The organism is Halomonas rhizosphaerae, from assembly GCF_030012485.1.
Lineage (GTDB): Bacteria > Pseudomonadota > Gammaproteobacteria > Pseudomonadales > Halomonadaceae > Halomonas > Halomonas rhizosphaerae.
Genome location: NZ_JASCQQ010000003.1, coordinates 1 through 57671 on the forward strand (window position 1 = coordinate 1; position 57671 = coordinate 57671).

General features: G+C 66.6%; 42 protein-coding genes and 1 tRNA gene (1 of these 43 running past the window's edge). 17 read left to right on the plus strand and 26 right to left on the minus strand.

All coding sequences use genetic code 11. The annotated features are described in order from the left end of the window. Positions 1-14 precede the first annotated feature (14 nt). Positions 15-437 carry a phasin family protein gene (locus QLQ86_RS00245; RefSeq protein WP_282734006.1) on the minus strand — a complete coding sequence of 141 codons (423 nt, stop codon included), beginning with the start codon at positions 435-437 and terminating at the stop codon, positions 15-17. Positions 438-909: 472 nt separating this feature from the next. Here QLQ86_RS00245 and QLQ86_RS00250 point away from each other — a divergent pair, with 472 nt between their 5' ends. Together QLQ86_RS00250 and QLQ86_RS00255 are read left to right on the plus strand one after the other, a co-directional pair. After that, positions 910-1131, plus strand: a complete 222-nt coding sequence (locus tag QLQ86_RS00250) for an amphi-Trp domain-containing protein (RefSeq protein WP_282734005.1) — start codon at positions 910-912, stop codon at positions 1129-1131. Positions 1132-1325: 194 nt separating this feature from the next. Further along, positions 1326-2618, plus strand: a complete 1293-nt coding sequence (locus tag QLQ86_RS00255) for a cation:proton antiporter (RefSeq protein ID WP_282815567.1) — start codon at positions 1326-1328, stop codon at positions 2616-2618. Between the two features lie 217 nt (positions 2619-2835). Here QLQ86_RS00255 and QLQ86_RS00260 read toward each other — a convergent pair whose 3' ends face one another. Together QLQ86_RS00260 and QLQ86_RS00265 are read right to left on the minus strand one after the other, a co-directional pair. Next, positions 2836-4005, minus strand: coding sequence for a cation diffusion facilitator family transporter (locus QLQ86_RS00260; protein ID WP_282815568.1), 1170 nt, complete (start codon positions 4003-4005; stop codon positions 2836-2838). A 479-nt stretch (positions 4006-4484) separates the two neighbouring features. Continuing rightward, positions 4485-6491, minus strand: coding sequence for a CocE/NonD family hydrolase (locus QLQ86_RS00265; RefSeq protein ID WP_282815569.1), 2007 nt, complete (start codon positions 6489-6491; stop codon positions 4485-4487). A 207-nt stretch (positions 6492-6698) separates the two neighbouring features. Between QLQ86_RS00265 and QLQ86_RS00270 the strand changes: the two genes are divergently transcribed. Further along, positions 6699-8732, plus strand: a complete 2034-nt coding sequence (locus tag QLQ86_RS00270; protein ID WP_282815570.1) for a CocE/NonD family hydrolase — start codon at positions 6699-6701, stop codon at positions 8730-8732. Positions 8733-8738: 6 nt separating this feature from the next. Here QLQ86_RS00270 and QLQ86_RS00275 read toward each other — a convergent pair whose 3' ends face one another. The 5 genes from QLQ86_RS00275 to speB form a co-directional block, all read right to left on the minus strand. Further along, complete coding sequence (locus tag QLQ86_RS00275) at positions 8739-9764, minus strand: D-alanine--D-alanine ligase family protein (protein ID WP_282734000.1); 1026 nt, start codon at positions 9762-9764, stop codon at positions 8739-8741. A gap of 396 nt (positions 9765-10160) precedes the next feature. Further along, on the minus strand, positions 10161-11621 hold the full coding sequence (locus QLQ86_RS00280; RefSeq protein WP_282815571.1) for an aldehyde dehydrogenase family protein: 1461 nt from the start codon (positions 11619-11621) through the stop codon (positions 10161-10163). Between the two features lie 40 nt (positions 11622-11661). Then, a complete protein-coding gene (locus QLQ86_RS00285; protein ID WP_282815572.1) occupies positions 11662-13281 on the minus strand; it encodes a 5-guanidino-2-oxopentanoate decarboxylase in 1620 nt (539 codons plus the stop codon). Between the two features lie 11 nt (positions 13282-13292). Beyond that, entirely contained in the window at positions 13293-14678 is a 1386-nt protein-coding gene (locus tag QLQ86_RS00290; protein WP_282815573.1) for a YjiH family protein, read from the minus strand. A gap of 65 nt (positions 14679-14743) precedes the next feature. Continuing rightward, positions 14744-15694, minus strand: a complete 951-nt coding sequence (speB, locus tag QLQ86_RS00295) for an agmatinase (RefSeq protein WP_282815574.1) — start codon at positions 15692-15694, stop codon at positions 14744-14746. Positions 15695-15881: 187 nt separating this feature from the next. Here speB and QLQ86_RS00300 point away from each other — a divergent pair, with 187 nt between their 5' ends. Continuing rightward, positions 15882-17309: a sigma-54 interaction domain-containing protein gene (locus tag QLQ86_RS00300; RefSeq protein ID WP_282815575.1), complete on the plus strand. Its 1428-nt coding sequence runs from the start codon at positions 15882-15884 to the stop codon at positions 17307-17309. Positions 17310-17848: 539 nt separating this feature from the next. Beyond that, entirely contained in the window at positions 17849-19735 is a 1887-nt protein-coding gene (locus QLQ86_RS00305) for a sensor domain-containing diguanylate cyclase (protein ID WP_282733994.1), read from the plus strand. Between the two features lie 20 nt (positions 19736-19755). Here QLQ86_RS00305 and cobA read toward each other — a convergent pair whose 3' ends face one another. Together cobA and QLQ86_RS00315 are read right to left on the minus strand one after the other, a co-directional pair. Next, on the minus strand, positions 19756-20700 hold the full coding sequence (gene cobA / locus QLQ86_RS00310; protein ID WP_282815576.1) for a uroporphyrinogen-III C-methyltransferase: 945 nt from the start codon (positions 20698-20700) through the stop codon (positions 19756-19758). Beyond that, positions 20657-23386 (minus strand): nitrate reductase, encoded by a 2730-nt coding sequence (locus tag QLQ86_RS00315; protein WP_282815577.1) that lies wholly within the window; start codon positions 23384-23386, stop codon positions 20657-20659. Before QLQ86_RS00315 ends, cobA begins: the two co-directional genes overlap by 44 nt. A 408-nt stretch (positions 23387-23794) precedes the next feature. Between QLQ86_RS00315 and QLQ86_RS00320 the strand changes: the two genes are divergently transcribed. From QLQ86_RS00320 to QLQ86_RS00345, 6 genes are all read left to right on the plus strand, one after another. Then, positions 23795-24394, plus strand: coding sequence for an ANTAR domain-containing response regulator (locus QLQ86_RS00320; protein WP_282733991.1), 600 nt, complete (start codon positions 23795-23797; stop codon positions 24392-24394). Positions 24395-24405: 11 nt separating this feature from the next. Beyond that, entirely contained in the window at positions 24406-25434 is a 1029-nt protein-coding gene (locus tag QLQ86_RS00325; RefSeq protein WP_282815578.1) for a CmpA/NrtA family ABC transporter substrate-binding protein, read from the plus strand. 236 nt (positions 25435-25670) lie between these two features. Next, positions 25671-27005 (plus strand): NAD(P)/FAD-dependent oxidoreductase, encoded by a 1335-nt coding sequence (locus tag QLQ86_RS00330; protein WP_282815579.1) that lies wholly within the window; start codon positions 25671-25673, stop codon positions 27003-27005. Continuing rightward, the gene (gene nirB, locus QLQ86_RS00335) at positions 27002-29512 is read left to right on the plus strand and encodes a nitrite reductase large subunit NirB (protein ID WP_282815580.1); all 2511 of its coding nucleotides are present in this window, start codon (positions 27002-27004) and stop codon (positions 29510-29512) included. The genes QLQ86_RS00330 and nirB overlap by 4 nt, the downstream gene beginning before the upstream one ends. A 45-nt stretch (positions 29513-29557) precedes the next feature. Then, complete coding sequence (gene nirD, locus QLQ86_RS00340) at positions 29558-29929, plus strand: nitrite reductase small subunit NirD (RefSeq protein WP_282733987.1); 372 nt, start codon at positions 29558-29560, stop codon at positions 29927-29929. 241 nt (positions 29930-30170) lie between these two features. Next, positions 30171-31520, plus strand: a complete 1350-nt coding sequence (locus tag QLQ86_RS00345; protein WP_282815581.1) for a NarK family nitrate/nitrite MFS transporter — start codon at positions 30171-30173, stop codon at positions 31518-31520. Between the two features lie 267 nt (positions 31521-31787). On the opposite strand, the gene QLQ86_RS00350 is transcribed toward QLQ86_RS00345, so the two are convergent. The 7 genes from QLQ86_RS00350 to kdgD form a co-directional block, all read right to left on the minus strand. Beyond that, positions 31788-33356, minus strand: coding sequence for an aldehyde dehydrogenase (NADP(+)) (locus QLQ86_RS00350; RefSeq protein ID WP_282815582.1), 1569 nt, complete (start codon positions 33354-33356; stop codon positions 31788-31790). Positions 33357-33379: 23 nt separating this feature from the next. Further along, entirely contained in the window at positions 33380-34117 is a 738-nt protein-coding gene (locus QLQ86_RS00355; RefSeq protein WP_282733984.1) for a FadR/GntR family transcriptional regulator, read from the minus strand. Positions 34118-34189: 72 nt separating this feature from the next. After that, positions 34190-35515 carry an enolase C-terminal domain-like protein gene (locus QLQ86_RS00360; protein WP_282815583.1) on the minus strand — a complete coding sequence of 442 codons (1326 nt, stop codon included), beginning with the start codon at positions 35513-35515 and terminating at the stop codon, positions 34190-34192. An 82-nt stretch (positions 35516-35597) separates the two neighbouring features. Next, positions 35598-37106 carry a tripartite tricarboxylate transporter permease gene (locus tag QLQ86_RS00365; protein WP_282815584.1) on the minus strand — a complete coding sequence of 503 codons (1509 nt, stop codon included), beginning with the start codon at positions 37104-37106 and terminating at the stop codon, positions 35598-35600. A gap of 17 nt (positions 37107-37123) precedes the next feature. Beyond that, positions 37124-37567: a tripartite tricarboxylate transporter gene (locus tag QLQ86_RS00370; RefSeq protein ID WP_282733981.1), complete on the minus strand. Its 444-nt coding sequence runs from the start codon at positions 37565-37567 to the stop codon at positions 37124-37126. A 107-nt stretch (positions 37568-37674) separates the two neighbouring features. Next, positions 37675-38730 (minus strand): ABC transporter substrate-binding protein, encoded by a 1056-nt coding sequence (locus QLQ86_RS00375; RefSeq protein ID WP_282733980.1) that lies wholly within the window; start codon positions 38728-38730, stop codon positions 37675-37677. A gap of 26 nt (positions 38731-38756) precedes the next feature. Then, positions 38757-39674 carry a 5-dehydro-4-deoxyglucarate dehydratase gene (gene kdgD / locus QLQ86_RS00380; RefSeq protein WP_282815585.1) on the minus strand — a complete coding sequence of 306 codons (918 nt, stop codon included), beginning with the start codon at positions 39672-39674 and terminating at the stop codon, positions 38757-38759. Positions 39675-40108: 434 nt separating this feature from the next. On the opposite strand from kdgD, the gene QLQ86_RS00385 reads away from it, so the two are divergent. Then, on the plus strand, positions 40109-41089 hold the full coding sequence (locus QLQ86_RS00385) for a 2-hydroxyacid dehydrogenase (protein ID WP_282815586.1): 981 nt from the start codon (positions 40109-40111) through the stop codon (positions 41087-41089). Positions 41090-41233: 144 nt separating this feature from the next. Here the strand turns inward: QLQ86_RS00385 and QLQ86_RS00390 are convergent, their stop codons facing one another. The 5 genes from QLQ86_RS00390 to QLQ86_RS00410 all read right to left on the minus strand — a co-directional run bounded on the left by QLQ86_RS00390 (position 41234) and on the right by QLQ86_RS00410 (position 47927). Further along, a complete protein-coding gene (locus tag QLQ86_RS00390; RefSeq protein ID WP_282815587.1) occupies positions 41234-42121 on the minus strand; it encodes a DUF7281 domain-containing protein in 888 nt (295 codons plus the stop codon). After that, positions 42118-43365 carry a hypothetical protein gene (locus QLQ86_RS00395; protein ID WP_282815588.1) on the minus strand — a complete coding sequence of 416 codons (1248 nt, stop codon included), beginning with the start codon at positions 43363-43365 and terminating at the stop codon, positions 42118-42120. The genes QLQ86_RS00390 and QLQ86_RS00395 overlap by 4 nt, the downstream gene beginning before the upstream one ends. Beyond that, a complete protein-coding gene (locus QLQ86_RS00400) occupies positions 43362-43988 on the minus strand; it encodes a condensin complex protein MksE (protein WP_326521260.1) in 627 nt (208 codons plus the stop codon). The genes QLQ86_RS00395 and QLQ86_RS00400 overlap by 4 nt, the downstream gene beginning before the upstream one ends. Positions 43989-43999: 11 nt before the next feature. Then, the gene (locus QLQ86_RS00405; protein ID WP_282815590.1) at positions 44000-47677 is read right to left on the minus strand and encodes an ATP-binding protein; all 3678 of its coding nucleotides are present in this window, start codon (positions 47675-47677) and stop codon (positions 44000-44002) included. A gap of 173 nt (positions 47678-47850) precedes the next feature. Further along, positions 47851-47927: transfer RNA gene (locus QLQ86_RS00410), tRNA-Arg, on the minus strand. A gap of 222 nt (positions 47928-48149) precedes the next feature. Here QLQ86_RS00410 and QLQ86_RS00415 point away from each other — a divergent pair. Continuing rightward, entirely contained in the window at positions 48150-49013 is an 864-nt protein-coding gene (locus QLQ86_RS00415) for a c-type cytochrome (protein ID WP_282733973.1), read from the plus strand. Between the two features lie 108 nt (positions 49014-49121). On the opposite strand, the gene rep is transcribed toward QLQ86_RS00415, so the two are convergent. From rep to pyrE, 3 genes are all read right to left on the minus strand, one after another. Continuing rightward, on the minus strand, positions 49122-51176 hold the full coding sequence (rep, locus tag QLQ86_RS00420; protein ID WP_282733972.1) for a DNA helicase Rep: 2055 nt from the start codon (positions 51174-51176) through the stop codon (positions 49122-49124). Then, the gene (gene trmL, locus QLQ86_RS00425) at positions 51176-51709 is read right to left on the minus strand and encodes a tRNA (uridine(34)/cytosine(34)/5-carboxymethylaminomethyluridine(34)-2'-O)-methyltransferase TrmL (protein ID WP_282733971.1); all 534 of its coding nucleotides are present in this window, start codon (positions 51707-51709) and stop codon (positions 51176-51178) included. The genes rep and trmL overlap by 1 nt, the downstream gene beginning before the upstream one ends. Before the next feature lie 94 nt (positions 51710-51803). Then, complete coding sequence (gene pyrE, locus QLQ86_RS00430; RefSeq protein WP_282734016.1) at positions 51804-52460, minus strand: orotate phosphoribosyltransferase; 657 nt, start codon at positions 52458-52460, stop codon at positions 51804-51806. Positions 52461-52599: 139 nt separating this feature from the next. Here pyrE and QLQ86_RS00435 point away from each other — a divergent pair, with 139 nt between their 5' ends. Next, a complete protein-coding gene (locus QLQ86_RS00435; RefSeq protein WP_282815591.1) occupies positions 52600-53367 on the plus strand; it encodes an exodeoxyribonuclease III in 768 nt (255 codons plus the stop codon). 117 nt (positions 53368-53484) lie between these two features. Here the strand turns inward: QLQ86_RS00435 and rph are convergent, their stop codons facing one another. After that, positions 53485-54222, minus strand: a complete 738-nt coding sequence (gene rph, locus QLQ86_RS00440; protein ID WP_282733969.1) for a ribonuclease PH — start codon at positions 54220-54222, stop codon at positions 53485-53487. 128 nt (positions 54223-54350) lie between these two features. Here rph and QLQ86_RS00445 point away from each other — a divergent pair, with 128 nt between their 5' ends. The 3 genes in view from QLQ86_RS00445 to QLQ86_RS00455 are tightly spaced (at most 8 nt apart) and all read left to right on the plus strand, a layout consistent with a single transcriptional unit that may run on beyond the window. Next, on the plus strand, positions 54351-55214 hold the full coding sequence (locus QLQ86_RS00445; RefSeq protein WP_282733968.1) for a YicC/YloC family endoribonuclease: 864 nt from the start codon (positions 54351-54353) through the stop codon (positions 55212-55214). Positions 55215-55222: 8 nt separating this feature from the next. After that, complete coding sequence (locus tag QLQ86_RS00450; protein ID WP_282815592.1) at positions 55223-56974, plus strand: transporter substrate-binding domain-containing protein; 1752 nt, start codon at positions 55223-55225, stop codon at positions 56972-56974. Then, a protein-coding gene (locus tag QLQ86_RS00455; RefSeq protein WP_282815593.1) for a sigma-54-dependent transcriptional regulator crosses the window boundary here: on the plus strand, positions 56971-57671 show its 5' portion. The gene runs 733 nt beyond the window's last position; 701 of the gene's 1434 nt are visible here — the first part of the coding sequence; its start codon is at positions 56971-56973; its stop codon lies off the right edge, out of view. The genes QLQ86_RS00450 and QLQ86_RS00455 overlap by 4 nt, the downstream gene beginning before the upstream one ends.

Here is a 57671-nt window from a genome sequence, read left to right on the forward strand (position 1 = left end):
CGGCGGGCCAGGAGTTACTTGGCCTTGGGAGTGGCTTCCTTGACGGCCTTGGTGGCGGTCTCGGTGGTCTCCTTGGCGCTTTCCTGGGCCTGCTTGACGCTGCCCTCGGTCAGCTTCTGGCTTTCCTGAACGAACTCCTGCTGCAGGGCCATCACCTTCTCGGCATCACCCTTCAGGCGCTCGGTCAGGTCCTGGACCACCTGCTGCTGGCCTTCCAGATAGCCCTTCAGGCCTTCGGCGTCCTTGACCTCGGTCAGGCTGCGCAGCTGCGCCAGGTTGATGTCGGCATAGACCTTGGTGGCCTCGAGCTGGGTATTGACCAGCTTCTCGGTGAAGTCGACGGAGAGGGCGGCGAAAGCCCGCGCCGGGGCGAAGAAAACGGACTCAAGCTGGGCGGTGTCAAATTGCTTGGCGTCGAATGCGAATGCGTTGGTCATGATGAGAACCTCCGGGTTCTGAATGCCATGGAACGGGAGATTCCCGCTCTGATGCACTGCACAATAGCAGGGATTTTTGTGCAGTGCAACATTAGGCGAGGACAGGACTGTCGACCAGGGCCTGCCAGGCTTCCCATGCTGGACCGACGCCCGAGGATGGCGCCCCACTGACGCCAGCGGCCGGCATCCCTGCCGGCGCCGGGCCCTCAGGCCAGGGAAAAGGGATGCTGTCCTTGATTACCGCCTCCTAATGCTGTCCATGCCGTAGCGCCATCCAGCGGATGCAATACCCTGGCCGAGCACATCGAACGCTTTCCACACCAACGACGAAGCGCCCATGAACGCCCCCCCTTACAGGCGATGCTGAGACCGCCTGGCGCCGTCCGGGGAAGGGAAGGGTTACCTGCTAGACTGGATCCGAGGCTGAGGATGGATCGGGGCTGTCGATAACAAGGTCATCGAGGAGAGAGAGATGGGTTCCAAGGCAGAGAGGGACGTGGAAAAGGGTTATCCGAAGGCCGACTTCGTGGCCAAGCTACGGCGCCTGGCAGATGCGATCGAGAAGGAGGAGCGTTTCGAGATACAGATCGCGGGCGAACGCATCTATGTGCCCCTCCGAGCCAAATTCACTATCGAACACGAACGCTCAGATGATGAGGAAGAAATCGAGTTCCAGCTCAAATGGAACCGCTGAAGACCTGGTGAATATCACCTACTAACATCCGCTCCACGGCCTTCCACGCCGATACCCCCAAGTGGAGGCGGGTCGTGTGCAGATGAGCCATCTTCGCCGCCATGGCAGAGGGGCTTGATCAGCAGAGGCGCACTGCTTGATCCCCTCAATCGGATTGCGCGGCCAGGCGAATGAATACACCTGCCGAGTCATCTATGACAACCGCCACCTGGTTTATCTTGATTGGATCACTGCTGCTGGTAGTGGGATTTACCTTCTCGTACATCAAAAGCGTGCCCGTCACCTCTGCCATTGTGTATCTGCTTATCGGGTGTATCGTCGGTCCCATGGGCTTTGAATTGTTTCATTTCAACCCACTGGAAGAGTCGGCTTTATTGGAGTTTCTCACCGAAATAGCCGTGCTTATTTCATTGTACTGCGCCGGCGTGAAAATGCCGGCGCCTGTTACCCTGAAACGATGGCAAAATCCCGTGCAACTGGCGGTGGTTTCGATGGCTCTTACTGTCGGACTAGTGACGCTCTTCGGCTACTACTGGCTTACATTACCTCTTGGTGCTGCCGTGTTGCTAGGTGCCGTGGTTGCACCGACTGACCCGGTATTGGCGACCGAAGTTCAGGTGCGTAACGCCGATGACCCTGACGAACTTCGTTTTTCATTGACCTGCGAGGCCGGAATGAACGATGGAAGTGCCTTCCCGTTCGTGATGCTCGGCCTGGGGTTGCTGGGTCTGCACGATCTCGGCGACGCCGGTTGGCGGTGGCTGGCAGTGGATGTGCTCTGGGCGAGTGGCGCAGGTATCGGAATCGGCATCCTGGCGGGTGTTAGTGTCGGTTGGATAGTAAGCAAGATACGCAAGAACTTTGTGGGCACTGCCTTTCTGGAAAGTTTTCTCGGCCTGGGGCTGATCGCGTTCGCCTATGGAATCAGCCTGTTAGTAGATGCCTGGGGCTTCTTGGCCGTTTTTAGTGCAGCCGTTGCTCTGCGCCATACCGAATTGAAGTTGGTCGGACTCAAACAAGGTTACTCGGCACCTGTCGAGACAAGCCTGGAAGGTGAGCCGCAATCCATAACGCATGTGCACGTAAGCGAAAGCTCGCTGGTATTCAACGAGCACCTCGAACGGCTGGCAGAGATCGTTCTAGTTTTACTGATCGGTGGCTCGCTCTTCTGGGATTCATGGAGTTGGAGAGCCGTAGGTTTCGCGGCGTTTCTATTTCTTGTCGCCCGCCCCATCAGTGTGCACCTTGGCATGCTAGGGAGCAGTTCGCCCATGCGTATGCGCCACCTCGCGGGCTGGTTTGGCGTTCGTGGTATTGGCTCCCTCTACTATCTGATGTACACCATACAGCATGGGCTGGAAGAGGAGGTCGCGCTGGAATTGATACACCTGACCCTGGTGGTGGTTGCCTTGTCGATTCTGGTTCACGGGGTTAGCGTAAAGCCCACAATCGCTCGTTATTGGCGCTCGCGAAAGCCTCGGGAATAGCTCCTGATAATGCATGTGCGTCGGGGCCAGTTACTCAATGACACGGGGGCCATCAGCTGTCGGCTCCCGGATAACCCATCCCCCGAGACTCCACAAATATCGGCTTCTGCGAGCTTTCCACCGCTTTCTGTTTCACTTCCCCCAGGCCTCGTCCGCTTCGCGTCAACCGTCCGGTTCCATTACTCGCATTGGCAGATAGGGGAAGAGAGCAGGGGCGTCAGCCGGTCGCCGGCACATAGGGGGCGCCCGCCAGGCGGCGCACTTCGACGTGGGACAGCCAGTCGATGTCCCGGGCACAGGCCTCGAGGCGGCGGATCACTGCGTCGCTGTCGAAGGACGACTGCTCGTCCAGGCAGATCACCACCGTGACGGCACCCTCCAGGTAGTGCAGCTCCATCTCGCGGATCTCCGGCCAGACGTCCAGTGCCGTCCAGCGCCGCGCCAGGGCGGCTTCCACCTCGGGGCGCAGCGGCAGTCCCGGGAAGCGGCTGGGGTCGCCTTCTCCGGCGTCGTCCTCGGGGTCGATGTGGAAGGTAAGGTCGGTGAGGGCGGGAAAGGCGTTGCGCAGGCGCCGGCTCACCTCATTGCCGATCTCATGCCCCTCGGAGACGCTGATCCTCGGCGACACCACCACGTGCAGGTCGAGCATGGTGTGCCCGGCCGACTGGCGGGTGCGCAGGTCGTGAATGCCCTCGACGCCGGACACGCTTTTCGCCACCTGGCGCATCGCCTCTTGGGTGGCCACGGGCAGGGCGGTGTCAACCAGCTCTCGGCCCGACTCCCACAGCAGGTCCCAGCCCACCTTGCCGACCATCAGGCCGACGATGACCGCCGCCACGGTATCGATCCAGGTGGCGCCGAACTGGCTCCCGACCAGGGCGACCATCACCACGCCGGTGGAGAGCACGTCACTGCGATGGTGCCAGGCGTTGGCCTCGAGCATCTTCGAGCCGATGCGTCGCGCCACCCGTAGTGTCAGGTGGAAGAGCCACTCCTTGGACATGAGCGCCAGGGCGGTCAACAGGATCGCCCAGGCACCGGGCGGCGGGATCACGGCGGCGGAGAACAGGCGCTGAAGGCTCGACCAGGCGATCCCGCCGGCCACGAAGATCAGTACGCTGCCCAGGAACAGGGTGGCCAGGGTTTCGATGCGGCCGTGTCCGTAGTGGTGGTCGTGGTCGGGCCCCTGATGGCCATAGTGGGACGCGGCGAGCACGAAGCCGTCGGTCACCAGGTCCGAGAAGGAGTGGATGCCGTCGGCGACCAGAGCGGCGGAGCCGACGATCCAGCCGACAAGTATCTTGGCCACGCCGAGCAGGATATTGACTGCCGCGGACAGGAAGGTGATGCGCCGGGTCGCCTGGTGCTTCTTGAGGTTGGGCTGCATGGTCGTTCCTTGCGACGCTCCTCCGTACAAGCCACCGATGAGGAGTCGACAAAATGGTACCGAAAAGGTCCAGATTGGCACAAGGCGTCGACTTGCCTCAGGTCTCCCCCCATATCCTGGTTCGTGGCATGTCTCCGGGGTAAGTCGCGCGAACCGTCAGACAAGAGCTCTCCATGTTGAGGTATCCATCAGCAATCCGCTTAATGACCTTGGTTCGGTAGTTCATGCCCTATGGCATGCTGACGTTCAGTGTCGGCGAGGCCGCCGCCCTGCCGCTGGCAAGCGCTATCCTTAGGTGCCCCAGATGCCTGCCCGGCTTCGCCCATAGTCAATCAGTAAAAGCGGATACGAAGCTAGCGGCTCTCAAAAGCGGCTCTCAGAAGCGGCTCCCAGAGTAGGCGCAGCGTGAGCACCATCTGGTCACACGCAGGAACAAAGGGGTTCCAGCGTCCGGTCGTGGACGCTTCACCTGGCGAAGCTCACAGATGGTCGCGGGGAATGACTTCGTTCCAGGTACGGGAGAAGACCCGCTCGTCGCCTTCGTAGGCATCCAGGGTGGCGTTGAGATGGAAATGGGTCGCCGTGCTGGTCATCACCGTGCGGGTGACGATATCCACCCGCCAGCCGCCACGCTCGAACATTCGTCGATTGATGACCTCGCCACTAACCGTGGCGTAGTCGTCGTTGGCCTGGGTGTAACGCTCGGTGACGTCATAGCCGAGCGTAAGGCCGAGGTCGTCGAGACGCCAGCTGCCATCGTTGTCGATGACCCCGAGCGTGGCCTCGTTGGTAGCCAGGTTGAAGAGCACCGTCCACTCCCGGTGAGCCGGCACCAACAGGGTGGTGGCCGGGCCCGGCGCCATGCGGGGTTCGCCAAGGTCAGCCAGTGTCTTATCCGCGGCGCGTAAGGGACGCTGAGGCAGGGTCAAGCTGCAGCCTCGAGGATGGAGCGTCAGCGTCGCCGGGCACGGCGACGGCCAGGCAAGCGGCCAGTATGAGGAGGAGATCGCCACCCGAATGCGGTTGCCCGCGGGGAAACACTGGGCGACGTGGTTGAGACGGACCGTGACCCGGCAAGTCTCGCCGGGCAGGAGCGGCTCGGGACAGTCGTGGCCATGGCGATGGCTGAGGTTGCACAGCCCGTAGGTCACCAGGGTGACGGTGCCGTCGGGGCCGATATCGGAGAGCCGAACGGCGACCATCGCCTGGGGCTGGTCCGCCGACAGCTCGAGTTCCACCACGGGCTCGCCGAGGATCTCGATATCCTGGGCGAGCGATGCCGTATCGAAGCACAGCGAGCCGCCATCCTCCAGGCGCTGATCGGTGGGCAGGTCGGTGCTCTCCGCGTAACTGCACCACTTGCCAGCGAACAACCCTACGCTCAGCGGGCTACGGATCGACAAGGGGTCTTCCCCGGCGGGAGCATCGGCAACCAGGCCTTCCCGTGACAGTGCATAGACCCGCGGCCGCAAACGTCGGCTGGGCCACTGCATTTCGGCAACCCAGCGCCCCGGACGGTCGTCGCTGATCGGCGAGACGCTGTCCTGCATCCAGGCCCTTAGCAGGGGCTCCCCATCCACGCCGTTATCGCAATCCTTCAGCCACCGATCCCACCAGCGCAGGCACTCGTCGAGGAAGTTGATGGAGGGACCGGGCCCACCCAGGTGGGGATACTTGTGGTTCCAGGGCCCGACCAGCCCCTTGCGTGGCACCTTCAGGTGGTGGATCAGCCGGAACACCGTGTTGCAGTAGCCATCGGCCCAGCCGCTGACGGCGAACACTGGACAGCGGATCGCCGCGAAGTCCTCGCAGACCGAAGCGTGGCGCCAGTAGGCATCCCGTCGCTGGTGGTCCAGCCAGGTCTTCAACCAGAGCCCGCTGTGCTCCAGCCGCCGCTGCCACAGCTCGCGCCAGCGCTCACCGACGATGATCGGGTCCGGGGGGCAGGCGTTGTAGGAGAGCATCACCGAGGCCCAGGAGAGGTTGTCGGTGAGCAGGCAGCCGCCCATGTAATGGACATCGTCGGTGTAGCGATCGTCCGAGGAGCAAACGGTGATCACGGCCTGCAGTTCGGGGGGTTGCAGGGCGGCGATCTGCAGGCCGTTGAAGCCGCCCCAGGAGATGCCGATCATCCCGACCCGGCCATTGCACCAGGGCTGGGCGGCGATCCAGCGGATCACCTCGACGCCATCCTCCAGCTCCTGGGACAGGTATTCGTCATGGAGCACGCCGTCCGAGTCGCCGCTGCCGCGCAGGTCCACCCGGAGCGCGGCATAGCCGTGCCGGGCGAAGTGGCCGTGGATCTGGCTGTCCCGGGTCGCCCGAAAGTCCCGCTTGCGGTAGGGAATGTACTCGAGGACCGCGGGCACGCCGACCGACTCGGCACCCGCCGGCAGCCAGAGCTTGGCCGCCAGCCGGGCGCCATCCGGCATGGGGATCCAGGCATTCTCGATGACCGTCACGTCGTCCTGCTGTGCATCCGCCATCCCCGCTTCTCCCCCAACATCCCGCATCGCGACCCCGACACCGGCCTGGCCCTCACCGACATGCTTCAGCATATACCCTCACCGCCATGAGGCGCGTCGCGCCCCCTGATCCGGTCGGCGGCGCAACACGACCGGACGCCGGGTTTGCCGTCGTCGTATATGCTTCAGCAAGCACCATCGCTGACGGTGCGCCCAGAGGGAAGCGCCATGAAGATCGTCGAGGATTTTCCCCGTGAGGTCCGCGTCATCGAGAATGTCTGGATCCCGATGGCTGACGGGACGCGACTGGCGGCCCGGATCTGGCGGCCCACCGACGCGGAATCCGAGCCGGTGCCGGCCATCCTGGAGTACATGCCCTACCGCAAGCGTGACTTCACCCGCCTGCGCGACGAGCCGTTGCACCGCTATTTCGCCGGGCATGGCTATGCCTGCGTGCGCCTGGACCTGCGCGGCAGCGGCGACTCGGACGGCCTGATGCTGGACGAGTACCTCCCGCAGGAACTCGACGACGCCGTGGAGGCCATCGACTGGTTGGCCGGCCAGCCCTGGTGCAACGGACGAGTCGGCATGATGGGCATCTCCTGGGGCGGCTTCAACGCGCTGCAGGTGGCGGCCCTGCGGCCGGCCCCGCTCAAGGCCATCATCACCATGTGTTCCACCGACGACCGCTACAGCGACGATGTCCACTACCAGGGCGGCTGTCTGCTCAACGAGAACCTCGGCTGGGGGTCCGTGCTGCTCTCGTGTGCCACGACCCCGCCGGATCCCGACATCGTCGGAGCACAATGGCGCACCCAGTGGAAACATCGCATCGAGCAGGTGCCCTTCTACCCCCTGGTGTGGATGCGCCATCCCCACCGGGACGCCTATTGGCGGCACGGCTCGGTCTGCGAGGACTTCGACGCGGTGACCTGCCCGGTGTACGCGGTGGGGGGCTGGGCCGATGGCTACGTCAACGCCATTCCCCGTCTGCTGGCCGGGCTGAAGGCGCCGTGCAAGGGACTGATCGGCCCCTGGTCACATGCCTTCCCCCACGCCGCCCTGCCCGGCCCGGCGATCGGCTTCTTCCAGGAGGCCCTGCGCTGGTGGGACCACTGGCTGAAGGGCCTTAACACCGGGATCATGGACGAGCCCCTGCTGCGAGTCTGGATGGAGGAATACGTCCCGCCCGCCCCGATGTATGCCGAGCGTCCGGGCCGCTGGGTGGCGGAGACGCATTGGCCCTCGCCGAGAATCCAGCCGAAAACGCTGCACCTGAACGTGCTGTCGCTGGGCGAGAAGGCCGATGGCGAGGACCGCATGCGCATCGCCTCGCCCCAGACCACCGGCCTGGGGGCCGGCGACTGGTACGGCTTCGGGTCTGAGGGCGAGGCGCCCATCGACCAGCGGGAAGACGACGGCAAGTCCCTGGTCTTCGACTCGGATCCCCTTGACCAGCGCCTCGAGATCCTCGGTGCCCCCTGCGTCTCGCTCAAGCTGTCGGTGGACCGGCCGGTGGCCTACGTCATCGTGCGCCTCAATGACGTCGCCCCGGACGGCGCCTCGGCGCGGGTGAGCTACGGCCTGCTCAACCTCACCCAACGCGACAGTTGCGAGGATCCCACCCCCCTGGAGCCGGGGCATTGCTATCGCGTGGAGGTGAAGCTCAACGACATCGCCTATGCCTTCGCGCCCGGCCACACCATCCGGCTGGCGATCTCGACCAGCTACTGGCCGGTGATCTGGCCGGCACCGGCACCGGTCAACCTGACGCTGCATACCGGGATCAGCCAGCTGACACTGCCGGAACGACCGCCCCGTCCCGAGGACACCGACCTGCGGCCCTTCGATCCCCCGGAACGCGGGCCCATGCCGGAGATGACCACCCTCAAGGTGGCCCCCTTCCAGCGCCGGGTGGAACGCGACCTGACCACCGGCATGTCGACCTACCGGATCGCCACCACCGGCGGCGACTTCGGCGATGCCGCGCTGGCGCGGATCGAAGACATCGACCTGACGGTCGGCTATACCCTCGCCAAGACCTACCGTATCCACGACTACGACCCTGAAACGGCCGAAGTGACGGTCGAGCAGACCACCACCCACCAGCGAGGCACCTGGTCCACCCGTCTGGAATGCCGCACCAGCCTGACCGCCACCTCACGGAGCTTCCGGATCCGCGGCGTGCTGAAGGCCTACGAGGGCGACGCGCTCTTCGCGCGCCGGGACTGGGACGAGGAGATCGTGCGCCGGTTGCTGTGACCTGACTCAGGCAGGACGGCGAAGGCCATGGCGGGTAATCGCCGCCTCGAGGATCAGCTGAAGCAGCTCATGGTAGGAATAGCCCGCCCACTTGGCCATCAGCGCCAGCTTTCCGTCCCAGTACCAGGTCGGGTTGGTGTTGACGTCCAGCAATCGCGGCTGGCCATCCTCGCCCTCGCGGAAGTCGATACGCGCATAGTCGCGCAGCCCCAAGCGGCGGAATAATTTGACCGAATGGTCCACAAGCTGGCTCCAGATGACGTCATCGATCTCGGCCCGGCGGAAACTGAGCTTCTCCCAGTACGGCGAGTCGGGATCGGCCTTGGAGCCGTAAGTCAGAATGGGTGGCAGACCGGGATCCAGCGCCGAGTAGTCGATCTCCAGCGGCGGCAGCACCGTGAAACCGCTCGCACTGTTGCCTACCAGCCCCACGGTATACTCCGGGCCGGTGAGGAAGTCCTGGATCAGCGCATCGACGACACCGGGCTGCTCCGCTAGCCAGCGCAGGTAGGCCTCTGCTTCCCTGACATCCCGCACCACGCAGTCTCGAGTGATGCCGAAGCTGCCACCGCTGCTGTTTGGCTTTATCAGGCAAGGGTAGATGGCCGGCAAGACCAGCGGGGCCGCGCTCAGGTCCACGTAGGTCTCGTTGGGGACGGGAATGCCCTGCCCCGCTGCCAGGGCTCGCACCAGGGCCTTGTCGGTGGTGAGACTGATGCCCATGGGGTCGGCGCCGGTATAGGGAATCCCCAGGATCTCCAGGAGCGCAGGTACGTCGCGCTCCAGCTCCCAGTCGTTGCGGAAGCCCGTATCGCAGAGGTTGAGTGCCAGGTCAGGGGAAACGGCCCGCAGATCGTCAATCCAGGTCTCGTGGTCGTCGAGGTAGGTGAAACGGTACCCCCGGAGTCGCGCGAGGGCATCGCGTAGATGCTCGACCGCGGCCAGTTCCTCCTCGCCGAAGCCGCCACCGACGGCATAGGCATAAGGAAGACGGGGATCGCCCAGCAGCACGGCCACCTGGATATCCGACATGTCACCTCCCGACGTCCCGGGTGATGCCTCCCGACAAGGCGCCCACCGCTTACCCGACTCTTGGGCGCAGGCCCCAGCACGCGGCGAACAGGAACAGTATAGTTCCGCGTCCATCGGATACCCCCGCCCTGGCCAAGTGAGTCGCCCCGGGTTGAGAAGGTGCATGATCCCGGAGGGTCGATTACCCCGGATCCGGCAGTTGCAGGATTAGGGTCAATCGATCCCCCGGTTACGAAGGGGCAGTCATTCTAGAGCGCTCTTCGTATTCGATCATGAGGCAAGCAGGGCTCCGGCCTCATACCCGCTGAGCCCTCTCGCTTCAGCAGTGCCTTAAGGTCGGACAGAGCAGCCATGGGCGCCGCTGCGCGACGCTCGGCGGCCCCCAGAGGAGCATGGTCAAGCGTGCGTGCCTCCCTCGGGCCCGATGAGGTGCTTCACCTGGAGGTACTCCGCCAGCCCCCAGGGCCCCAGCTCGCGGCCGATGCCGCTGATCCCGAAGCCGCCCCAACTGGCTTCCGGCATCACCAGCTGCTCGCTGTTGACCCATATGGTGCCCGCCCGCAGCCGCAGGCCAACCTGCCTGGCGCGCTCGACATCACCGGCGACCACCGTGGCCGCCAGGCCGAACGGGCTGGCGTTGGCGAGCTCGACGGCCTCTTCATCGCTGGCGACGCTTCGACCACAGAGTACCGGCCCGAAGATCTCCTCCTGCCACAGGCGGCTCTCGACCGGAACATCACGATAGAGCGTCGGCGCGACGAACTCGCCGCGCTCGGGCAGCTGGCGATGGCGACCATCACGCACGGCAACCAGCCCCTCCTCTCGGGCCATCGCCAGGTAGCACTCGACGGCTTCCCGCTGGCGAGCACTGCTCATCGGCCCCATGTCCGTGTCGTCGACCAGGGGGTCCCCCAGGCGAATGGCGTCGATGCGCTTACCCAGGGCCGCATAGAGCGACTCGGCGAGGGCGTCATGGACGATCAGGCGAGAGGTGGCGGAGCAGATCTGACCGGAGTTGAAGTAGATGCCCGCCATCACCCAGTCGGCAGCCTGCTCGACCTCGGCATCATCCAGCACCAGGATGGGGGACTTGCCGCCCAGCTCCAGGGAGACGTTACGGACGCCCTCGGCTGCCGCACGCATCACCATCTCTCCCACCGCATTGCTGCCAGTGAAGGAGAACTTGTCGACGCCGGGGTGGGTGGTCAAAGGCGCCCCGATGCCTTCGCCGTCGCCGTGCACCAGGTTGAGCACCCCGTCGGGCAAGCCAACGGCCTCGGCGATCTCGGCCAGCGCCTGCTCGGGCAGCGGTGTGACCTCGGAGGGCTTGAAGACGATCGTGCATCCCGCCGCCAGGGCCGGCGCAATCTTCCAGGCGCTGGTCACCAGCGGAAAATTCCAGGGGGTGATCAGGCCCACCACCCCGATGGGGTCTTCGTAGGTCTGGGCCCGGATGCCGTCAAGGCCATGTTCGACGATGCGCCCCTGCCGCAGCTCCAGTTCGGCAGCCTGTCCGGCATAGTAGCGGTAACAGGCGATGGCATCGTCCAGGTCGATGCCCGCCTCGGCCAGGGCCTTGCCATTGTTGCGGGCGGACAGCCGCATCAGCGCGTCCCGGCGCTCCACCAGGGCATCAGCGAAGGCCTGGAGAAAAGCGCCACGACGCCTCCCGTCCAGCGCCTGCCAGGCCGGCAGCGCGCCGCGGGCAGCGGCCACTGCGGCGTCCACGTCGGTGGGATCGCCGGCGGTGACCTCGGCGATTTTCTCCTGGCGGTAAGGGTCTGTGACGGGCAGACGGCGCTGGCCGGCACTCTCGACCCAGCGGTTGTCGATAAATTGTCGTGTCAGCTGTTGCACGGGTGACTCTCTCGCAGTGGGGTTCTTGGACGGTGGGACGCTATTCCTGCAGCGAGGCATTCCAGGCGTCCGCATCGATCTCGATCAGCAACGGCCCTTGCTGGGGTCGACCACGGATTGCCTCGGCCAGCGCCTCCGCATCACCAACGCGACGAGCGGCGCAACCGAATCCGGCGGCCAGCATCTGAAAGTCCGGCGACTGGATATCCACCCCCAACCGCGGGACATCCGCGCTATCCATGTAGCGGCGGATCTCTTCATAGCCCTGGTTGTGCCACAGCAGCACTACCACCGGCAGCCCCTCTTCCACCGCACAGGCCAGCTCGGTCAGCGTGAACATGATGCCGCCGTCACCGACCAGCGCTACGACCGGCAACTCGGGCTGCCCAAGACTCGCTCCCATGGCGGCAGGCAGGCCGTATCCGAGGGTGCCGTAGCCGGTCGAGGCGTTGAAGAAACGCCGTGGCGCCGGCTGTGCCACCAGGTGGTTGGCGGCGTAGGTGGTGGCACAGGAGTCACCGACCAGGATGGCCTCCGGCAGGGTGTCACGGAGGGTGTCGAACAGCGGCACATAGGGCGCGAAGGCCGGGTCCTGCGCCAGTCCCAGTGCCTCCCGAGCAGCCCGAGCCCTTTCCACGCCGTCTCGCTGGCGGGGAGTCTCGCAAAAACGCCTGGCCAGGGCCTTAAGGGTGGGTCCGGCATCCGCCACCATGGCCAGTTCAGCCGCCTGGTTTCTGGCCAGCTGCTCGGGGTCGATATCCACACGGATCAGCCGCCCGGAAAGGGAGAAGCCGCCGTCGAAGACAACATCGTAATCGGTCTCGCCCAGCTCCGTGCCGATGGCGAGCACCACGTCGGCCTCTCTTGCCAGTTCACGCACGGCTGGCAGGGAGGCATTGGCGCCCAGATCCAGTGGATGGTCGATGCCCAGCAGCCCCTTGGCATTGATCGTGGTGACCGTCGGGGCATCCAGGGCTTCTACCAGCGCCCTTGCCGCCTCCGGCTCCTTGACGCAGCCGCCACCCAGCAGCACCAGCGGGCGCCTCGCCGCTGCCAGCCAGTCACCGGCCCTCTCCAGGGCCTCGGGATCCGGGGAGGCACTGGCCAGTGACGGGTGCCGCCGACTTCCTGGCTCGTCAACCGTCGCATCGAAGAGGTCGATGGGGATCTCGATATGCACCGGCCCCGGCCGCCCCCCCTCAAACACCGCAAAGGCCCTGGCCAGTGCCTCGGGCAAGCCGTCGGGGTCGAGCAGGGTATGACTGAAGCGGGATAGGCCAGCCATCAGCTGCTGCTGACCGGGCAGTTCGTGCAGGCGTCCCTGACCGCGCCCCAGCGTATCGCGGCGGTTGACGCTGGAGATCACCAGCATCGGGACGGAGTCGGCCAACGCCTGGCCCATGGCCGTGGCGATGTTGGTCATGCCGGGGCCGGTGATGATGAAGCACACTCCCGGCCGGCCAGTGGCCCTGGCATAGCCATCGGCCATGAAGCCCGCGCCCTGTTCGTGGCGCGGGGTGACATGCCTGATGCCGTTGGCTGCTGCGCCCCCGTCAAGCCCGCGATAGAGTTCGACAGTGTGGACGCCGGGGATACCGAAGACGGTGTCCACGCCATAGGTGTCTCGCAGCAGTTGAATGAGCAGTTCTGCACAGGTCATTTGGAGGCCCCTCATCCCACCAGCCAGTGGGCCATGACGACGATGATCGGCAGGGTGATGGCGGTGCGGATCAGGAAGATCGCCAGTAGCTCCCAGAGCTTCAGCGGGATCTTGGACTTCAGCAGAAGCGCGCCGATCTCCGACATATAGACCAGCTGGGTCAGCGACAGGCAGGCGATCACGAAACGCGTCAGCTCGCTTTCGATGTTGCTGCCCAGCACCGCCGGCAGGAACATGTCGGCGAAGCCCACCAGGGTGGCAGGGGCCGCGGCCTCGGCCTCCGGCAGGCCCATCCACTCCAGTACTGGCACCATGGGCATCGACACCCAGGTGAACAGCGGCGTGAACTCGGCCAGGATCAGCGCCACGGTGCCGATGGCGATGACCAGCGGCAGCAGGCCAAAGAAGATATCGGCGACGTTGAACAGGGCGATGCGCACCAGTTGCCGAGGGCCGGGGGCCTTCTCCGCGCGGGCCACGGCCATGCCCAGGCTATAGCGCAACAGCCCCTGGTCGCCAGTGCGCTCCTCCTGCAGCTGACAGCCGACCGGCTCATAGTAGGTATTGGGCTTGCGCGACAGCGGCGGCAGGCGAGGCACGATCACGGCCGCCACCAGGCCGGCGACGACCACCGTCAGGTAAAAGGGGACAAAGAGGTGATTGATGCCGATGAAGCTGGTCACCAGAATCGCGAAGGCAATGGAGACGATGGAGAAGTTGGTGGCGATGGCCGCCGCCTCGCGACAGTTATAGAAGCCCTTCTCGTACTGCTGAGTGGTGATCAGCACCCCCACGGTCCCCGACCCCATCCAGGAGGCGGTGGCATCGATGGCACTGCGTCCCGGCAGCCCGAAGATCCACCGGAAGGGGGTGCGTAGCAGGCTGCCGATGAACTCCATGAACCCGAAGTCGACCAGGAATGGCAGCAGGATGGCGGCAAAGAAGAAGAAGGTCAGCAGTACCGGCGCCAGGTCGTTGAGCATCACGCCACCGGTGAAGGAGGCGGTAACGAACTCGGGGCCGGCCTGAAAGTAGGTCATCAAGGCGAAGAGCGCACCCAGCGCCCGCATCGCGACCCATAGCGGCGCCACGTCGAACAGTTCCCTGAGCATGCCCTCTCGCGCCCAGCCTGGCTGGGTGAACTTGACCACCAGCGTCAGTACCACGGACAGGCATAGAACCACCGTGGCAATGGCAGGCAGGGCGCCGCCCAGCAGGGCCTTGAGCCCATCGGCGGCGAACCCCATGCCGATGTTGATGGTATCGCCCACCGAGAAGGGCACCAGGAACAGCAGCACGCCGATCAGCGATGGCACCAGGAACTTGATCAGCCCGTGCCGGGACAGTGGGGCACCCTCGAGTGCAATGTTATCGGAGCTGTCGAGAGAGGATGACATGGAGTACCTCAGCTTAAGTTGTCATTGTCTGAATCTATAGTCGGCCTGACCCCAGGCCGGAGGCTTCAATCGCGGCGCTTGACGCCCGGCAGCACACAGAGCATCTCGTACAGGAGCGTGGCGCCCATCAGGGCGGTATTGCCGCTCGGGTCATAGGGCGGTGCCACCTCGACCAGGTCGCCACCCACCACGTTGAGCCCCGCCGCGCCGCGCACGATCTCCAGCCCCTGCTGAGCGGTCAGGCCGCCCATCTCGACGGTGCCGGTACCCGGCGCGACGGAGGGATCGAGGGCATCGATATCGAAGGAGATGTAGACCGGCCCATCGCCCATCTGCTCTCGCACCTCTGCCATCAGCGGCGCGAGCGACCTGTACCAGCACTCCTCGGCCTGCACGACCCGAAAGCCCTGCTCGCGGCACCAGTCGAAGTCTTCCGCGGCATAGCCGGTACCCCGCAGGCCGATCTGGATCACACGCTGGCTATCCAGCAGGCCCTCTTCCTGGGCGCGGCGGAACGGGCAGCCATGGGCCACCTCCTCGCCGAACATCTGGTCGTTGATGTCGGCATGGGCATCGACGTGGATCAGGCCGACCGGGCCGTGCTTCTTCGCGATGGCGCGCAGCACCGGCCAGGTCAGGGTGTGATCGCCACCCAGCGTCAGAGGGGCACAGCCGTGGGCCAGCACCCGGTCATAGAAGCCGGAGATGATGTCCAGGTTCTTGGGGAGGTTGAAGGTGTTGATCGGCACATCGCCGATATCCGCGACCTGGAGGCTATCGAAGGGTGCCGCCCGAGTCGCCATGTTGTAGGGACGCAGCATCCGCGACTCATCACGAATCTGGCGAGGGCCCAGGCGGGTACCCGGGCGGTTGGAGGTGCCGATGTCCATCGGAATACCGATGAAGGCGGCATCCAGGCCCTCGGCGCTCTGCTGGGTCGGCAGGCGCATCATGGTGGCAGGCCCGCCAAATCGCGGCATCTCGTTACCACCCAGGGGCTGATTGAACTCACTCATGCGGACGTCCTCTGGTTTCCTGGTCAGTGATGAAAGCGCCAAGCGCTCTGCATGCTGTTTTGCAGGAACCATGCCAAACCCGTTTTGGGGCCTATAGGGGGATCTTGATTCAAAAGTGGATCACTTCCGGCCCGACAATGATGCAATAATGAATCATTGATGCATTCATGAATCAAAGGCCGGGCATATGGGCACCATCGATACCCTCATCCTCAGAACCATCGTCGACACCGCACATGACCACTTCTTCGTGGTCGATGCCGACGGGAAGGTGCGCTATGTGAGCCCCAGTGCCGCCGCGGTCTACGGCATCTCCTGCGAAGAGCTCCGGGCCAGCACCGTGCAGCGGCTCGAAGCCGACGGGGTGTTGAACCCGTCGATCAGCATGGAAGTGATCCGCACTGGTCAACCGGCACAACTTGTTCAGCGTACCGGTACCGGACGCCGGGTGATTGCTCAGGCCCATCCGGTCTTCGAAGACGGGAAGCTGGTCGCCGTGGTCAGCCGCTCCATGGACCTCACCGACCTTCAGCTGCTGCAGCAGGAATACGCGCTGCTCCAAAAGCGCTTCAGCGACCACCTGAAGCGCAGCCAGGCACTGGAGGGTGATGAGACAGCGCTGGAGGAAGTGCTCGATGAACTGGAGGTGAAAAGCCCGCTGATGCGGGAGGTGGCACTGCTGCTACGCCGGGTGGCTCCCACGGACGCGACCGTGATGATGCTCGGTGAGTCCGGCGTCGGCAAGACGGCCTTTGCCCGCCAGCTGCACCGCTGGGGCTCGCGCTGCGATGGCCCCTTCGTCGACGTCAACTGCGCCGCCATACCCGAAAGCCTGTTCGAGGCGGAGATGTTCGGCTACCGTGCCGGGGCCTTCAGCGGGGCCGCTCCCGGCGGACGCATCGGGCTGATCGAGCAGGCCGCGGGCGGCACCCTCTTTCTCGACGAGATCGGCGAGCTCCCCCTGGGGGTGCAGACGAAGCTGTTGAAGGCCATCCAGGATGGGCGCATTTCTCGTCTGGGCGACAACCAGTCCCGCCGCGTCGACTTCCGCCTGGTGGTCGCCACCAACCAGGACCTCAGCCGACGGGTGGAAGAAGGGTCGTTTCGCCTGGACCTTTACTACCGGCTGAACGTTATTCCGGTCACCCTCCCGCCACTGCGTGAGCGCCGCGAGGATATTCCCGGTCTGGTAGAGCGCCAGCTGAAGCGGCTCAATCGCCGCTATGGCAAGGAGAAACTTCTCGCTCGCAGCAGCTGGCAGTCGTTGATGAGCCAGGACTGGCCTGGCAACGTGCGGGAGCTGGAGAACTGGCTGGAGCGGGCCTGGCTGTCCAGCGATGATGTCATCGATGCCAAGGGATCAGCCTCGCCCGGACTCCTTGCAGCAAGGCAACAGGAAGCCGCGCCCGTTGAAGACCGCGCGGAACCGGCTCGGCCATCCCCCTTGCGCGAGGAAGAGGGCCTGAAGGACGCCTTAAACCGCTTCGAGCACGGCATCCTGGCTGAGCTCTGCATGACGCTCTCCTCGACATATGCCATCGCCGAACGGCTAAGCATCAGCCAGCCCAGTGTCGTGAGGAAACTCAAGCAACACGGATTGAGCATCACACGATGATGAGGCGTTTGACACGCACCGCCCGGGATGAGCCGCCCGGCCTGCTGGCAAAGGCTACCTACCCTCGAGTGCCTGGAGGCGGAGGACTCCTGCCAGTGGCGGCGGCATCTGCACCACTTCGTCGTGACCCTGCTCGGGCAGACAGCGGGTGAACCGGGTGGCCACCGGCCTGCAGGTGGCCACCGGCCTGCAGGTGGCCAGCGAATGCGCCTCACGCAAACATCGCCCGTCCACTGACAAGCCCCGCCTGCCGTGCCTCTATTCCTGGGTCAGGGCGAGACGCTGCTGGATATCACCCGGCTCCTGGATGACCTGAAGCGTTGAGAGCCGGAAGGAACGACGGCGAAAGGCAACGGGTATTGGAGCCTGCCTCCTGGGCTGGCATCATGCTCGCTAATACAAACGTATGGCCTCGTCATTACAGAGATGGCGACAAAAACATTAGCGGTATAAGCCTGAAGATCGTCAAGCCTCTGACAGCCGCCCTGCGGCGACATCTCCTCTCTCTGCGCGGCCGCCTGCTGCTGGGCGTCGCGGTGGTGTGGTTCCTGCTGTCGCTGCTCCTGCTGAGCTTCGGCTGGCAGTCCGGCACCCTGCTGGTCGAGGAGACCAACCGGGTCCACCTGCGCTATGAGGCCGACCTCATCCGCAATGCCATTACCCACCAGGTCGACCAGCGCCTCGAGGCACTCGAACGCCTGGCCGGCACGCTGCCCGAGGCCTCACCAGGCACCCTGGCAACGGGACGCCATGAGGCCCTGCTCACCCTGTTCGATGGCCTGGTGGTCGTGGATGCCGAGAACGCGGTCGTCGATGACTGGCCCAGAGTGCCGGGCCGGGCCGGCAAGGACGTCAACGACCGGGCCTACGCACGTTTCATGCAAGCCGTGCAGCGCCCCCATGTCAGCGAGCCCTTCATCGGTGCGCTCTCCGGCCAGCCGATGGTCATGATGCTGGTGCCGCGTCGAGACGCGCAAGGACGCTACGCCGGCTTTCTGGGCGGGCTGGTGGAAGTCGACGGCAGCGAGTTGTTCGAGGGATTCGATCGGCTGCGACTCGGCGAGGCCGGCCATGTGGTGGTGGCCACGGCATCGGGCCGGCTGCTCTACCACCCCGAGCAACGCCATGACATGACGGACATCACCGAGGCGGAGGGCGATCCCCGCCTCGAGCATGCCCTGCTGGGCTGGGAGGGCGAGGCTCGCGGGGAGCTACGCCAGGGCGGCGAGGCTCTCAAGGCCTATCGGCAGATCTGGCCCGCCGACTGGGTGGTGGGTGTCTACCTGCCCCTCGACCAGGTGTATGCCCCGCTGACCAACGTGATGGAACGCATCACCCGCCAGGCCTGGTGGGCCCTGGGCCTGCTGCTGCCGATGATGGGCGCGCTGATCTGGCTGGCCCTGCGACCGCTGACGCGTCTGGCAAAGCAGATCAAGGAACTGAGCCTCGGGCGCAGACGCGTGCTGGAGATTCCCACCCGGATGACGGAGCTTCGCCGTGTCATCGATGTCTTCAACGAGGTGGAGCAGCAACGGCTGGAAACGCTGGAAGACCTGCAGCAGCGCCGGGCCCTCCTGAAGGGCATCCTCGCCGCCTCGCCCCAGGGCATGTTCGTCACCGACACCCTTGGCCAGCTGACCTTCGTCAACCAGGCGTTGAAGCGGTTGCTGGGCATCACACCGCCGATCCGACTTGCGACCTGGGCCCGGCACATTCACGAGGAGGACCGCGCCCCGGTGGTAGAGGCCTGGCAGGCCTGCCTCCACCACCATCAGGATTTCGATCGCCAATTCCGCTACTGCGGCGAGAACGAGGAGCCGATCTGGCTGGACGTGCACACCAACGCGATTAGCGTGGACGGCGAGTTCATCGGCCTGGTGGGGGCAGTGCGCGATATCACCCAGCGCCAGCACGAGGATGCCCTGCGCCGCTGGGAAGCGGAGCATGATCCGCTGACCGGGCTGCTCAACCGCCGCGGCTTCGAGCGCCGGCTGGAGGAGGCCTTCACCGAGTGGCAGAAGGTCGGTACCCCCTCGGCCGTGCTGCTGTTCGACCTGGACCATTTCAAGCGCATCAACGACGAGGGCGGTCACGCCCTGGGCGACGCGATGCTCCAGCAGGTAGCCGCCGCGATGGGCGCGGAGACCCGCAGCAGTGACCATGCCGCTCGCCAGGGCGGCGATGAGTTCGCCATGCTGCTGCCGGGCTGCGAGCTGACCCGGGCCATGCATATCGCCGAATCGCTGCGGGCGCGAATCATGGACCTTGGCCTGGAACAGCACGGCCGAACCTGGCGGGTGACGGTCAGCATCGGCGTCAGCGACTTCCAGCGGGCGGACCAGGCCATCGATGACGTGGTCAACCGCGCCGATGCGGCAAGCTATGAAGCCAAGGCGCGAGGCCGCAATGACGTACTCAGCGCATGATCCGCCCGGCCAGGCATGCATCAACTGCCTACTGTCTCGTGCCTTGACGACCTGTCACGCTGCCCTGAATGTCCTGCTGGTGTGGAGGCCACCATCCGCACCACGCTGCCCACCACGATCAGGCAGGGCGAGGGCAGCGGTTCGGCGGCAAGCCTGGCCGGCATGTCGGCGAGCTCACCGATCAGAAAGCGCTGGTCGGCCAGGCTGGCATTGGCCACCAGCATCACCGGCCAGTCGTCGGGAAGTCCCGCCCCACGCAGCCCCTCACAGATCGCCGACACCTTGCTAAGTCCCATATAGAACACCAGGGTCTCGTCCCGGCAGGCCAGCGAGGCCCAGTCGGGCTCGCCGTCTTCCCGGCAGTGCTGGGCCGTGACGAAACGCAACTGCTGGGCATGGGCGCGATCGGTGAGCGGGATGCCCATGGCGGCACAGGCCGCCGAGGCGGCGGTGATGCCGGGCACGATCTCGGCCGAGACGCCGGCCTCACCCAGGGCGGCGAGTTCCTCCCCCATGCGCCCGAACACGCCGGGGTCCCCGCCCTTGAGGCGCACCACCGACTTGCCCTGACGTGCCAGCCTGACCAATAGCTCGCCGATCTCGGCCTGGGGGACGCTATGGTGGCCGCGGGCCTTGCCCACGTCGTGGCGCTCCCGTCCGGCGGGAATCAGTGCCAGCACCTCATCCCCGACCAGGCGGTCGTAGACCACGGCATCGGCCTGGCCCAGCAGCCGGGCGGCGCGCAGCGTCAACAGGTCGGCCGCCCCGCTGCCGGCGCCCACCAGATAGACGGTTCCGCTAGGGCAATCGCCTTCCCGCGGCCCGTCCACGCGACGCGCAGCGCTGCCGAACCGCTCGGCGAGCCGGCGGCCAGTCCCCTGGGCGAGACGCGCCAGCGGCATGCACGCCCTGGTTGCCGGCTCAAGCGACATCGATGGCGTCGGGTTGCGGCTTGACGCGCGCATGGCTCCCCTCCTCTTCGGCACGTTCTTCGATCAGGGACTTGAGTTCGGGAATGCAGCTGCCGCACTGGGTGCCGCAGGCGAGACGGGCGCCCAGCGCCTCGACGCTGGTCTCCCCCTCGCGGATGGCGGCGACGATGGTCCCCTGCCCCACCTGATGACAGCTGCAGACCAATGGCCCGCTGTCGCCGGCCCCGTCATCGCAGCCGGCCAGCAGCCGACGCCTCTGCCCGGTGGACAGCGCCTCGCCGCTCGCCGCCTCGGTAAAGCGCGCATCGAGCCAGGCCAGGCCGGGCAGCTCGGCCGGCGGCCCCACCATCAGCCACCAGCGCAGACGCCCCGCCTGGAGGCCCGCCGCCCGCAGTCGGCCCTGGGCCGGGTCGTCACACCACAGCGACGCCGCCACCCCCAGCCGCCGGGCGGCCCAGGCCAGCCAGTCCCCCGCCTCGGCGCCGGCCAGCTGCCAGCGCTGCGCCCGGGCCAGGGGGATGCGCGCCCAGTAGTCGACCTCGCCGCACCAGGCCGGCTCGACGGCCAGGTCATCGGCGACCACCAGGGTCGCCTCCCACTCACAGGCCAGGGGGGCGAGGGCCACAGCGCCGTGCTTGGATTCCGGCTGGCCCGACAGCGGGTCGGCGTGTCCCTCGAGCAGGGCGCCCATGCGCGCCCGGCCGCTGAACTGGTCGGTCCAGTGGATGGGCACGAAGAGCTCGCCGCGGCGCTGGGCCCGGGAGAGGCGTACCCGGCCGAGATAGTCGCCGCCGGCGCCGACGAGCCGCGCCAGCTGCTGGTCCGCGATGCCATAGGAGGCGGCATCGTCCGGGTGCACCTCGATGAAGGGCTCGGCGCGGTGGTTCATCAGCCGCGGGGCCCGGCCGGTGCGCGTCATGGTGTGCCACTGGTCGCGCACCCGCCCGGTGTTGAGGCGCAGCGGTCGCGCCTCGCTGAGTGCCTGGGCGGGGCCGCGGGGCCGCACCGGCACCAGCCTGGCTCGCCCATCCGGGGTGGCGAAGCGACCCTCCTCGAACAGCCGGGCGGTGCCATGGGGGGCGTCGGCCGTCACCGGCCACTGGATGGGGGCCAGGGCGTCATAGGCGGCACGGTCGAGGCCGGCCAGGGTGGAGATATCGAACAGCCGGCTCCCATCGTTTTCAAAGCCCGAGAGCTGCGCGTGCTCGTCGAAGATCTCGGCGGGATGGGCGTAGGCAAAGGCCTCGCCGAACCCCAGCCGCCTGGCCACCTCGACCAGTATCCACCAGTCGTGGCGTGCCTCTCCCGGCGGCGGCAGGAGGCCGCGCTGGCGCGAGATGCAGCGTTCGGAGTTGGTCACGGTGCCATCCTTCTCGGACCAGCCGGAGGCCGGCAGCACGATATCGGCATAGGGCAGCAGGTCGGTGGCGGCCGCGCATTCGGAGACGATCACCAGCGGGCAGCGCTCGAGGGCGCGGCGCACGCGGTTGCTATCGGGCAGGCTCACCGCCGGGTTGGTGCCCATGATCCACACCGCCTGCACCTCGCCACGCTCGACCGCCTCGAAGAGCGCCAGCGCCTTGTGGCCGGGCTCCTCGGGCAGGCTCGGCACCAGTCCCGGCGTGGTCCAGAATCGCGTGACACGGTCGATGGCGCCGGGCGTGTCGTAGTCCATATGGGCGGCGAGCTGGTTGGCCAGCCCGCCCACCTCGCGCCCCCCCATGGCGTTGGGCTGGCCGGTGATCGAGAAGGGACCGGCGCCGGGCAGGCCGATCTTGCCGCCCGCCAGGTGGCAGTTGATGATGGCGTTGCCCTTGTCGGTGCCGCTGGAGGACTGGTTGATGCCCTGGGAGAAGAGCGTCACCACATGCAGCTGGGTGGTGAACCAGTAGTAGAAGGTCTCCAGCCGTTCCGGGTCGAGGTCACAGTCGGCGGCGATTCCCTCCACCGTGGTGTCCTCCTCACGCGCCGCGGCCAGCGCCTCCTCGAGGCCGGCGGCGTGGCGGTCGAGATAGACCCGGTCGAGCCTGCCGGTGTCGGCCATGCGGGCCAGCAGGCCAGTGAACAGCCGGCCGTCGCTGCCCGGCGCCAGGCCCAGGTAGAGGTCGGCGATCTCGCAGCTATCGGTGACGCGGGGGTCGATCACCACCACGCGCAGCAGCGGGTTGCGGGTCTTGGCGGCCTTGAGGCGCTGGTAGAGCACCGGGTGGTTCCAGGCCAGGTTGGACCCCACCAGCACCACCAGTTCGGCCTCTTCCAGGTCCTCGTAGCAGCACGGCACGGCGTCGGCGCCGAAGGCGCGCTTGTGGGCGGTCACCGCCGAGGCCATGCACAGCCGCGAGTTGGTGTCGAGATGCGGCGTGCCGACGAAGCCCTTGAACAGCTTGTTGGCGACGTAGTAGTCCTCGGTGAGCAGCTGTCCGGAGAGATAGGCACCGATCGCTTCCGCCCCCTGCGTCTCGCGGATGGCCGCCAGGCGAGTGGCCACGCTGTCCAGCGCGGTGTCCCAGTCGACCTCTGCGCCGTCGACCCGAGGCCGGGTCAGCCGGCCGTGATCTCCCAGCGTCTCGTGCAGTGCAGTGCCCTTGACGCACAGGCGCCCGTAGTTGGCCGGGTGCTGGGCATCGCCCTCCACGTGGATCATCTGCTCGTCGTCCACCTGGGCCAGAACGCCACAGCCGACGCCACAGTAGGGGCAGGTGGTTCGGGCCTGTTGCATGTCGACCTCCTCGAGGCTAGCCGGGAATGGGCGGCCAAACGAAGACGCCCACCGCGTCGTCCCGGAAGGGAAGGCGCAGGTGGGCGTCGTTGCCGTCTGCCGCGGGGATGACCACCTGGCCACCCCCGGTTGTTGCTTTTACCCCAAGCAAGCCATGTGCCAGGCCACGAAAACCCTCGTCATCTTGATCGGTTGCCCTGCCCGGCGGGACGCTCGCAGCGCGTCATTGGCGCCCCGCCTGCACCAGTCGCGACGCACCCGGGCAAGTGCCCGCACCACTGCAGTGCAGCATGAGACGCCCCGGGGTGTCGCCGCACCGCCAGGGCGGCTCCCCCGCCGGCAAAAGGCGAATCTGGAATGCATCTTGCTTGCAGGTGGGTCAGACGCCAAACGACGAGCGATGTCACCATGCCCCCACCCCTGAAGATCCTGCTGGTCGACGACGAACTCGTGCGCGCCGCCATGGTCGAGGAGGCCCTGGCCCAGGAAGGTCACGAAGTGGCCTGTCGGCTCCAAGGCCCGGCCAGCCTCAACGAGATGGTCGCCCGTCACCAACCCGACGTGGTGATCATCGATATGGAATCGCCCGACCGCGACACCCTCGACAGCATGGCGATACTCAACCGCGAGAACCCCCGTCCAGTGGTGTTCTTCGCCGACCAGCACGACCCCGAGACCATGCAGGCGGCGCTCGAGTCCGGGGTCAGCGCCTACGTGGTCGACGGCCTGGTCCCCGGCCGGGTCAAGGCGATCATCGAGGTCGCCATCGCCCGCTTCGACGCCTTTCAATCGATGCGCCAGGAGCTCGACAAGGTGCGCAACCAGCTCAGCGACCGCAAGCGCATCGAGCGCGCCAAGGGACTCTTGATGAAGCACCAGGACTGCGACGAGGAGCAGGCCTACCGTATGCTGCGCAAGATCGCCATGGACCGTGGCCAGCGCATCGCCAAGGTGGCCGACAGCGTCATCGATATCCTGGAGCACCTGGACAAGGGGTCATTGTCATGAGGGACACCACCATGTCGTCTGCCACGACACCGGAACTCGAGCATCTGACGCTCGGCTTCATCCCGCTGGTCGATGCGGTTCTGCTGATCGTGGCCCGGGAGCAGGGCTTCTTCACCGAGCAGGGCCTGGAGGTCACGCTGTCACGGGAGAACGCCTGGTCGACGCTGCGCGACAAGGTCGCGGCCGGCCTGCTCGACGGCGCTCACATGCTCGCGCCCCTGCCGCTCGCCATGAGCCTGGGCATGGAACGCGCCCCCTGCGACACCCTGGCACCCGCCACCCTCAGCCATAACGGCAACACCCTCGTGCTCTCCTCGCGGCTGTGTGAGCAGAGCGGTGCGGCACTGGGCGACGACCCGGCGGGCAGCGCCCGCGCCCTGGGCGAGTGGCTGGCCCGCCATCCCCACGTGGCGCGGCCCCGCCTGGCCATGGTCTACCCCTTCTCCTGCCAGCATTTCCTGCTGCGCGATTGGCTGGCCCTGGGCGGGCTCGCCGCCGATCGTGACGTCGACCTGATCGCCCTGCCACCGCCGCGCATGGTTGCCGCCCTGCGCGAGGGGCAGATCGACGGTTTCTGCGTCGGCGAACCCTGGGGCAGCCTCGCCGAGCACGAGGGGGTCGGCCGGCTGGTGGCCAGCGGCGCCCAGCTGTGGCCCGACCACCCCGAGAAGGTATTGGGCGTGACCCGCTCCTGGGCACGACGCTACCCGGCCACGCTCGGCGCCCTGCTGCGCGCGCTGAAAAACGCCGGCGACTGGCTCGCCGAGACCCCAGACCACCGTCGCCAGGCCCGAGACTGGCTGGCGCTGCCGCCTTACCTGGATCGCTCGGTCAGCCATCTCGGCAGCCTGCCCGAGGGGAAGGGCCCCATTCGCCAGCGCCTCTACGGTGGCGACCTCCTGCGCCCCGACGTCGAGGCCATGGGCCGGATCGCCGAGGCGTTGCACAGCCACCTGCACGACAGGGGGCGTTCGCTCGATGTCCGCACCCTGCACGAGTGCCACGCCGCCGTGCATTTCGATGCCGCCCTGCACCAGTGATGTGCAGCCAGGGCCCGCGCGCGGTGATCTCACCCCTCACGCAGAAACCGCCATCTTGTTGAAATACAAAGAGTAATATTACGAACCCGGCCTTCTGGCCGGGTTCTTGTTACTCCTTGAGTCATAGCGGCGATCAACGGTGATTGCCCCTCCTGGACGAAGACGTCTCAGTGCTCCCCGATGCCGGGGCAGCACCGAGGCGTCTTCTTTTTTTGTCGCACCGGAGGTGCCTGATCATGTACCCAGCCCCGCCCGAGACCGAACACCTGGTGATCATCGGCAACGGCATGGCCGGCCACCGGCTGGTCGAAGCCCTGCTCAAGCGACCGGACCGCCCGGCACGGATCACCGTAGTCGGCGACGAGGCCACCGCCGCCTACAACCGCATCCTGCTCTCGCCCTGGCTGGCCGGCGAGATGGAGCGCGAGGCCCTCATCCTGCGCAAGGCCGAGTGGTACGCCGAGCAGGGCATCGAGCTGGTGCTCGGCGAACGGGTCACGTCCATCGATCGCACGGCGCGCCGGCTGACCACCGATGCCGGTCGTGCCCTCGATTACCAGCGTCTGGTGCTGGCCACCGGCTCGCGCCCGGCCATGCCGGCGGTGCCCGGCATCGAGCTGTCGGGCGTCCACGGCTTCCGTGACCTCGACGACGCCGAGGCCCTGGCAGGCGTCGCCGAGCGTGGCGGCCGGGTCGTGGTGATCGGCGGGGGGCTGCTCGGCCTGGAAGCCGCGGAGGGACTGCGCAAACGCGGAGAGGCCGCGTGCCGCCAGGGCACGGGCAGCCTGGCGGTCAGCGTGCTGCAGCGCTCCGCGCAGCTCATGAATCGCCAGCTCGATGCCACCGCCGCCGGCCTGCTGGAGGCCGAGCTCACTCGTCGCGGCCTGGCCATCCACACCGGCGCACAGCTGGCAGCGATCGAGGGCGACCACCACGGCCGGGTAACCGGAGTGCGCCTCGCCGACGGAAAGCGTCTGGCCGCCGACGGCGTGGTGATCGCCACCGGCATAACCCCCAACGCCGAGTTGGGCCGTGAGGCTGGCCTCGCCACGCAGCGCGCCATCGAGGTGGATGGCCATCTCACCACCAGCGACTCGGCGATCCACGCCCTGGGCGAGTGCTGCCAGTTCGAGGGCACCACCTACGGGCTGGTGGAGCCGATCTGGCGCCAGGTCGAGGTGCTCGCCGAGCAGCTGGGGGCCAATCCCGCCGAGGGGGCCCGCTACGAGGAAAGGCCCAGCGCCACCAGGCTCAAGATCGGCGGCATCTCGCTGTTTGCCTTCGGCCCCATCGATCCTGACGCCGGCCACGAGGTGCTCGCCTACCACGACCCCGTGCAGGGCGACTACCGCCGACTGCTGCTGCGCGACGGCCGACTCGAGGGCGCCATCCTCTACGGCGACACCGCCATGGGCCCCTGGCTGTTCGGCCAGGCACAGGCGGGCCGCGACCTCGGCCCCTGTCGCCGGGCCCTGCTGCTCGGTGCGGCCGATGCCGACGCCCTGCTCGATGCCCACGACCTCGACACCGATTTCGACACCCAGGACCGCCCCGTCAAGGAGGCCGCATGAACACACCCAAGCAACACCTGATCATCATCGGAAACGGCATGGTCGGCCACCACCTGGTCGAGCAGCTCATCGAGCGCGGTGCCACGTCGCGCTACTCCATCACCGTCTTCGGCGAGGAACGTCATCGCGCCTACGACCGGGTCCATCTCTCGGAGTACTTCACCGGACGCGATGCCGACGACCTGGCCCTCTCCGACGTCGACTGGTATGCCGCCAACGGCATCGAGCTGCGCCTCTCGGAGGCCGTGACCGCCATCGACCGCGACGCCGGGGACGTGGTGACCGCCCAGGGCCGCACCCCCTACGACCGCCTGGTGCTGGCCACCGGCTCCTATCCCTTCGTGCCGCCGATGCCCGGCAGCGATCGTCCGGGCTGCCTGGTCTACCGCACCCTGGACGACCTGGATGCCATACGCGCCGCCGCCGAGCGCGCCTCGACCGGGGTGGTGGTGGGCGGCGGCCTGCTGGGGCTGGAGGCGGCCAATGCCCTGCGCGGCCTGAACCTGGAGACCGCCGTGGTGGAGTTCGCGCCGCGCCTGATGCCCATGCAGGTCGACGGCGAAGGGGGCGAGCTGCTGCGCGAGAAGATCGAGGCCCTGGGCGTGCAGGTCCACACCGACCGGGCCACCCAGCGCATCGAGGATGGACTGGACGCCGGCCACCGCATGGTCTTCCAGGACGACAAGGTGCTGGAGGCCGACCTGATCGTCTTTTCCGCCGGCATCCGCCCGCGTGACGAACTGGCCCGGGACAGCGCCCTGGAGATGGGCGAGCGCGGCGGCGTGGTGATCGACGACCGCTGCCTGACCAGCGACCCGGCGATCCTGGCCATCGGCGAGGTGGCGCTCTGGAACAACAGCATCTTCGGCCTGGTCGCCCCCGGCTACCAGATGGCCAAGGTGGCCGCCGACACCCTGCTCGGCAGCGAGGGCGAGAGCTTCCGCGGTGCCGACATGAGCACCAAGCTCAAGCTGCTGGGTGTCGACGTGGGGGCGATCGGCGACGCCCACGGCGACCGGACGCCTGGAGCCCGGGTGTTCCGCTACCTCGACCAGCTCAAGCAGCAGTACCGCAAGCTGGTGGTCTCCGGCGACGGCAGGCGCCTGGTCGGCGCCATGCTGGTGGGCGACAACAGCGTGTACGACACCCTGCTGCAGTACTACAGCAACGGCCTTGACCTTCCCGAGGACCCGGCCTCGCTGATCCTGCCCAGCAGCGAAGGTGCCCCGACGCTGGGACCGGATGCCCTGCCCGAGACGGCCACCCTCTGTTCCTGCCACAACGTCACCAAGGGCGATATCTGCGCCAGCATCGATGGCGGGGCCGGGGATCTCGCCGCGATCAAGGGCGAGACGAAGGCCAGCACCGGCTGCGGGGGCTGCACGGCCCTGCTCAAGAGCGTCGTGGAGCACGAACTGGAGCGACGCGGCGTGGCGGTCGACCGCTCGATCTGCGAGCACTTCGCCCATACCCGCCAGGAGCTCTTCGACATCGTCCGCGTGGAAGGCATCAAGACCTTCGGCGAGCTGATGGCGGCGCACGGCAACCCGGCGACCCATCGCCTGGGCTGCGATATCTGCAAGCCGGCGGTGGCCTCGATACTGGCCTCCTGCTTCAACGAGCCGATCACCGATGCCGCCCATATCCCGCTGCAGGACACCAACGACACCTTCATGGCCAACATGCAGAAGAACGGCACCTACTCGGTGGTGCCCAGGGTGCCCGGCGGCGAGATCACCCCGGACAAGCTGGTGGTGCTGGGCAAGGTGGCGCAGAAGTACGACCTCTACACCAAGGTCACCGGCGGACAGCGCATCGACCTGTTCGGCGCCCGCTTGGAGGATCTCCCGGAGATCTGGAGCGAACTGCTCGACGCCGGCTTCGAGACCGGCCACGCCTACGCCAAGTCGCTGCGCACGGTGAAGTCCTGCGTGGGCAGCACCTGGTGTCGCTATGGCGTGCAGGACAGCGTGGGCATGGCGATCCGGCTCGAGCATCGCTACAAGGGCCTGCGCTCGCCCCACAAGCTCAAGTTCGGCGTCTCCGGCTGCACCCGGGAGTGCGCCGAGGCCCAGGGCAAGGACATCGGCGTCATCGCCACCGAGCACGGCTGGAACCTCTACGTCTGCGGCAACGGCGGGATGCGCCCACGCCATGCCGAGCTCTTCGCCACCGACCTCGACGACGAGCGGCTGGTCCAGCTCATCGACCGCTTCCTGATGTTCTACGTGCGCACCGCCGACCGCCTGCAGCGCACCTCGGTGTGGCGCGAGAACCTGGAAGGCGGCCTGGACTACCTCAAGGAGGTGGTCATCGACGACCGCCTGGGGATAGGCGAGGCGCTGGAGCGCCAGATGCAGAGCGTCATCGACACCTACCAGTGCGAGTGGGCCAATGCCATCGACGACCCGGAGAAGATCAAGCGCTTCCGCAGCTTCGTCAACGACAGTCGCCCGGACCCGGACATCATAGTGACCGAAGAGCGCGGCCAGCTGCGCCCTGCTTGACGCGTCATCTCTCGTCGATTTCTCGCTGACTCCAAGGAAGCACTCATGAATACGGCTACCGCGACCAAGACCATGACCCAGACCTGGCAAACCCTCTGCCACCGCGCCGACCTGGTGCCCTTCTCCGGCGTCGCCGCCTGGGTGGAGACCGACGAGGGGCCCGCCCAGGTGGCCCTCTTCTACCTCCCCGGCAAGGATCCCGAACTCTACGCCCTCGACCACCACGACCCCATGGCGGGCGCCAACGTCAACGCCCGGGGGATCGTCGGCGACCTGAAGGGCCAGCCGGTCGTGGCCTCGCCGCTCTACAAGCACCACTACCGGCTGGCGGACGGCCAATGCCTGGAGAATCCCGGCCTACGCCTGCGCACCTGGGCGGTGAGCTTCAAGGGCGCTGAGGTGTGGATCGAAGCATGAAGGCAGGGCATGCAAGGCCAAACCCTTGTCGCCTTAAGGAGCTGCGTCATGCGCAAGCGTCGGTGGCCGCCCCATCAAGGCACTGATCAACAACCCACTTCCCAGACAGATACCGAGCGTTACTCATCAACGGCAAGGCAGGCGTGGACCAGGCTCCCCGGAGTACGAGTGCGTCAGACCCGACCTTCAACGGTGAAGGCCCAACATCGCGTGTTCGATCATCACTCGACGAGGTACTCCCATGGAGATCCGCAACAAGGCCAACAGGATTCGCCTGTTCACCCTCAAGACGCCACAGATGCGAGCCTTCCACTTCTCGTGGTTCGCCTTCCACCTCTGCTTCTTCGGCTGGTTCGGCATCGCCCCGCTCATGGCGGTGGTTCGTGACGATCTCGACCTGACCAAGACCCAGATCGGCAACACCATCATCGCCTCGGTGGCCATCACCATCGTGGTCAGGCTGCTGATCGGCGTGCTCTGCGACCGCATCGGGCCGCGCAAGGCCTATACCTGGCTGCTCTGCCTCGGCGCCCTGCCGGTGATGGCCATCGGCTTCGCCAACAGCTTCGAGACCTTCCTGCTCGCCCGCCTGGCGATCGGTGCCATCGGCGCCTCCTTCGTGATCACCCAGTACCACACCTCGATCATGTTCGCGCCCAACGTGGTGGGCACCGCCAACGCCACCTCGGCAGGCTGGGGCAACCTCGGCGGCGGGACCACCCAGATCCTCATGCCGCTCATCTTCTCGGGCCTGCTGATGCTGGGCGTCAACGAGGCCTTCGGCTGGCGGCTGGCCATGGTGGTCCCGGGCGTGGTGCTGTTCCTCACCGGCATCGCCTACTATCGCTTCACCCAGGATGCCCCCGACGGCAACTTCGATGAGCTGCGTGCTCGCGGCGAGCTGCCGGCGGCCAGCGGCGAGAGCAGTGCCGGCCAGACCTTCCTGGCCGCTGCCAGGGACATCCGGGTCTGGGCCCTGTTCGTGGTCTATGCCGCCTGCTTCGGAGTCGAGCTGACCATCCACAACATCGCTGCCATCTATTTCTTCGACAACTTCGACCTGACCCTGGCCACCGCCGGCATGATCGCCGGCCTCTTCGGCCTGATGAACCTCTTCGCCCGCACCCTGGGCGGCATCTTCTCGGACCTCTTCGCCCGGCAGGCCGGCCTGAAGGGGCGTGTTCGCTGGCTGTTCATCGCCATGCTCTGCGAGGGTATCGCCCTCATGTTCTTCTCGCAGATGCATGTGCTGGCAGTCGCCATCGGCATCATGCTGGTGTTCAGTCTCTTCGTGCAGATGGCGGAAGGGGCCACCTTCGGCGTGGTGCCCTTCATCAACAAGCGGGCGCTGGGCGCCGTGGCCGGGATCGTCGGTGCCGGCGGCAACGCCGGTGCGGTGGCCGCCGGCTTCCTGTTCCGCTCCGAGTCGCTCAGCTACCAGCAGGGGCTCTTCTACCTGGGCGTGGCCGTGATCATCGCCGCCCTCTGTACCCTGCTGGTGCGCTTCTCGCCGGAGGTCGAGGCCCAGGAGGCCACCGCCTACCGCGAGGCAGAGGACAATCTCGGAGGTGGCGCCCTGTCGCTGCGTTGACCCTGCCGTGTCTGCCTGTGTGATCAACACCACCGCCCGCCGGGCGGTGGTGTTGCGTTGGTACGCCATGCATGACCCAGCGGATGATTGAAGCCGTTAACGAAGGGGACTCGGGAACAGCCTGGAAGTGAAAGGCCCTTACGTTTCGGGTCCAGGGTGATTGATTAACCGGCACCCGATACGAAATGACAACACCCGAGTAGAGCCAAGAACAAAGAGGCGGCCCGCAGGCCGCCAAAGGGTCCAACCACTTGCAAACTCCAGGAATTAATCCCGCTTGCCGTCCACCAGCCGGGTGACGCCCAGCGGGTTGCCCTCCTTGAGGGCCTCGGGCAGCAAGCCTTCAGGCAGGTTCTGGTAGCACACCGGGCGCAGGAAGCGGTGGATGGCGGCACTGCCCACCGAGGTCGTGCGGCTGTCCGAGGTCGCCGGGAACGGGCCACCGTGGACCATGGCATGGCACACCTCGACACCGGTGGGCCAGCCGTTGGCTAAGACACGACCGGCCTTGCGCTCGAGTACCGGTAACAGCGTCCGGGCGGCGTCCAGGTCGCCATCGTCCATCTGCAGCGTGGCGGTGAGCTGTCCCTCCAGGTGCTCGGCCACGGCCTTGACCTGGTCGAGGTCCTCGCACTCGATCAACAGCGAGGCGGCACCGAACACCTCGGCCTGCAGGGCCGCGTTGGCCAGGAAGTCGGCGCCGCTCGTGGCGAACAACGCGGCCTGGCACTGGTGAGGGCCCTCGCTGGCCGAGCCGCGAGCGATCTCGCGAGCCTCTCCGGCCAGCTGGCTCACGCCATCGTCATAGGCGGCGTGGATGCCCGGGGTGAGCATGGTCTGGGCGGCGCTGCCCTTGACCGCTTCACCGGCGGCAGCGGTGAAGGCGTCCAGCGCCTCGCCCTTGATGGCGATCACCAGGCCCGGGTTGGTGCAGAACTGTCCGGCGCCCATGTTCAGCGAGCCGATGAAGCCCTCGGCGATCTCCTTGGCGCGTGCCTGGAGCGCCTCGGGCAGCAGGAACACCGGGTTGATGGAGCTCATCTCGGCGTAGACCGGGATCGGCTGGGGGCGGGCCTGGGCGGTGGCCATCAGCGCCAGGCCCCCGTTGCGCGAGCCGGTGAAGCCCACGGCCTGGATATGCGGATCGGCGACCAGCGCCTGGCCGATCTCCTTGCCCGAGCCGAACAGCAGCGAGAACACGCCTTCGGGAAGGCCACAGCTGCCCACGGCCTTCTGCACCGCGCGGCCGACCAGCTCGGAGGTGCCGGGGTGAGCAGAATGCGCCTTGACCACCACCGGACAGCCGGCGGCCAGCGCCGAGGCGGTATCGCCCCCCGCCACGCTGAACGCGAGCGGGAAGTTCGAGGCGCCGAACACCGCCACCGGGCCCAGGGCCACGTGGCGCTGGCGCAGGTCGACGCGGGGCATCGGCTGGCGATCCGGGAGAGCCGGGTCGATGCGCACGTCGAGCCACTCGCCGGCACGCACCACGGAGGCGAACAGGCGCAGCTGGCCGCAGGTGCGCCCGCGTTCACCCTCGATCCGTGCCCGGGGCAGGCCGGTCTCGGCCATGGCGCGCTCGACCAGCGCATCGCCCAGCGCCTCGATCTCGGCGGCGATGGTTTCCAGAAAGCTTGCCCGCTCCTCCAGCGAGGTCTCGCGGTAGGTGGTGAGGGCCTCCTCCGCGAGCTGGCAAGCTTCGGCCACCGCGTGGCGGTCCAGCCCCGGATACTCGGGGGCCAGCGCCTCCCCGGAGGCCGGGTCGATGGGGCGGATGACGGCCTGGTCGCCGGTGACGGCGCGCTGGCCGATCAGGGAAGTGCCTTGTGGGGTCATGCTGTCTCCCTTGGTTCGGTGGTTCAGCTTTCCTGGTACTGGGCGTACATGTTTCGTGACCGGTTGAGGTGCTGAAACATGGTCTCTCTTGCCGCCTCGGCATCGCGTGACAGGATTGCCTCGAGAATAAAGGCGTGTTCTTCCTGGACCCGCTCGAGGTAACGCGCCGCCGCGGCGGGATTGATGTCGATGCTCAGCAACTTGGCACGAGGAATGCTGCTGGGACTGAGCTGCTCGTAGAGCTGCGTGAAGGCCGGATTATGGGTGGCCTGGGTAATGGCATGGTGGAACTCGTAGTCCTCCACCCGCGCCTGGGATTTCTCGGCGCACGCCTTGAGAAAGGCCGCGTGCTTCTCCTCGAGCCGGCGACCGTCTGCCTCATCGTGACGCAGCGCGGCCAGCTCCGCCGCAGCAGGCTCCAGGGCCAGGCGGAGCTCGAGGACATGCAGGATATCCTCCACCGTGGTCGGGTTGATGCGCTCTGCCGGGCGAGCCTCCACGGCCTGGGAACGCAGCACCGTAGTGCCCACGCCACGCCGTGTCGCCACCAGCCCTAGCGACTTGAGGTGGGTGATCGCCTCGCGGATGACCGTGCGGCTGACGCCGAAGGAATCACACAGCTGACTTTCCGTGGGGAGTTTCTCGCCTACCTTGGCCTTTCCCTCAAGAATCAGCGCCTCGAGTTGGTCGGCGACATGGGCGGAGAGACTTCCCTGCTTGGCCACCTTGTGCACGTCCAATCGCGCGATTTCTGGCGACATTTTCGTATCCTCTGCCATGGAAAAATGCCTTTGACCAAAAGTATGACTTTTAGTCTAGCAGCCTGGCAAACCCTAGCGCACCAGTGCCGGACGCTTTGGGTCGAATTCCCAGCCGGGAATCAGGTACTGCATGGCCATGGCGTCGTTGCGCTGCGTCACATCGAGGCCCTGGTAGAGGCGATGCGCCTCCATCAGCTTTTCTTCATCCAGCTCGACACCCAGGCCTGGGGTCTTCGGCACGGTTAGCTTGCCGTCGCGAATCAGGAACGGCTCCTTAGTGATCCGCTGGCCGTCCTGCCAGATCCAGTGGGTATCGATGGCGGTGATCTCGCCAGGGCAGGCCGCGGCCACATGGGTCATCATGGCCAACGAGATGTCGAAGTGGTTGTTGCTGTGGGAGCCCCAGGTCAAGCCCCACTCATGGCACAGCTCGCCCACCGCCACGGCGCCCTGCATGGTCCAAAAGTGGCAGTCGGCCAGGGGGATATCCACGGCATTGAGCTGTACGGCGTACTGCAGCTGCTTGAAGTCGGTGGCGATCATGTTGGTCGCCGTGGGCAGACCGGTGCGCTTCTTGAACTCGGCCATGGTCTCACGGCCCGAGTAGCTCTCCTCCTGGCCGCAGGGATCCTCGGCATAGCTCAGCAGGTGCTTGATCGGTTCCAGCACCCGCACCGCCTCGTCGAGTTTCCAGGCACCGTTGGGGTCGAGGGTCAGGCGCGCCTCGGGGAAGGCCTCGTGCAGCGCGCGGATGCAGTCCGCCTCTTCCTCGCCGCGCAGCACGCCACCCTTGAGCTTGAAGTCCCTGAAGCCGTAGCGCTCAAAGGCGGCCTTGGCCAGGTTGGCCACGGCATCGGGGGTCAGGGCCTCACGGCAGCGTACCTCGTCCCAAGCATCCTGTGGGTCGCTCGCCTGAGGATAGGGCAGGTCGGTCTTGGCCGGGTCGCCAAGCAGGAACAGGTAACCCAGGGCCTCGACCTCGTCGCGCTGGCGGCCGTACTGACCGAGCAGGTCGGCCACCGGCATGCCCAGCGCCTGGCCATAGAGGTCGAACAGGGCGGATTCGATGCCGGTGATCACGTGCACCGCCACCCGCAAGTCGAAGGTCTGGCGACCTCGCTCCTCGCGGCCGTTCTGAGCCAGCCGCAGGCGTACCTGGTTGAGGGTCTGCTTGATATCGTTGACCCGCGAGCCTTCTACCAGCTCACGGCACTGCTCCAGCCCCTTGAGGATGCCGGCACTGGCCGGAATCTCGCCGACCCCCTGGTTGCCGGCATCGTCCTCGAGGATCACCACGCAGCGGATGAACCAGGGCGCATGCCCGCCGCTGAGGTTCAACAGGAAGCCATCGTATCCGGCCACGGGGACCACGCGCATGGTCTTTATCTTCGGGAGCATGTCGCTTTTCCTCTGAAAATTTCAATCGTAAGACTAGGGTTCGGCTGCGCGTCCCAGATGCATCAGTATTAGAAGGGAGCGTCTAGCCCATCTGCTCTTCGCGGTCTCTCTTGCGATTCTTCAGGCTCATCGCGATGGAGAACGCCACGGATGCCAGGATCAACAGCCACAGCACCACGGCAATGGGGCTCTTGGTGAAGAAGATCGAGAGGGTGCCGAACGACTCGAGGCTCTTGACGAAGTAGACCTCCGCCTGGCTGCCCAGAATGAACCCGATGATCAGCGGCGCCACTTCCAGACCGACCTTCTGGATCAGGTAGCCGAGGATGCCGAAGATCAGCAGGGTCCAGACATCGAACATGATGCCGTAGTTGATGGCATAGGCGCCCACCACACACATCATCACGATGATCGGATAAAGGATATGCTTGGGCACCATCACCACCTTGGCGATATGCTTGATGGCGAAAAACATCAGGAAGAACATCACGACGTTGGCGAAGACCAGCGCCGTCATCATGATGTACCAGGTATTGGCATTCTCGGGGATGAACAGCGGCCCCACCTGAATACCCTGTAGGGTGAAGGCGCCAATCAGTACGGCGGTGGTGGAATCACCGGGAATCCCCAGGGAGAGCAGCGGAATCAGTGCGCCGCCGGTCAGCGCATTGTTGGCCGACTCCGAGGCAATGAGCCCCTGGGGGGCGCCCTTGCCCATCTGCGAGGAGTCCCTCGCCAGGTTCTTCTCCTGGGTATAGGCCAGCACGGAGGCGGCACTGCCACCAACACCAGGCAGCATGCCGACAAAGGTCCCGATGAAGGACGAGCGCACCAGGTTGGTCAGGCGTCCCTTGAACAGCCCCAGGGAGAAACCACTCCCCTTGCCGAACTTGACGCGTTCATGGCTCAGCTCACTCTTCACCCCCTTCTCGGCCTCGAGCAGGATGGTGGAGATGCCGAAGATGCCGATCAGCACCGGCAGCAGGGAGAAACCTTCGAACAGGTAGGGTTCCATGAAATCGGCCATCAGCCGCGTCTTGCCGTTGCCGCCATCGGAGATGCTGTAGTCGCCGATCAGGCTCAGCCAGATACCAATAACGCCACTAAAGATGCCCACCAGCATGCTGCTCGACAGCGAGGCGATGACGCTCAGGGCCAAGAGAATGATCAGGAACTTCTCCACGTAGGAGAACTTGATCGAGAAGTCGGCCAGCATGGGAGCGAACAGGAAGAGCACGGCGGCACTGATCAGCCCTCCGATGACGGAGGCGATGACACACACGCGCAGCGCCTTCTCCCCTTCTCCCTTGCGAGCCATCGGGTAGCCATCGAAGGTGGTGGTGATCGAGGAGGGCGTGCCAGGTATGTTGAGCAGTACCGCCGGCACCATGCCGCCCGAGATACCGCCCACGTAGAGACCCAGCAGTAACGCCAGGCCGTGGTGCAGTCCCAGGGCATAGGTCAGCGGCAGACAGACCGCCACCGCCATGGTAGCGGTCATGCCCGGTATCGCGCCGAAGATGATGCCGATCAGTGCACCGAATCCGGCAAGCAGGAAAAAGGTGACATCGAGAAGTGACAGGAATTCCATGGTGGCACTCGCTTAGATCACGGCAGGGTGATGGTGAAAAGCTTGGCGAGAATGAACCAGGCCAGGCCGGGAGCGACGATGGCATTGATCACCGCGATGATGACCGCCTTCTTCGTCCATTCATGCATATACATCAGCGACATGATCAGCACGAAGGGCATCGAAACGAACAGGAAGCCGTAGCCCGTGTAAGGGAAGAGGTTGCCCACCACGTCCATCAGATAGAAATACGCCACAATCAGGACGAGCGTGCCGAAGAAACGGTAAGCATCCATGGGCTCCCCCACGATGGGGAGGGTACGCTCTCCTCGCTTCACCGCGGCCAGGAAGGGGACCACCTTGGTCACCAGGATGACCAAGAAAAGCCCTGCCATGATCCAGTGGATGATCGTCGGAAAAAGAAGGTGCGAGGTCCCGAAGTCTATCGAGACACTTAACAGATTGGAAAGACCTGATTCCATAGCGGCTCCGGCATGAGCAGTAGGGTAGCCTGCCCATCAGTGTTCTATAGCGATTCACGCCAAATGGCGGGGCATCGACCGCATACCGCCGTCGATGCCCGGATCGCTTATTTGATGTTATCGATGATCTCTTCGTAGCGAGACATCTTCTCGTTCAGGTACTCCGAGGCCTCGTCTGAAGGCTTGAAGTTGGGGATGAAGAAGGAGTTCTTCTGGGTCTCCTGAATTTCTCCCTCTTCATAGATCTCGGTCAGCGCCTCGTCGATCTGCTCGACGATGCCCGGATCCATGTCCTTGTTGTAGAGGAAGAAGAACTCCTTATCGAAGGTGAAGGTCTCGTCGTCGCCCATGGTGACGTGGACGTTGGGCTCGACGTACTCGAGCAGCTGCTCGCGGGAGGTCTTGCCAAGGCCCTCCTCCGGTGCCTGTTCAATAGTGTCCTGGCGCGCGGTCAGCCAGACAAAGCGCATGGCCTTCTGGTCGTCCTCGGCGAGGCGGGTGTACTGCTCATTGGCCTGCACGGAACCGTGGATCATGTCGACCTGATCATCGAAGAGCTGCTGATTCTTGTCCGACTGCGAGCCGGTGTTGACGGCGACCAGGTTGTCCTCCTGCCCCGGGTGCTCGATAGAAACGGCGTTCTTCAGGGCACTGAAGCCGATCTCGGAGACGCCCCCCGGCTGGATCGCCACGCGCACGGTCTCGCCATCGCCTACCGCCGCGATGACCTCATCGAGGGTCTCGTATGGGGAGTCCTTGGGCACCAGATAGGCGTTACCCGGGTTGATCGCCACGGTCGGCCCGATGGTGTACTTCTCGAAGATATTCTCGTAGCCCTCCACACCATACAGATGGCCCAGATAGGACTGGTCGTGGAAGATCATCAGGGTGTTGCCGCGTGCGTCGCGGTCCAGGGTACGAAAGGCAGAACTCGCACCGACGGCGTCGACCTTCATGTTGAGGTCGAGATGCTCGGCCAGCTTGTCCACCACGATGCTGGAGTTCTGGTAGGTGTCCCCCCCGGTGGACGTGGAACCGATGACGACTCGTATGTTGCCGCGCAGCTGACCGTCCTGGGCCATGGCGATGCCGGCGCCGAAAGTCATCGACGCCATGACCGCGGCGGAGCCCAGTCCTGCCAGTGTCTTCTTGGATAAGGTCATTCTTACACCTCTTAGCTGTTGTCGATTTATAGTTGCTTGGCGATACCCACCAGCGTCTCGAGCTGCTGGCGCTCCTCGGATGAGGGCATGGTCAGGGGCGCGCGTACGCTGCCCGCCGGACGACCGATGATCTCGGCGCCGGCCTTGATCAGGCTGACGGCATAGCCCTTCTTCCGATCCCTGAGGTCCACGAAGGGAATGAAGAAGTCGTTGGTGATCTGCTTGACGACTTCGCTGTTGCCCTTGCGGAGTTCCTTGTAGAAGGTCACGGCCATGTCGGGCACGAAGTTGAACACGGCCGATGAGTAGGTGTTGACGCCGATGGACAGATAGGCCTCGGCGAAGATCTCGGCGGTCGGCACGCCGCCGATATAGACAAGCCGGTCGCCCACGGTCTTGACGATCTTGTTCAGGGCCTGGATGTCGCCCTTGCCGTCCTTGAGGCCGACCAGGTTGGGGCAGGCCTCGGCCAGTGCCTTGACGGACCCGGCATCGAGGATCCCGTTGCCGCGGTTGTAATAGATGACATTGAGCGACGTGGACGCACAGATCTGGCGGCCATATTCGACCAGTCCGTCCTGGGGGCATTCGGTCAGATAGGGTGGCATCAGCAGGATGCCGTCAGCACCAGCCTCCTCAGCCGCCTGGGCGAAGGCCTTGCCGCTCTCGACGCTCAGCCCGGCACTGGCGATCACCGGCAGCTTGCCGTCCACCGTCTCCACGGCCACGCGCACGATCTCGCGGAACTCGTCGAGCGACAGGTTGAAGAACTCGCCGGTACCACCGGCCACGAAGACCGCGGAGATGTCGTGGCTGATGAACCACTCCAGCCGACGGCGATAACTCTCGGCGTCGAAACGGCCCTCCTGGTCGAAATCCGTGATGGGAAACGACAGCAGACCATCGCCGATGGCTTGCACCACTGCTTCTCTGGAAAACTTCACGCAACCGTCCTCATGCTTTCCGGGTCAGGGGCTCCCCGACCGCCTCGCGGGTGATCGACAACGGGTGTGTTGTCATACATCATACAACTGACAAATTAATCACCAGTCACTTGCCGGGCAAGTCCTACTGATCGAATTGCGACCAAAGTTTAAGGGTGCCCGCGAAGCATGCTCTCACCCAGCAGCCTATCCAGGCTGGCTTACCCTCGATGGCGCAGTAGCGGCTGGCCAGTTAGTCATGAAGGGTTGCAGACTGGCTCCTTCTCGACACTCGCTCTCGCCGGTACGCGGTACCCCTCGGCAACCTGGTCGGCGCACTGGTAATGCAGGTGGTGGGGAAATGGAGTGTCTGCTCGGTCGTGAGCGTCTCACTGCACCTGAAGCCCGAGCCGCCCGGTAGATACCTTGTCCTTTGCCCAAAAGGAGCCTGAACCATGAAGAAACGCATCCTCGCCTATGGCCGCCTGAACGATGACCAGCTGGCGCAGCTCGGCCACGTCTTCGAGGTCCTGGCCTTTCCCGGCCTGACCTCCGCCGACGATCCTGACTTCCGGGCCGCGCTACCCGACGCCCACGGCCTCATCGGCGCCAGCCTGGCCATCACCCCCGAGCTGCTCGACGCCGCGCCCCAGCTCGAAGCCATCGCCACCATCTCGGTGGGCTACGACAACTACCCGGTCGAGGCGCTGACCCGCCGCGGCATCCTGCTGTGCAATACCCCGGACGTGCTCACCGAGACCACCGCCGACACCGGCTTCCTGCTGATCATGGCCGCCGCCCGGCGCGCCGTGGAGCTGGCCGATCTGGTCAAGCGCGGCGACTGGCAAGCGGGGATCGGTCCCGAGCACTTCGGTAGTGACGTGCACGGCAAGACCCTGGGGCTGATCGGCTTCGGGCGCATCGGCGCCGCCGTGGCCCGGCGCGGCGCCCTGGGCTTCGGCATGCGCGTCCTCTACTCGAACGCCTCCCCCAAGCCCGAGCTCGAGCGCGAACTAGGGGCGGAGCGGCGCGAAACGGACACGTTGCTTGCCGAATCCGACTTCGTCTGCGTCACCGTGCCCCTCACCGCCGAGACCGAGCACCTGATCGGCGAGCGAGAATTTGCCCTGATGAAGCCGTCGGCGATCTTCGTCAACATCGCCCGCGGCAAGGTCGTCAACGAGGCGGCGCTCATCGAGGCACTGGAGATGGGGCGCATTCGCGCCGCCGGCCTGGACGTCTTCGAGCAGGAGCCGCTGTCGCCGGAGTCGCCACTGCCGCACATGACCAACGTGGTGGCCTTGCCGCACATCGGCTCGGCCACCCACGAGACACGCACCGCCATGGCCCAGCGCGCCGTGGACAACCTGATCCTGGCGCTCAAGGGCGAGCGCCCGATCAACCTGGTCAACGAGACAGCCTGGCGGCTCGCATGACGCCACCGAAACGGGATAGAAAAGGAACACCGCCAGCTGGCGGATCCCGGATGATCAATTACCCGGGACCCTACCCAGGCAAAAGGCCTAATTCCGAGATATCCATGTGGTAGGTGTGAAGCGAAGAGAGCGGATGCCTTTCCCTTAAAGTCCAGATTCACCCAACGGCACCCCCTGCAGTGAATCACCAAACCACTGCTGACGCAGGCCGCGCTGCTCGCGAAGCAGGATGGCGAGGTAGTCGGCCAGCGGGTGGCCAATGGGCAGGCGGGCGGCGTGGTCGCGCAGGGCCGGCTGGTAGCCCTGCTGCTCAGGCGGCAGGTGCGCGGCATTGGCGCGCTCGGCCAGATCCTCGCGCGGCGGCAACAGCAGATGGGTGGCGCGGCTGGCGAGGGCGATGCTCACCCCCTTGGCGTCGAAGTCGCCGAGATAGAAGTGGGGCCTGGCGCTCTCTGCCCAGGCCTCGGCCACCCTGGCGAAGGCGCCGCCGTAGTGCCTGTCGCCGCGGTAGAGCACCAGCGGGCGGGCGTCGTCGGCCAGCGCCGCAGTGGTCGACGCGAAGGCGTAGAAGCCATCGAGGTTCTCGACCTGAACCAGCACGTCGAAGGCGTCGAGGTCGAGGTCGCGCCAGTCGAGGTCGAGGAAATCCCGGGGGCAGCTCACCAGTCCCGGCCGCTGCGCCGCCGCAGCGGGGAAGCTGGCCAGCACGCGGCGATCGCGGGGCTTCTCGCGCACACCCTTCTCCTCGCGGTTACCCAGGTGAGCCTGTTCGGCGGTGGTCAGGCCGCTGAGGTCGGCGGCGATGGCGGGCTCGCCCAGGGCAACCAGGGTCTCGTCGATCCGGGCGAGCAGGTCAGGGTCGAGCTGCAGGCGGGCGTGGGTGAGGCGCGGGCCGAGCTCGATATCGTGCGCCTGACACCAGGCCACGACCTCGTTCACCACCTTGCTGCGACGCTTCTCTACGCTGGGCGTGCGACGCAGCGCCTGGCCGGCGTCGCGGAGCAGGTGGCGAGCGCGCGACGACAGGTTCATGCCCCCGCCCTCAGCGCCAGGTTGACGTCATGGATCAGCCGCAGGTGGTTGAAGGGGCTGGCCTGGCTCTCCTGTTGGCTAAGGCGGAAGGCGCGCTGCTCGCCCCTGGGCAGACCCTGGAACTCGGCAATCACCTGGAAGAGCCAGATCTCCTCGCCCCACGCCAGCTCGCCCTCCTGCAGGTACGCCAATGCGCTGAGCCCCTCCCCGCCGCGGTCCACCACCGCAAGATAGAAGCGCTCCACGTCCTCCTTGAGCGCCTGCTGACGAGCGGCGACGAGGGTGTCTTCCTGGGGCGCCGCGGCGCCGGCAGCGGTCACCGGTTCCGGGCGATGAACAGGCCGCGGCAGCTGGTGCAGCAGTTCGGTGAGTGCCCGAGTATCGGGGTGGTGATCCAGGGCCGCGGCCCCGGCGGCGATCAGCGGGGCGGCGCGGTTGACCAGCGCCGGGACCTCGCTGCGCCGGGCGTAGTTGCCGGGCACGAAGCCCGGATGTTCACGAAGGAAGCCGGCCATGCCGGCCACCAGGCGGCTTCGCGACTGCTGCTGGCGGAAGCGCGCCATCAGCTCGACCATGCGCCGCTGCACCTCGCGCAGGCTGGTGTAGTGCTGGGTGAGCTGGTGCTGCAGGCCGCTGACCAGCAGCTTGCGCAGGGCGCCATCGCTGCCCACCAGCTCGATCAGCTCGTGGAAGTCGATCAGCGCCAGGCTGTCGAGCAGGCGCACGATCTGCTTCTGGGCGCGCTCGTTCTCGCGAATCTTGTCGCCCAGGCGGCTGACGAAGCCGAAGTCGCTGTTGAGGCGCCGCCACAGGCTGTCGATGGCGTCGCCGAAGCGGCCGTTGAGGTCATCCACCTCCTGGCGCAGGCGCAGCAGCTGCTGTTCCTGGCGCCAGTACTCGCCGGCGTCGCGGGCCTCGCGGTAGCTCTGCACCAGGGTGCGCATGAGCTCCAGGGTCTCGGCCACGTCGGCGTTGACGTGGCGCCGGGTCTCGTCGGCGAGCATCTCGGCGATCAGCTCGCGCACCTTGGGGGAAAGCTTCACCCCGCCCTGTTCGTCCGGCCGCCACAGGATGCGCGCCGCCAGCAGCCGGTTGAGGGCGGTGGTGCTGAGCCCCTCCAGGGGCACCTCGTCCCGGGCATAGCCGGCCATCAGCGCCCCGGCGTGCTTGCCGAGCAGCGCCAGGCGCTCGACGCCGGTGCCAATCAGGCGGCTCTCCAGGGCGTGGGCATCGCGGTCGCTCACAGCAGGCTCTCCTGGCTGGCCGGGGGCTGGTCGTCCTCGGGCAGGTTCTCCTCGTCGCGGATGAAACGCACCAGGTCGACCAGGTAGTCGATCTTGGCGGTGACCACGAAGTACTGGCGATCGGCGTGGGGCTGGAGCAGGTAGCCGTGCTCCTTCAGGCGCTTGAAGACCTGCTTGAGCTGGGCATCGAGCTGGTCGCTCTGGGAGCCGAAGAAGGGATCGGTGGCCAGTCGCTCGAGGCGCTCGCGAAGCCCCTGGTTGTCCTCGCAGCGCGAGCTGAAGTCGGCGGGCTTGAGCACGTCGCCGGGGGCGGCCAGGCCGTCGCGGCCCAGGGTCTCCTGCACCAGCTGCAGCCACTCCAGCATCGGCAGCAGGCTGTTGACGGTGTCCGCCAGCTGGCGCGAGAGCTGCTCGCGAGCGCCCTCGTCGAGCCGGCGCCAGGCCAGGAAGTAGACGCTGCCCTCGTCGTTGGTGGCCAGGCGACGGTTGAGCGGGCGCAGGTAGGTATCGAGCTGCTCGCGAACCTCGTCGTCCTGCAGGCGGCGGAAGGCGCTCTCGTCGCTCACCGCGCAGATGAACTCGCCGGCCAGCAGGCGTTCGAGCAGGGGGCCATGTTCGGTCATCGAGCGCTCGGTCATGGGGCGGCCTCCTCGGCGCGGGCCTGCAGGCGCTGGGCCAGGCGGCTCAGGCGCGGTTCGATGCGCTTGAGGCGTCGCTTGCCGGGAGCCGCCGCATCGCGGTCAATCAGGTAACGGTTGTGGAACAGCAGCAGCACATCCGACTCCGGGTTGGGAAAGGCGCCGACGATATGGATGCGGTTGTTGTCGCAGGCGTCGAACAGCTTCTCGACGTTGTGATAGGCCAGGGTGCCGATCTCGTCGATGGGCCAGTGGATGGCCACCCGGGCCTCGCCGCGCAGCAGCCGGGTGAAGGCGAGCAGGAACTTGCACAGGATCAGGTAGGCCATGCCGTGGCTGGAGGACTCCAGCAGCTGGCGGTCGTTCCTGATGACCAGGTCCGTGCCGCCCTCGTTGAGGTGCAGCTCCAGGCGCAGCAGGCTCTCGAAGCTGTACTGCTGATCACTGCGCAACAGCTCCACCACCTCGGCCAGGGCATCGAGGTAGTCGTCGCCGGGCAGCGGCTGTCCCGAGTCGCGCCATTCATGGTAGCACTGGGCGAAGCGCTTGAGCGGCTCCCAGAACCCGAGCTCGTCGATGGTCGACTGGATCCTGACCTCGGCGCGACCGATGCCCTCGAGCCTGAGATCGTCGGCCACCTCGTCGGAGAGCCGCCGGCTCTGGGCATTGATGCGCCGGTTGAGGTCGCGGAACACGGTGAAGAACTTGTCCAGGTCGTCGGAGAGGTTGCGTCCCTCCTGCAGCAGCTGCTGCTGTTGCCCCTCGAGCAGCTGGAGCATGCCGGCGATCACCGGCAGCAGCCGGCGCGGGCTCTCGCCCTCGAGCTTGGCGCGCTCGGCCTCGAGCATGTCCTGGAAGTCGGCGCTGGCGCCCTTGATCAGCTCGGACTCGATCTTCTCGCAGCCGCGACGCAGCTCGTCCAGCCGCCGGGCATGGTCGGCAAGCCCCTGGCGAACGCGCTCGATGCGTTCAGCGGCATCCCCCGGGGCCTCGCCGATGGGTTCCGGGGCGGGATCGAGACTCAGCGCCTCGAGCTTGTCGAGCAGCGGGGCGAGGGTCTCGACCAGCGCCCTGGCCGCGTCGCGGCGGGCCTTCAGCGCCCTCACCGCCGCCTGGTGCTCGCTGCGGGCGGTGCGGAAGTCGGCCCGGTGCTTTTCGCGTTCGCGCTCGGCCTGCTGGCGCTCGCGGGAGAGCTCGGCCTCCCTTTCCACCAGGCGCGGCTTGCGCTCCCCCCACGCCACGCGCATGAAGTGACGATATTCCCTCAGTTCATCCTCGCGCTCGGTGGTCTGGCGAATGCGTATGGCCAGGGCCTCCAGGCGTGAGCGGGTCTCGCGCACGGTGATCGGGTCGACGCCCTGCTCGGTCAGCTCGCGGTCGAAGGCGGCCTGCAGCTCGTCACGCTGGCGGCGGGTCTCCTCTCGGTGGTCGTCCAGCTGGCGGCGGTGCTGGGCGACCTGCTGATCGAAGCCGGCCAGCCGCCCCTGGAAGTCGGCGGTCAGCTCCAGGCGCTGGGCACGGTGGCCGTCGGCCAGGGCCTCCAGGGCCCGACGCTGCTCGTCGCGAAGCGCCTGCTGCACGGCCTCCTGCTCCTCGAGCGCCTCGCGACAGGCGACCTGGCGGGCCTGCTGCGCGGCGGCGTGGCGCTGCTGGCACTGGCTGCGCGCCTGCAGAGCATAATCGACCTCCTCGGCGGCGCGGCGACGAGCGCCCCGGGCACGGTCGAGGCGCGCATCGGTCTCCTGGACCCGTTGGTGGCAGGCGCGGAGCGCCTTCTCGGCGCCCTTCTCGGCTTCCTGTGCCTCACCCAGTGCCGCCTCGGCGGCCTCGATCTCGGCCAGCAGGCTGGCCTCGTCCTGGGCGTGCTCGGGCAGCGCGATGGCGGCCAGGTCCAGCGCCAGCCCAAAGAGGTCGTCGCTGGCGTCCTCGTTAAGCTGGGGCGCCAGGTCGCGACGCTCGAGGAGCTCGGGCGCGATCACCTTGCCCAGGCCCTGCTCCCAGCCCGGGCGGTGGTGGCGCAGGAAGTGGCGCAGGCTGCCCTGGGCGGGGTCGCGCTGAACCAGCAGGGCATCGCGGTGTGCCTCGGCGCGGGAGCGCTGCGCTCGGACTCGTTCCAGCGCGCGCTCGGCGGCCTCGCGTTCCTGCTTGCGCTCATCGAGCTCGGCTCGCACGCTCTCCATGGCGGCGGCAGCCGCACTCTGTTCGCTCTGGGCCTGGTCGACCCGGGCCTGAGCCTGCTCCGCCTCGCGGGCCTCCTCCGGGGTCTGGGCGCCATGGGAAAGCTGCGCCTTGAGCTCGGAGAGCCGCGCGGTGACCTGATCCAGGCGGGTGCGGAAGTCCTCCTCCAGGGCCTGGCGGCGGGCCTGGTAGTCGGCGTCCAGGCGGCTCTCGGCATCGCTCTGCTGGTCGCGACAGACCTCCTTCTCCTCGCCCAATGCATCGATCAGTGCCTGGAGCTCGTCGCGGCGCTGCTCGAGGAGGTCGCCCAGCTCCACCAGACGCGCCTCCAGCCTGGCCTTGCTCTCCTTCACTGCCTGCTGCATCAGTTCCAGGTGGTCGCGCAGCTGTTGTTGCTGGTCGCGCCACTGGGGCAGCGCCTTGAGGTCCTGTTCGAGGCCCGGCATGTCGGCCTCCTCGAAGGCCTCGAACTGGCGCTGCAGGTCATCGAGGTCGGCTCGCGCCTTGCTCAGCTCGCTGTCGAGCGAACTCAAGCGATCATTCAGCGCATCGCGGGCCTCCTGGTAGGCTTCCTCCCGTGCCTGGAAGGCACGCTGCTGGCGCTGGATCTGCGCCTCGAGATCTGCGCTCTCGCGTTCGGCGCGATGGCGGTCGGCCTCGAGCTGGGGCCGAAGCTGCCACAGCGAGGTCTCGACATCGGCGATCTCTCGATCGAGGCTCTCCAGGGCAGAAAGCGAGCGCTGAAGGGGCGCCAGGCGCATCGACTGACGCATGCGGTCGATCCACTCCCGTGCCTTGGTGTTGCGGATGCGGGTCACCGGCAGCTCGACACCGTCCTCCTCGAAGATCGCCGCCAGCATGGTCTTGAGGGTGTCCATCTTGCCCTCCTTGGCGTGTACCGCGGACACCAGCTTCTCCATATGCCGGATGCGCTGCCCCGGGCGCACCAGGCTGAAGCGGGCGGCCACCTGGCGCAGACGCAGCCCCTCCTTGCTGTTGCCCCTGGGCTGGAACCCGGTCTGGGTGAAGTCATTCTGGATCACCGAGCGGTATTCCGAGGTGGCGCCCAGCTTGGGCGAGACCGAGACGCCCTGTCGGCGCAGGCCGTTGGCCCACTGGGCGTAGTCCAGGGCGGTGACGCCGCCCTCGCTCTCCACCAGGTAGTCCTCGGGGCGATAGGGGGCCCCGACGAAGCGATACTCGACGCCACCATCGCTCTTGCGTGTCAGCACCGCCTGACAGACATCGCCCTCCTCACGACTGTACTCGTAGACGAGATAGCTATTGCGGTGCGGAAGATAGAAGGCATCGAACTTGAGCCGGGTCTTCGGCACCACCTTGTTGGGCTGCTCGCCGTAGAAGACCGGCACCAGACGCTGCAGGGTCGTCTTGCCCGAGGCGTTGGTGCCACAGATGTTGGTGTGGCCGTCCACACTGAGTTCCACCACCCCCTCGAGGTGGCCGTGGATCATCACGATGCGTTGCAGGTGAGCCATGTCGCGTCCTTGGTCGTTGGCGATCCATGCTGCCCGTAGGCGACATCAGGATGGTGCCCGAGCCAAGCGGTGGGTTCAAAAGCGGCCATGAAGGTAGCGGTTTCCGGACAGGGCGCCAAATGGAGAGACGCACGAAAAAGGGCCTGCGACAGTGTCGCAGGCCCTTGAATTCGTGGCGCGCCCGGCAGGATTCGAACCTGCGACCCTCGGCTTCGGAGGCCGATACTCTATCCAACTGAGCTACGGGCGCACGTGCCTGGCGGTGGGTGCCAGGCGGTCGACATCGTACCCGCCAGCCCTGCCGCTGTCCAGCGGCCATCCCGCTCGCCCCCGGCCATGGTATGAGCCGGGACATTTTCCAGGCGTTGGTGATGCCGGTATACTGGCGGACACTTATGCGCGCCATGGCGTCCACCGGCTGACGTGATGCCGAGCGTGATTCCGATGACAGGACCGTCGAGAGGTGGTGAGAGTGAAATCCAGCAAGCTGATCATGGGGTGTCTGGCCACCCTGGGCCTGACCACAGGTATCGCCGTGGCACAGGACGACGCCGAGCGCGAGGCCGTCGCGGAACGCCTGAAGCCGGTCGGGGAGCTCTGCCTGCAGGGCGAGGACTGCGGCACCGCCGCCGCCTCCGACAGTGATGGCGGCGACGACGGCGGCTCCTCCGACGGTGCCGATGGCGAGTCCATCTACGGCAGCGTGTGCGCCGCCTGTCACGACAGCGGTGCCGCCGGCGCTCCGATGTACGAGGATGAGGACGCCTGGGCCGATCGTGTCGACAAGGGCTGGGACGAGCTGCTCGCCAACGCCATCAACGGCATCGGCGCCATGCCGGCCAGGGGCGGCAACTCCAGCCTCTCCGACGAGGAGGTCGAGGCGGCCATGGCCCACATGCTGGATCCGGTGATGGACGTGCCGGACCTGGGCGGTGACGCCGCCTCCGATGACGAGGCAGCCAGCTCAGACGATGAGGCCGCCTCCGAGGAAGACGGCGCCGCCTCCGGTGAAGAGGAAGACGCCGCCTCCGACGAGCAAGAAAGCGCTTCCGATGACGAGGCGAGTTCCGATGACGAGGCCGCGTCCGGCAGCGACTTCGACGGTGAAGCCCTCTATGGCAGCTCCGGCTGCGCCGCCTGCCATGACTCCGGTGCCGCCGGCGCCCCCGTGCTGGGCGATGCCGACGCCTGGGCGCCGCGCATCGAGCAGGGCATGGACACCCTCTATGAGAGCGCCATTAATGGCAAGGGAGCCATGCCGCCCAAGGGAGGCAGCAGTGCCTCCGACGAGGAGATCCAGGCCATCGTCGACTACATGGTGGAAGAGTCCGAGTAAGCTCACGATCACACCACCATGTGACAAGAAGCGGGGCGCCTTCGGGTGCCCCGCTTGCGTTGGTCGCTCATTTCTTGATCGGTGCTACCGCCATCACGCAGCACTCCCTCAGCCCAACAGAGAACGCAGCCCGGCGATGGCGTCCTGCCCGCGTGCCTGCTTCTTCTCCGGGTCTTCCCGGTCGGCACGGCCCTCCCACTCGAGGTCGCCCTCCGGCAGTTCGTCGAGGAAGCGGCTGGGCGTGCAGTCCATCAGCTCGCCGTAGGTCTTGCGCTGACGCGCCAAGGTCAGGGTCAGGGTGCGTCGGGCCCGGGTGATGCCCACATAGGCCAGGCGACGCTCCTCCTCCACGGTGCCTACCTCGATGGCGTTGCGATGGGGAAGGAGCTCTTCCTCCAGGCCCATCAGGTAGACATGGGGGAACTCCAGGCCCTTGGAGGCGTGCATGGTCAGCAGCTGGACGCGGTCGGAGTCGTCCTCCTCGGCCTGCTGCTCGAGGATGTCGCGCAGCACCAGCCGGGAGATGGCCGCCTCCACGTCATCGGTCTCGGTCTCCGTACTGGCCGTGTCCTCGGGGTCACGGTTCATGGATTTCTCGAGCTGGTCGACCAGCACCCAGACGTTGGCCATGCGCCGCTCGGCGATGGTCGGGGCGCTGGCGTTCTGGTAGAGCCAGGCCTCGTAGTCCATCTCGTGCAGCATGCCGCGGATGGCGTCGATGGCGTCGCCCTGGTCCATGCGCCGCCGGACGCCGTCGATGAAGTGGGTAAAGCGCGACAGCCGCTCGACGGCTCTGACCGGCAGCAGCTGCTCCAGGCCCAGCTCGTGGCAGGCGGCGAACAGCGAGATATTGCGCTCGGTCGCATAGTTGGCCAGCTTCTCCAGGGTGCTGGGGCCGATCTCGCGGCGCGGCACGTTGACGATGCGCAGGAAGGCGTTGTCGTCGGCGGGGTTGATCAGCAGCCGCAGGTAGGCCATGGCGTCCTTGATCTCGTTGCGCGAGAAGAAGGAGGTGCCACCGGAGAGCTTGTAGGGGATCTGGTAGTGCTGCAGCTTGAGCTCCAGCAGCCGGGCCTGGAAGTTGCCGCGATAGAGCACCGCGAAGTCGCGCCACTCGGCGGACTCCTTGATGCGCCGGGTGAGGATCTCGCTGGCCACGCGCTCGGCTTCGGCCTCCTCGTGGCGGTTGACCACCACGCGGATCGCCGCGCCCTCGCCCATCTCCGACCACAGGGTCTTGTCATAGACGTGGGGGTTGTTGGCAATCAGCGTATTGGCGGCGCGCAGGATGGTGCCGGTGGAGCGGTAGTTCTGCTCCAGCTTGATCACCTTGAGGCGCGGGAAGTCCTCGCCCAGGGTCACCAGGTTCTCGGGGCGCGCCCCGCGCCAGGCGTAGATCGACTGGTCGTCGTCGCCCACCACGGTGAAGGTCGAGCGCTCGCCCATCAGCAGCCGCACCAGCAGGTACTGGCTGATGTTGGTGTCCTGGTACTCGTCCACCAGCATGTAGTGGATCTTGCGCCGCCAACGCGCCAGCGCCTCGGGATCGTCGCGCAGCAGCACCACCGGCAGCAGGATCAGGTCGTCGAAGTCCACGGCGTTGTAGGCCTTGAGGTGGCGCACATAGGCCTCATAGACCCGAGCGGCGTACTGCTCGTCGTCGTCCGCGGCGTGCGAGAGTGCCTGGCCGGGCAGCACCAGGTCATTCTTCCACTGGGAGATCTGGTGCTGCACGGCGTTGATCTGGTCGGCGTCGACCTGGGCGTCCTTGTTCATCAGGTCGCGCAGCAGCGCCTTGGCATCCTCCGGGTCGAACAGCGAGAAGCCCGGCCGGTAGCCCAGCGCCTTGAGCTCGCTGCGGATGATGTTGAGCCCCAGGGTGTGGAAGGTGGAGACGGTCAGCCCGTGCCCCTCCTTGCCCTTGAGCATGCTCCCCACCCGCTCCTTCATCTCCCGGGCGGCCTTGTTGGTGAAGGTCACCGCGGCGATGCGCCGGGCACTCATGCCGCACTCCTGCACCAGGTAGGCGATCTTGGTGGTGATGACGCTGGTCTTGCCGGAGCCCGCCCCGGCCAGCACCAGGCAGGGGCCGTCGATATAGCGCACGGCCTCCTGCTGGCGGGGATTGAGGCCGGCGAGCCGGCTGGCGATGGTCGGTGACATCAGCGGATCCTCGCAGGCGCGGGGGCGTCGCGCGCCGGCAAGCCGGCCCCCGGGAGGCCGGATCCCGGAAGGCCGGACCCCACGAATCCCAGCTGGCGCCAGGCCTCGAAGACAACCACCGCACACGCATTGGAGAGGTTCAGGCTGCGGCTCTCCGCCAGCATGGGAATACGCAGGCGCCGGGATTCGGGCAGGGCATCGAGCAGCGCCTGGGGCAGGCCACGGGTCTCGGGGCCGAACACCAGGGCATCCCCCTCGCGATAGGCGGGCTCATGATAGCCGGTGCGCCCGCGGGTCGAGACGGCGAAGACCCGCTCGGGGGTCACGGCCGCCAGGAAGGCCGACCAGTCGGCATGGACCCGGACCCGCGCCCACTCGTGGTAGTCGAGCCCCGCACGGCGCAGGCGCTTGTCGTCCAGCACGAAGCCCAGCGGCTCGATCAGGTGCAGGCGGAACCCGGTGTTCGCGCAGAGGCGGATCAGGTTGCCGGTATTGGGGGGAATCTCGGGCTGGTAGAGCACCACATCGAGCATCAACGACTCCTGATATGAAGGGCTCACAACGCCCTCGGGCCCCGTGCGGGGCCCGAGGGACGTCGGCAAGCACCGGCAGCACGCCGCGTGACGCTCAGTCGCCTCCCACGCCATAGCGAGCGCGATAGGCACGGATCGCCTCGGCATGGGGCTGCATCGCCTCGCCGGCATGCGCTTCGAGGTACTCGAGCACCAGGTCCAGGGTGACGATGCTGACCACCGGCATGTCGTAGGCGGCCTCGACCTCCTGGATGGCACTGGTCTCGCCCTGGCCGCGCTCCTGGCGATCCAGGGCGATCAGCACGCCGGCCGCCCGCGCGCCGGCGCCCTCGATCAGCCCCATCACCTCGCGGATGGCGGTGCCGGCGGTGATCACGTCGTCGATGATCAGGACCCGCCCCTCGAGCGCGGCACCGACGATGTTGCCCCCCTCGCCGTGATCCTTGGCCTCCTTGCGGTTGAAGGCATAGGGCAGGTCACGGTCATGATGGTCGGCCAGCGCCACGGCAGTGGTGGCCGCCAGCGGGATGCCCTTGTAGGCCGGGCCGAACAGCACATCGACCTCGAGGCCGCTGGCCTGGATGGCCCGGGCATAGAAGCGCCCGAGACGCGCCAGGGCGCCACCGGTACGGAACAGGCCGGCGTTGAAGAAGTAGGGGCTGACCCGACCGGACTTCAGGGTGAATTCGCCGAAGCTCAACACGCCCTGCTCGATGGCGAACTCGATGAACTCCCGCTGATAGTCTTGCATGCGCTGCGCGCTGGGCTGGTCCGCCACGGGGCCTCCTCTACACGGTCAAGGACCTGCTATCACGTCGATCGACCGGGGCCATTTACCCAAACGTCGAAACGTCGGGTATCATACACGCGCGACGCAAAAGGGACCATGTATGAAAATCGCCACCATCAATGTCAACGGCATCCGCGAGGCCGTCGGTCGAGGCTTCCTCGACTGGCTCGCCGACCAGGACGCCGATGTCGTCTGCGTGCAGAACCTCAAGGCCAAGAGCTTCGAGCTGGACGACAGCATCCTCTATCCGGAAGGCTACGAGGGCTACTTCCTCGATGCCGAACAGGACGGCTTCTCGGGGGTCGGCCTCTACTGCCGCAAGATCCCCAAGGCGATCATGTACGGGCTGGGATTTCCCCAATGCGATCATGAGGCGCGCTTCCTGCAGGCCGACTACGACCGCTTCAGCATCGCCAGCTTCCTGATGCCCGACGGCAGCGACTATGCCGCCAAGCAGGCCTTCATGGCCCAGTACCAGGAGTACCTGTCGAAGATGGCCCGCAAGCGGCGCGAGTACATCATCTGCGGCACCTGGCACATCGCCCACAAGACCATCGACCTGGAGAACTGGGCCGACAACCAGACCACGCCCGGCTTCAAGCCCGAGGAGCGTGCCTGGATGGACCAGGTGTTCGGCCCCACCGGCTTCATCGACACCTTCCGCGAGATCAACCGCGACGCCGGCGAGTACACCTGGTGGCCGAAGCTCGACCAGGAGGTGCCGCGCTCCCGCCAGGAGGGCTGGCGCATCGACTACCAGGTGGTAGGCCCTGAGTTCCGTCGCCATGTGGTGGATGCCTGGATCGACTACGAGGCCACCTTCTCGGAGTTCGCCCCGCTGATCGTCGAGTACGACCTGACGCTCTGAGCCCACTCCCTTCGTCGCCGTTCCGGCCCGCCCGGAACGCATCGCGCCGGCCCGAGGGCCGGCGCGATGCGTTTGCACGAGGCGAGGGGTCGACAGCGCCTCGGCCGGCAAGCCGATTCAGCCGCGGATGCCCAGGGCCGCGCGCTGGTGCTCGAACAGCTCGTTGCCGGCCTTCTCGGCCAGGTCGAGCATGGCGTCGAGCTGGGCACGACTGAAGGTGCCGGCCTCGGCGGTCCCCTGCACCTCGATCAGCCCGCCGCCCTCGGCCATCACCACGTTCATATCGGTATCGGCGCTGGAGTCCTCGGGGTAGTCCAGGTCGACCACCGGCAGCCCCTTGAACAGCCCCACCGAGACCGAGCTCACCAGCTGGTGGAAGGGGTCGCCCTTGATCAGCTTCTCGCGCTGCAGGTGGCGGATGGCGTCGATCAGCGCCACGCAGCCACCGGTGATGGAGGCGGTGCGGGTGCCACCATCGGCCTGGATGACGTCGCAGTCCACGGTGATGGTGAACTCGCCGAGCTTCTTGAGGTTCACCGCCGCCCGCAGCGAGCGGCCGATCAGCCGCTGGATCTCCAGGGTGCGGCCGCCCTGCTTGCCACGGGTCGCCTCGCGGCTGCCGCGGGTGTGGGTGGCCCGGGGCAGCATGCCATACTCAGCGGTCACCCAGCCCTGCTTCTTGCCACGCAGCCAGCGCGGTACGCCGACCTCGACGCTGGCGTTGCACAGGACCTTGGTGTCGCCGAACTCCACCAGCACCGAGCCCTCGGCGTGGCGGGTATAGTCGCGGGTGAGACGGATCTCGCGGGACTGGTCGGGGGCGCGTCCGCTGGGACGCCGGATCTCCGAAGACATGGCACCTCTCTTAAACCGGAAGGGTGACGGGACGTCACGCTGTGGAATGGCGGCCATTCTACACGCTATCGCCGGGGAATCGGTTACACTGCCCGACCCAGAAAGATCACGGCGCACCGGGAGGCACCATGGTCCACAGCATGACCGCCTTTTCACGCCAGGATCGCGATACCGCGGCCGGCACCCTGCAGCTCGAGCTGCGCTCGGTGAACCAGCGCTACCTCGAACCCCACTTCCGCCTGCCGGAAGCGCTGCGCGACCTGGAGCCGATGTTCCGCGAGGCGCTGCGCGCGCGCCTGGCCCGGGGCAAGGTCGAGTGCACCCTGCGCTTCGAGCCCGCCGGCGACGAGGCCGCACCGGCCGTCGACCGCCGGCGCCTGGCGGCGCTGGCCACGGCCCTGGAGGAGGTCCGCGAAAGCGTCCCCGGGACCGCCATGCCCGATGCCCTGAGCCTGCTCGGCCACCCCGGCGTGCTGGACAGCCGCGGCCCCGACATGGAGGCCGTCAAGCAGGAGGCGCTGGCGCTGTTCCAGGCCGCCCTGGACGACCTGGTCGCCGGCCGCGCCCGGGAGGGCGAGAAGCTCGCCGCGTTGATCCGGGAGCGGCTCAACGCGGTGAACGCCCAGGTGGCCGAGGTGCGTCGGCTGATGCCGCAGATCCTCGAACGCCAGCGGGCCCAGCTACTGGAGCGGCTGGAAGCGATCCGCGCCGAACTGGACCCCCAGCGGCTCGAGGCCGAATTGGTCCTGCTCGCCCAGAAGGCCGACGTCGATGAGGAGCTCGACCGCCTAGCCACCCATGTCGCCGAGGTGGAGCGCCAGCTCGGCCAGCCAGGCCCGGTGGGGCGTCGCCTGGACTTCCTGATGCAGGAGCTCAACCGCGAGGCCAACACCCTGTCGTCCAAGTCGGTGGTGGCCGCCACCACCCGCTGTGCCGTGGAGCTCAAGGTGCTGATCGAGCAGATGCGCGAGCAGATCCAGAACATCGAGTAAGGCCGCGGATGACCGCGACGCCGATCACCCCTCTCTTCTCGCACCGCTTCGCCACCACCGTGCGGCGGATCGTCGTGTGGCTGGTCGCCGGTTTCGCCGCCCTGCCGGCCAGCGGCCTGGCCCAGAACGGCGACGAAACCATCGTGGTCGGCGGGGACCGCTACCACCCGCCCTACGAGTTCCTCGACGAGGACGGCCGCCCCGCCGGCTACAACGTGGAGCTGACCCGGGCCATCGCCGAGGTGATGGGCATCGAGGTGCGCATCGAACTGGGCGACTGGAGCGCGATGCGCCGCGGGCTGGAAAGCGGCGTGATCGACGTCCTCCAGGGCATGTCCTACTCCGAGCAGCGCGACGACGCCTTCGATTTCGCCCCGCCCCATGCCATCGTGCATCAGTCGATCTTTGCCCGCCGCGGCACGCCGCCGGTGCAGGACCTGGAGGCGCTGCGCGGCAAGGAGGTCATCGTCCAGCGCGGCGACATCATGCACGACTACCTGGTCGAGCAGTCGGTGGGCGCCGAGCTGATCACCACCGACACCCATGGGGACGCGCTGCGCGCGCTGGCCGCCGGCCGGCACGACTACGCCCTGGTGGCCAACCTGCCGGCCCTCTATCTGAGCCGGGAACTGGGGCTGATCAACCTGGAGCCCGTCGCCCGGCCCTTCTCGCTGCGCTACGGCTATGCGGTGCGCGAGGGCAACGCCGACCTGCTGGCCCAGTTCAGCGAGGGCCTGGCCATTCTCAAGAACACCGGGCGCCACCAGGCGATCTACGACGAGTGGCTGGGCCCAATGGAGCAGGCGGATGGCATCCCCTGGAAGCGCATCGGCCTGGTCGGGGCCATCGCCTCCGGGCTGCTGTTGCTGATCCTGGGCGGCATCGTGGTCTGGAACCGCATGCTCAAGCGCGAGGTGGCGAGCCGCACCGAGGAGCTGCGCCGCCAGCAGCAGCAGCTGATCCAGGCCGACAAGATGACCTCCCTGGGCATCCTGGTCTCCGGGGTCGCCCACGAGATCAACAACCCCAGCAGCCTGCTGCTGCTCAACCTGCCGGTGCTGCGCGACGCCTACGCCGACGCCCAACCGGTGCTCGACGAGCACTACCGCCAGCAGGGGGACTTCCCGCTCGGCGGCCTGCCCTACTCGCGCATGCGCGACGAGATCCCCGCCATGCTCGACGAAATGCTGGAGGGCAGCCAGCGCATCAAGCGCATCGTCGGCGACCTCAAGGATTTCGCCCGGCAGGGCAGCAGCGAGCTCGGCGAATGCCTCGACCTCAACGCGGCGGTGCAGACGGCCGTGCGCCTGGTCGACAACTCGATCCGCAAGGCCACCGACCGCTTCGAGACGCGCTACGCCGACGACCTGCCCGACATCCAGGGCAACGCCCAGCGCATCGAGCAGGTGGTGATCAACCTGGTGCTGAACGCCTGCCAGGCCCTGGAGGGCCGCGGCCAGGGCATCTACCTGACGACCCGTTACCTTCCCGGCGACGGGGCCGTGGCCCTGGAGGTCCGTGACGAGGGCCGGGGGATCGATCCCGAGTCGATCCACCGGCTGACGGATCCCTTCTTCACCACCCGGCGCGAGTGCGGCGGCACCGGCCTGGGGCTCTCCGTCTCCGCCGGCATCGTCCGCGAGCACCAGGGCCGTCTCGACTTCGACTCCCGCCCCGGCGAGGGCACGACCGTCACCCTGACGCTGCCCCTGGCCGCGACACGCGACGCCGACTCCCCCTGGACGCAAGCCGACCGATGAGCATGAATCTCTATCCCGCCTTCGGCCTCCTGCTGGTCGATGACGAGCCCTCCTTCCTGCGCAGCCTGAGCATCGCCCTGGAACGCAGCGGGGGCATCACCAACCTCCATCGCTGCCAGGACAGCCGCGAGGTGATGGACATCCTGGCCCGGGAGAACATCGGCCTGGTGACCCTGGACCTGACCATGCCCCACCTGTCGGGAGAGGAGCTGCTCGGCCGCATCGTCGAGGAGCACCCGGATGTCGGCGTGATCGTGATCAGCGGCCTGAACCAGGTGGAAACGGCCGTGAACTGCATCAAGCTCGGCGCCTTCGACTACTTCGTCAAGACCGACGAGCAGGACCGGCTGATCGAGGGCATCAAGCGCGCCATCCGCCTGCAGGAGCTGCGCCACGAGAACCAGGAACTGCGCCGACGCTTCCTCCACGACACCCTGGAGCACCCGGAGGCCTTCGCCCGCTTCGTCACCGACGACAAGGGCATGCGCTCGGTCTTCCAGTACCTCGAATCGGTGGCCCCGAGCAGCCAGCCCCTGCTGACCGGCGGCGAGAGCGGCGTCGGCAAGGAGCTGATCGCCCGGGCAGCCCATGAGTTGAGCGGCCGCCGGGGCCCGCTGGTCTGCGTCAACGTGGCGGGCCTGGACGACAACGTCTTCGCCGACACCCTCTTCGGCCACCAGCGCGGCGCCTTCACCGG

Excerpts from the sequence above, each read along its gene's own strand:
- QLQ86_RS00245 (WP_282734006.1), bottom strand. The coding sequence starts at position 437 with ATGACCAACGCATTCGCATTCGACGCCAAGCAATTTGACACCGCCCAG.
- QLQ86_RS00250 (WP_282734005.1), top strand. The coding sequence starts at position 910 with ATGGGTTCCAAGGCAGAGAGGGACGTGGAAAAGGGTTATCCGAAGGCC.
- QLQ86_RS00255 (WP_282815567.1), top strand. The coding sequence starts at position 1,326 with ATGACAACCGCCACCTGGTTTATCTTGATTGGATCACTGCTGCTGGTA.
- QLQ86_RS00260 (WP_282815568.1), bottom strand. The coding sequence starts at position 4,005 with ATGCAGCCCAACCTCAAGAAGCACCAGGCGACCCGGCGCATCACCTTC.
- QLQ86_RS00265 (WP_282815569.1), bottom strand. The coding sequence starts at position 6,491 with ATGGCGGATGCACAGCAGGACGACGTGACGGTCATCGAGAATGCCTGG.
- QLQ86_RS00270 (WP_282815570.1), top strand. The coding sequence starts at position 6,699 with ATGAAGATCGTCGAGGATTTTCCCCGTGAGGTCCGCGTCATCGAGAAT.
- QLQ86_RS00275 (WP_282734000.1), bottom strand. The coding sequence starts at position 9,764 with ATGTCGGATATCCAGGTGGCCGTGCTGCTGGGCGATCCCCGTCTTCCT.
- QLQ86_RS00285 (WP_282815572.1), bottom strand. The coding sequence starts at position 13,281 with ATGACCTGTGCAGAACTGCTCATTCAACTGCTGCGAGACACCTATGGC.
- QLQ86_RS00290 (WP_282815573.1), bottom strand. The coding sequence starts at position 14,678 with ATGTCATCCTCTCTCGACAGCTCCGATAACATTGCACTCGAGGGTGCC.
- speB (WP_282815574.1), bottom strand. The coding sequence starts at position 15,694 with ATGAGTGAGTTCAATCAGCCCCTGGGTGGTAACGAGATGCCGCGATTT.
- QLQ86_RS00300 (WP_282815575.1), top strand. The coding sequence starts at position 15,882 with ATGGGCACCATCGATACCCTCATCCTCAGAACCATCGTCGACACCGCA.
- cobA (WP_282815576.1), bottom strand. The coding sequence starts at position 20,700 with ATGCGCGCGTCAAGCCGCAACCCGACGCCATCGATGTCGCTTGAGCCG.
- QLQ86_RS00315 (WP_282815577.1), bottom strand. The coding sequence starts at position 23,386 with ATGCAACAGGCCCGAACCACCTGCCCCTACTGTGGCGTCGGCTGTGGC.
- QLQ86_RS00320 (WP_282733991.1), top strand. The coding sequence starts at position 23,795 with ATGCCCCCACCCCTGAAGATCCTGCTGGTCGACGACGAACTCGTGCGC.
- QLQ86_RS00325 (WP_282815578.1), top strand. The coding sequence starts at position 24,406 with ATGTCGTCTGCCACGACACCGGAACTCGAGCATCTGACGCTCGGCTTC.
- QLQ86_RS00330 (WP_282815579.1), top strand. The coding sequence starts at position 25,671 with ATGTACCCAGCCCCGCCCGAGACCGAACACCTGGTGATCATCGGCAAC.
- nirB (WP_282815580.1), top strand. The coding sequence starts at position 27,002 with ATGAACACACCCAAGCAACACCTGATCATCATCGGAAACGGCATGGTC.
- nirD (WP_282733987.1), top strand. The coding sequence starts at position 29,558 with ATGAATACGGCTACCGCGACCAAGACCATGACCCAGACCTGGCAAACC.
- QLQ86_RS00345 (WP_282815581.1), top strand. The coding sequence starts at position 30,171 with ATGGAGATCCGCAACAAGGCCAACAGGATTCGCCTGTTCACCCTCAAG.
- QLQ86_RS00350 (WP_282815582.1), bottom strand. The coding sequence starts at position 33,356 with ATGACCCCACAAGGCACTTCCCTGATCGGCCAGCGCGCCGTCACCGGC.
- QLQ86_RS00355 (WP_282733984.1), bottom strand. The coding sequence starts at position 34,117 with ATGTCGCCAGAAATCGCGCGATTGGACGTGCACAAGGTGGCCAAGCAG.
- QLQ86_RS00360 (WP_282815583.1), bottom strand. The coding sequence starts at position 35,515 with ATGCTCCCGAAGATAAAGACCATGCGCGTGGTCCCCGTGGCCGGATAC.
- QLQ86_RS00365 (WP_282815584.1), bottom strand. The coding sequence starts at position 37,106 with ATGGAATTCCTGTCACTTCTCGATGTCACCTTTTTCCTGCTTGCCGGA.
- QLQ86_RS00370 (WP_282733981.1), bottom strand. The coding sequence starts at position 37,567 with ATGGAATCAGGTCTTTCCAATCTGTTAAGTGTCTCGATAGACTTCGGG.
- QLQ86_RS00375 (WP_282733980.1), bottom strand. The coding sequence starts at position 38,730 with ATGACCTTATCCAAGAAGACACTGGCAGGACTGGGCTCCGCCGCGGTC.
- QLQ86_RS00385 (WP_282815586.1), top strand. The coding sequence starts at position 40,109 with ATGAAGAAACGCATCCTCGCCTATGGCCGCCTGAACGATGACCAGCTG.
- QLQ86_RS00390 (WP_282815587.1), bottom strand. The coding sequence starts at position 42,121 with ATGAACCTGTCGTCGCGCGCTCGCCACCTGCTCCGCGACGCCGGCCAG.
- QLQ86_RS00400 (WP_326521260.1), bottom strand. The coding sequence starts at position 43,988 with ATGACCGAACATGGCCCCCTGCTCGAACGCCTGCTGGCCGGCGAGTTC.
- QLQ86_RS00405 (WP_282815590.1), bottom strand. The coding sequence starts at position 47,677 with ATGGCTCACCTGCAACGCATCGTGATGATCCACGGCCACCTCGAGGGG.
- rep (WP_282733972.1), bottom strand. The coding sequence starts at position 51,176 with ATGTCACCGACCATCGCCAGCCGGCTCGCCGGCCTCAATCCCCGCCAG.
- trmL (WP_282733971.1), bottom strand. The coding sequence starts at position 51,709 with ATGCTCGATGTGGTGCTCTACCAGCCCGAGATTCCCCCCAATACCGGC.
- pyrE (WP_282734016.1), bottom strand. The coding sequence starts at position 52,460 with ATGCAAGACTATCAGCGGGAGTTCATCGAGTTCGCCATCGAGCAGGGC.
- QLQ86_RS00435 (WP_282815591.1), top strand. The coding sequence starts at position 52,600 with ATGAAAATCGCCACCATCAATGTCAACGGCATCCGCGAGGCCGTCGGT.
- rph (WP_282733969.1), bottom strand. The coding sequence starts at position 54,222 with ATGTCTTCGGAGATCCGGCGTCCCAGCGGACGCGCCCCCGACCAGTCC.
- QLQ86_RS00445 (WP_282733968.1), top strand. The coding sequence starts at position 54,351 with ATGGTCCACAGCATGACCGCCTTTTCACGCCAGGATCGCGATACCGCG.
- QLQ86_RS00450 (WP_282815592.1), top strand. The coding sequence starts at position 55,223 with ATGACCGCGACGCCGATCACCCCTCTCTTCTCGCACCGCTTCGCCACC.